The organism is Paenibacillus whitsoniae (assembly GCF_003955665.1).
In the GTDB taxonomy this organism is placed as follows: domain Bacteria; phylum Bacillota; class Bacilli; order Paenibacillales; family NBRC-103111; genus Paenibacillus_E; species Paenibacillus_E whitsoniae.
In genome coordinates, this window is sequence record NZ_RXHU01000083.1 from 1 (window position 1) to 41,462 (window position 41,462).

41 protein-coding genes and 1 pseudogene are annotated in these 41,462 nt (G+C 52.3%); 4 read left to right on the forward strand and 38 right to left on the reverse strand.

The annotated features are described in order from the left end of the window. From EJQ19_RS25270 to EJQ19_RS25300, 7 genes and pseudogenes are all read right to left on the reverse strand, one after another. Positions 1–708, reverse strand: a pseudogene (locus tag EJQ19_RS25270) (nitric oxide reductase activation protein NorD); the annotation flags it as partial. Between the two features lie 25 nt (positions 709–733). Further along, a complete protein-coding gene (locus tag EJQ19_RS25275; protein ID WP_420901701.1) occupies positions 734–1,612 on the reverse strand; it encodes an ATP-binding protein in 879 nt (292 codons plus the stop codon). Positions 1,613–1,678: 66 nt separating this feature from the next. Next, on the reverse strand, positions 1,679–1,894 hold the full coding sequence (locus tag EJQ19_RS25280) for a hypothetical protein (protein ID WP_126144022.1): 216 nt from the start codon (positions 1,892–1,894) through the stop codon (positions 1,679–1,681). A 118-nt stretch (positions 1,895–2,012) separates the two neighbouring features. Further along, on the reverse strand, positions 2,013–2,708 hold the full coding sequence (locus EJQ19_RS25285) for a hypothetical protein (RefSeq protein WP_126144023.1): 696 nt from the start codon (positions 2,706–2,708) through the stop codon (positions 2,013–2,015). 23 nt (positions 2,709–2,731) lie between these two features. Then, a complete protein-coding gene (locus EJQ19_RS32005; RefSeq protein ID WP_164716716.1) occupies positions 2,732–2,884 on the reverse strand; it encodes a hypothetical protein in 153 nt (50 codons plus the stop codon). A gap of 725 nt (positions 2,885–3,609) precedes the next feature. Continuing rightward, positions 3,610–4,224 (reverse strand): trimeric intracellular cation channel family protein, encoded by a 615-nt coding sequence (locus EJQ19_RS25295; RefSeq protein WP_126144025.1) that lies wholly within the window; start codon positions 4,222–4,224, stop codon positions 3,610–3,612. Between the two features lie 20 nt (positions 4,225–4,244). Beyond that, a complete protein-coding gene (locus tag EJQ19_RS25300; protein ID WP_126144026.1) occupies positions 4,245–5,318 on the reverse strand; it encodes a Gfo/Idh/MocA family protein in 1,074 nt (357 codons plus the stop codon). 242 nt (positions 5,319–5,560) lie between these two features. Between EJQ19_RS25300 and EJQ19_RS25305 the strand changes: the two genes are divergently transcribed. Further along, complete coding sequence (locus tag EJQ19_RS25305; protein WP_126144027.1) at positions 5,561–5,782, forward strand: hypothetical protein; 222 nt, start codon at positions 5,561–5,563, stop codon at positions 5,780–5,782. A gap of 11 nt (positions 5,783–5,793) precedes the next feature. Here EJQ19_RS25305 and kapB read toward each other — a convergent pair whose 3' ends face one another. From kapB to EJQ19_RS25320, 3 genes are read right to left on the reverse strand one after another with little or no spacing between them, the layout of a single operon-like run. Then, complete coding sequence (gene kapB, locus EJQ19_RS25310) at positions 5,794–6,198, reverse strand: kinase-associated lipoprotein KapB (protein ID WP_126144028.1); 405 nt, start codon at positions 6,196–6,198, stop codon at positions 5,794–5,796. Continuing rightward, positions 6,195–6,545 carry a thioredoxin family protein gene (locus tag EJQ19_RS25315; protein WP_164716717.1) on the reverse strand — a complete coding sequence of 117 codons (351 nt, stop codon included), beginning with the start codon at positions 6,543–6,545 and terminating at the stop codon, positions 6,195–6,197. Before EJQ19_RS25315 ends, kapB begins: the two co-directional genes overlap by 4 nt. Before the next feature lie 4 nt (positions 6,546–6,549). Continuing rightward, positions 6,550–7,068: a hypothetical protein gene (locus EJQ19_RS25320; protein ID WP_126144030.1), complete on the reverse strand. Its 519-nt coding sequence runs from the start codon at positions 7,066–7,068 to the stop codon at positions 6,550–6,552. Positions 7,069–7,140: 72 nt separating this feature from the next. Here EJQ19_RS25320 and EJQ19_RS25325 point away from each other — a divergent pair, with 72 nt between their 5' ends. Continuing rightward, positions 7,141–7,353, forward strand: coding sequence for a hypothetical protein (locus EJQ19_RS25325; RefSeq protein ID WP_126144031.1), 213 nt, complete (start codon positions 7,141–7,143; stop codon positions 7,351–7,353). A gap of 101 nt (positions 7,354–7,454) precedes the next feature. Here EJQ19_RS25325 and EJQ19_RS25330 read toward each other — a convergent pair whose 3' ends face one another. The 19 genes from EJQ19_RS25330 to EJQ19_RS25420 form a co-directional block, all read right to left on the reverse strand. Continuing rightward, positions 7,455–9,068, reverse strand: a complete 1,614-nt coding sequence (locus EJQ19_RS25330) for an ABC-F family ATP-binding cassette domain-containing protein (RefSeq protein WP_126144032.1) — start codon at positions 9,066–9,068, stop codon at positions 7,455–7,457. Between the two features lie 36 nt (positions 9,069–9,104). Continuing rightward, complete coding sequence (locus EJQ19_RS25335) at positions 9,105–11,054, reverse strand: ABC-F family ATP-binding cassette domain-containing protein (RefSeq protein WP_126144033.1); 1,950 nt, start codon at positions 11,052–11,054, stop codon at positions 9,105–9,107. Beyond that, a complete protein-coding gene (locus tag EJQ19_RS25340) occupies positions 11,051–12,097 on the reverse strand; it encodes a M42 family metallopeptidase (protein WP_241243084.1) in 1,047 nt (348 codons plus the stop codon). Before EJQ19_RS25340 ends, EJQ19_RS25335 begins: the two co-directional genes overlap by 4 nt. Positions 12,098–12,220: 123 nt before the next feature. Beyond that, positions 12,221–12,511, reverse strand: coding sequence for a Dabb family protein (locus EJQ19_RS25345; protein WP_126144034.1), 291 nt, complete (start codon positions 12,509–12,511; stop codon positions 12,221–12,223). Positions 12,512–12,523: 12 nt separating this feature from the next. Then, positions 12,524–14,080 carry an ABC-F family ATP-binding cassette domain-containing protein gene (locus EJQ19_RS25350; RefSeq protein ID WP_126144035.1) on the reverse strand — a complete coding sequence of 519 codons (1,557 nt, stop codon included), beginning with the start codon at positions 14,078–14,080 and terminating at the stop codon, positions 12,524–12,526. 93 nt (positions 14,081–14,173) lie between these two features. Beyond that, positions 14,174–15,700, reverse strand: a complete 1,527-nt coding sequence (locus tag EJQ19_RS25355; protein WP_126144036.1) for a DUF6382 domain-containing protein — start codon at positions 15,698–15,700, stop codon at positions 14,174–14,176. 15 nt (positions 15,701–15,715) lie between these two features. Then, entirely contained in the window at positions 15,716–16,213 is a 498-nt protein-coding gene (locus EJQ19_RS25360) for an A24 family peptidase (RefSeq protein WP_164716718.1), read from the reverse strand. 35 nt (positions 16,214–16,248) lie between these two features. Next, entirely contained in the window at positions 16,249–16,920 is a 672-nt protein-coding gene (locus EJQ19_RS25365) for a TadE/TadG family type IV pilus assembly protein (RefSeq protein WP_126144038.1), read from the reverse strand. Positions 16,921–16,953: 33 nt separating this feature from the next. Continuing rightward, on the reverse strand, positions 16,954–19,212 hold the full coding sequence (locus tag EJQ19_RS25370) for a hypothetical protein (RefSeq protein WP_126144039.1): 2,259 nt from the start codon (positions 19,210–19,212) through the stop codon (positions 16,954–16,956). Positions 19,213–19,226: 14 nt separating this feature from the next. Further along, on the reverse strand, positions 19,227–20,231 hold the full coding sequence (locus EJQ19_RS25375) for a TadE/TadG family type IV pilus assembly protein (protein WP_126144040.1): 1,005 nt from the start codon (positions 20,229–20,231) through the stop codon (positions 19,227–19,229). Further along, positions 20,221–20,448: a Flp1 family type IVb pilin gene (locus EJQ19_RS25380; RefSeq protein ID WP_126144041.1), complete on the reverse strand. Its 228-nt coding sequence runs from the start codon at positions 20,446–20,448 to the stop codon at positions 20,221–20,223. Before EJQ19_RS25380 ends, EJQ19_RS25375 begins: the two co-directional genes overlap by 11 nt. A gap of 21 nt (positions 20,449–20,469) precedes the next feature. Beyond that, positions 20,470–21,339, reverse strand: coding sequence for a type II secretion protein F (locus EJQ19_RS25385; protein ID WP_126144042.1), 870 nt, complete (start codon positions 21,337–21,339; stop codon positions 20,470–20,472). Between the two features lie 8 nt (positions 21,340–21,347). Continuing rightward, on the reverse strand, positions 21,348–22,100 hold the full coding sequence (locus EJQ19_RS25390) for a type II secretion system F family protein (RefSeq protein ID WP_241243085.1): 753 nt from the start codon (positions 22,098–22,100) through the stop codon (positions 21,348–21,350). Beyond that, positions 22,097–23,365: a TadA family conjugal transfer-associated ATPase gene (locus tag EJQ19_RS25395; protein ID WP_126144043.1), complete on the reverse strand. Its 1,269-nt coding sequence runs from the start codon at positions 23,363–23,365 to the stop codon at positions 22,097–22,099. The genes EJQ19_RS25390 and EJQ19_RS25395 overlap by 4 nt, the downstream gene beginning before the upstream one ends. Further along, positions 23,365–24,459, reverse strand: a complete 1,095-nt coding sequence (locus EJQ19_RS25400) for an AAA family ATPase (protein ID WP_126144044.1) — start codon at positions 24,457–24,459, stop codon at positions 23,365–23,367. The genes EJQ19_RS25395 and EJQ19_RS25400 overlap by 1 nt, the downstream gene beginning before the upstream one ends. 125 nt (positions 24,460–24,584) lie before the next feature. Beyond that, positions 24,585–26,384, reverse strand: a complete 1,800-nt coding sequence (locus EJQ19_RS25405; protein ID WP_126144045.1) for a DUF4838 domain-containing protein — start codon at positions 26,382–26,384, stop codon at positions 24,585–24,587. Positions 26,385–26,395: 11 nt separating this feature from the next. Further along, on the reverse strand, positions 26,396–27,961 hold the full coding sequence (locus EJQ19_RS25410) for an extracellular solute-binding protein (protein WP_126144046.1): 1,566 nt from the start codon (positions 27,959–27,961) through the stop codon (positions 26,396–26,398). 55 nt (positions 27,962–28,016) lie between these two features. Further along, positions 28,017–28,883 carry a carbohydrate ABC transporter permease gene (locus tag EJQ19_RS25415; protein WP_126144047.1) on the reverse strand — a complete coding sequence of 289 codons (867 nt, stop codon included), beginning with the start codon at positions 28,881–28,883 and terminating at the stop codon, positions 28,017–28,019. Between the two features lie 16 nt (positions 28,884–28,899). Then, a complete protein-coding gene (locus tag EJQ19_RS25420; protein ID WP_126144048.1) occupies positions 28,900–29,823 on the reverse strand; it encodes an ABC transporter permease in 924 nt (307 codons plus the stop codon). A gap of 253 nt (positions 29,824–30,076) precedes the next feature. On the opposite strand from EJQ19_RS25420, the gene EJQ19_RS25425 reads away from it, so the two are divergent. Together EJQ19_RS25425 and EJQ19_RS25430 are read left to right on the forward strand one after the other, a co-directional pair. Then, complete coding sequence (locus EJQ19_RS25425; protein ID WP_126144049.1) at positions 30,077–32,344, forward strand: helix-turn-helix domain-containing protein; 2,268 nt, start codon at positions 30,077–30,079, stop codon at positions 32,342–32,344. A gap of 34 nt (positions 32,345–32,378) precedes the next feature. Next, complete coding sequence (locus tag EJQ19_RS25430; protein ID WP_126144050.1) at positions 32,379–33,017, forward strand: carbohydrate-binding family 9-like protein; 639 nt, start codon at positions 32,379–32,381, stop codon at positions 33,015–33,017. Positions 33,018–33,113: 96 nt separating this feature from the next. Here the strand turns inward: EJQ19_RS25430 and EJQ19_RS25435 are convergent, their stop codons facing one another. The 9 genes from EJQ19_RS25435 to EJQ19_RS25475 form a co-directional block, all read right to left on the reverse strand. Further along, entirely contained in the window at positions 33,114–33,626 is a 513-nt protein-coding gene (locus EJQ19_RS25435; RefSeq protein ID WP_126144051.1) for an acyl-CoA thioesterase, read from the reverse strand. Between the two features lie 117 nt (positions 33,627–33,743). Continuing rightward, positions 33,744–35,387, reverse strand: coding sequence for a serine/threonine protein kinase (locus EJQ19_RS25440; RefSeq protein ID WP_164716719.1), 1,644 nt, complete (start codon positions 35,385–35,387; stop codon positions 33,744–33,746). Between the two features lie 94 nt (positions 35,388–35,481). Then, positions 35,482–36,519 (reverse strand): SAM-dependent methyltransferase, encoded by a 1,038-nt coding sequence (locus EJQ19_RS25445; protein ID WP_126144053.1) that lies wholly within the window; start codon positions 36,517–36,519, stop codon positions 35,482–35,484. A 143-nt stretch (positions 36,520–36,662) separates the two neighbouring features. Next, on the reverse strand, positions 36,663–37,427 hold the full coding sequence (locus EJQ19_RS25450) for an ABC transporter ATP-binding protein (RefSeq protein WP_126144054.1): 765 nt from the start codon (positions 37,425–37,427) through the stop codon (positions 36,663–36,665). A 24-nt stretch (positions 37,428–37,451) separates the two neighbouring features. Beyond that, the gene (locus EJQ19_RS25455; protein ID WP_126144055.1) at positions 37,452–37,802 is read right to left on the reverse strand and encodes a cyclic-phosphate processing receiver domain-containing protein; all 351 of its coding nucleotides are present in this window, start codon (positions 37,800–37,802) and stop codon (positions 37,452–37,454) included. Further along, the gene (locus tag EJQ19_RS25460; protein ID WP_126144056.1) at positions 37,799–38,641 is read right to left on the reverse strand and encodes a deoxyribonuclease IV; all 843 of its coding nucleotides are present in this window, start codon (positions 38,639–38,641) and stop codon (positions 37,799–37,801) included. Before EJQ19_RS25460 ends, EJQ19_RS25455 begins: the two co-directional genes overlap by 4 nt. Positions 38,642–38,656: 15 nt before the next feature. Next, on the reverse strand, positions 38,657–39,460 hold the full coding sequence (locus EJQ19_RS25465) for an Fpg/Nei family DNA glycosylase (protein ID WP_126144057.1): 804 nt from the start codon (positions 39,458–39,460) through the stop codon (positions 38,657–38,659). A gap of 63 nt (positions 39,461–39,523) precedes the next feature. Beyond that, positions 39,524–40,930 carry a ribonuclease H-like domain-containing protein gene (locus tag EJQ19_RS25470; RefSeq protein ID WP_126144058.1) on the reverse strand — a complete coding sequence of 469 codons (1,407 nt, stop codon included), beginning with the start codon at positions 40,928–40,930 and terminating at the stop codon, positions 39,524–39,526. Further along, positions 40,927–41,462 (reverse strand): DUF1998 domain-containing protein (locus EJQ19_RS25475; RefSeq protein ID WP_126144059.1); only part of this gene is annotated, 536 nt, incomplete at its 5' end. The genes EJQ19_RS25470 and EJQ19_RS25475, both read right to left, overlap by 4 nt.

Below are 41,462 nucleotides of genomic sequence, written 5' to 3' on the forward strand. Positions count from 1 at the left end.
CAGCGGCTGTGCCGCCCCGCTGCCCGCCTGCACCCAAAAATACGCCGTAGACGCGTCCGCGCCAACACACGGTGTCAACAACTCCAGCATGAAGCGGCAAACCTGCGCAACATCTTCGGTATGTGGGGCCTCCTCCACCTGCTCCAGCAGCGGAAACATTTGCGCGATTGCACCAGCCAGCGCACGGTACTCACCCGGCAGCTCGCCATGCCATGCATGGCCGGTGAACCAACCGTAAAGCAGCAGCACCGCAGCATCGGCCAATTCCCCTTTGCGCAAATGTACTTGCAGCTTATGCGCATAGTAGCTGCCGAGAATCCGGTGCCGGTGAGCGAAAACTGCGCCCATCCCCGGGCGCAGCCGACGGCAAATGCGCTCCAGCCTCATGTCTTCGCAAAGCGCGAATACGCTATTTGCCAGCTTAGGCATCGCAATACCCGAGCCGTAAGCGAGATACCCGCGAACCGCTGCAGCGCCCGTGAACCAAGCGCTGCCCAGCGCGCGTAAATACACGTCGGTTTTCATGCCGGCCGTTTTATCCGGTAAGCCGTAATCCCACCAAAATTGACTGACGGTTAATTTCTGTTCATCCGGTGCGTAGTGCGCATGATAGGCCGCTTCCACCTCGAGCTCTTTCCGCCCAGTAAATAAACGCGCCAAATCCACTAGCTGCATATGCAGCTTGGCATCGATTTTTTCGTCCAACAAACTCAAGCTTCCTACAAACATCGCCTTATAGCAACGTCTCGGCAATATTCATAACCGCCGCACGTTCCCTTTCATCTTCCAATTTATCCGCAATCGCGCGCTGCACTGCACGTCTTGGCGGGATATAAGCCGCCAGGTCGCAAGCATCGAGCAAGGCCCGAATCGAACCGGCCTCATCTGGCAGCTGGCCCATTTCGATCAGCGCAAGCAGGTCCGCCGACAGCTGAACGAACGTTCGCAGCAGCTTCTCGTCGTGCAGGATTGAATTTTTTTGCAGCAGCATGTGCAGTCCTTCTCCTTGCAGATAAGGAACTTCGACCGTCACAAAGCGGTTTTTGAGCGCTTCATTCATCGGCACCGTGCCTACATAGCCTTCATTAATCGCTGCAATGACGCGAAAATCGGGATGCGCTCTGATCACTTCTCCCGTGAACGGGTTCGTAATCGACCGACGATGATCCAGCACCCCATTGATTAACGGCAGCGTTTCCGGCTTCGCCATGTTGATTTCGTCAATATAAAGCAAGTGTCCCTTGGTCATAGCCAGCAGAATAGGCCCCGGGATAAAAACAATTTCGCTTTGCCCCAGCGCATTGTGCTGCAGTGTTTTGAACCCCAGCAGCGCTTCGGCATCCAGATCCGTCGAACAGTTGACCGCGTGCATCGGCAGCCCGAAAAGCGCGGAAATATGCTCGGCGAGCTTCGTTTTGCCTGCGCCTGTCGGTCCTTTGAGCAGCACATTTTTACCCAAATAAATCGCAAGCACAGCATCCGTCACAATATCCTCCGAAGGTGCTTCGTATCCGGCCGTCCCAATAAGCCGGCGATCTTCCGGGCTGAAGACTACGGTTTGTTTGTGCTCCAAATGCTGCCTGACTTCTGGCGGGAATTGCGTATGCATCATAACGAGAAAATCCTCTCCTGAAGGTTATTCCCTAACTATTCTACAGGAGAGCACGGCTTGTCAAGCTCAAGCGTTCGGCCACGGCACTTCCAGCACACTGTGGGCATAGAACGTTATCGGCTCCCCGCACGACGGACAGCCCGGCTTGGCCGGATAGGCGTTGTAAGCAATCGCAAGACTATACGCCGATTCGTAATTAATTGCTGTCATCACATCTTCCTTATGCACGTAGTCGCATGTACGCGAAGAGCAATACGCGCGAATCTTAAACCTGTCTCCCATACATCCTCCTTCTTTTCCCAGCATCTTGCGCAACGTTCTAAACTTACTCCCGGCAAACGGCAAAACCCCCAGTTTCAACTGGAGGCCTTCTTGTTTCCGTCTCCGGTCGCTGCCCGCATCAAGAGGCTCCGTTCGGAAATACGTACTGCACCATCGTATTAAATTCATTGAGATAAGCGTCCATATGCTTATTGCTGCGCTGTTGCATGTCATAGAACATCAAGCGTTCTACAAAATTGGCGTTCGTGGAAATATAGACGCGGGAATCGGGATAAATGCGCGTCAGAATTCGTTTAATCCCGTTAAGCGTCTCCGGTGCCAGCGGCTTTGCCGTCCGCCAGTCCATTTGTGCGCCTGCGCCAGAACCGAACAAGCCTGCGCCTGTTACCGCGTCCTGCTTGTTCAAAGCATGCGCTTTCGCTTTGTCGGACTTCGTGCCGCCCATGTCCACCGCGACATAGATGCTGTTATCCGTCATCGCCACATACGTTGAGCCTAGATGCACTTCCTGAATCAACTGGTCAGCCAGCTCACGATTCATGGTTATTTGCGTATTGCGGTGATTCTCACCCTCCAGCGCAACGCCGCCCTGCACCGCATGCGCTGACGCTACGTGATGGGCTGACGCTTGCCCGGTTTGCTGCGGGTTCGGGTTTGGCTGCGGCACCGCCCCTGCGCCTGCATCGTGATGATCGCCTGCTGCATGGTGCTGAAGCACTGTCCCTGCCGAGGAATGCACAGCGGAGCACCCTGTAAGCGCCATGACACATGCCATTGCCGCTGCACCTTGCTTCATTCTTCTCCCTATCTTCAAGTTTAAGCCCCCTACATCGTCATCTATCCGCTTTTTTCTTGCGGTTCTTTGGTATAAGCGATTAACGCAATTTCGACGCCCAGTTCTTCGTGCATCCGCGATTCCAGCTTTCGCAGCTCCGCCAGCAGCTCCTCATGCACATCCAAATCGGCAAATTGATATAAGCCCATTTCCACCCGCGCTCTCCCCCTTCTGGTCATCTATTGTTAATATGAACCATTTCTTTGCTTTTTAGCCGTTTCAGCCCCCTCGGGCAGACAAGATTGTCAGACCGATCAGCCACGAGAAAAGAACTGTATGTCGTCATCACCAACAAAAAAGCCCGACAACCGTCATACGGCCATCGGACTTCTTAATGCTATTCTTTTTCTTTATCGCGGGTTTCATCAATGTCTTGAAGCAGTTTCTTAACCGACTCCGGATCGACATGCCCCTGCTCGCGGAACGCCTTCAGTTTGCTTAGCAGATCGGCCGCAAACGCTTCGTCTTCGTCCTGCTCCGCTTCATGCGAAGGATCGAACCAGATGTAGAATCCTTCCGGCCCATTCCGTNNCCCATTCCGTAAAAAAGAGGATCGCCAATGCTCCGGATACGCATACCCCTGCTCGCCGAAAATCATCCCGAGCACATCGTCACTGTCGACCGGCAGCAAATAATGAAACGATTCCGGCTCCCCGGTATTCGTAAAATCGCGATGCATGTACGCATAATGCAAATAATGCTCGCCCGTTTCCGAGTCTTTCGCAATTTCATACAGATCCAGCTCGGTTTGCAGCAGTTCTTTCACCGATACGATGCGTGCCGCGATCGTTTCAGCCGCAATTTTCTGCTGCGCCTTGAGTGAATTATCCATACGAGCCACCTCCTTTTCTATTCAACCGCCTGCCGCTTGCAATTAGCGTTATTCACCGATCGCGCCGCGCAGCGACCGCTTCGGCAGCTTCCATTTGTAGAACACGGACAGCATCCGCAGCGTAACAATCAGGACGAACAGTCCTGCCAGCGGCAGCGCCCCCTGCGACCACCCCAGACCGATCAAAGCGCCGGCAAGCATGCCCCATACCGCATAGATTTCATCCTTAAGCACCATCGGCTTTCGCCCTGCCAGCACGTCTCGTATGATGCCCCCGCCGATCCCGGTTAAAACCGCGGCGACGATAATCGCGCTCAGCGGATGGCCCATATTCGTCGCGTAAAGCGCACCCTGGATGGAAAATGCCGCTAACCCGATAGCGTCAAAGAAAGCTTCCCACGTTTTCCACAGTCGAATAAACCGCACGGGCAGAAAAAATACTAACGTCATGGCAAACAGCGCAATTTGAAAAAAGAGTCCTTGATCCCACAAAAGTACAATAGGCTTGCCAATCAACAGGTTGCGCACGATCCCGCCGCCAAAAGCCGTGACCAGTCCTAATACATACACGCCTAATATATCATATTCCTCTTCCATCGCCACAATCGCGCCGCTCACTGCGAACGCGATCGTCCCGATGATACTGAATAACTCCCAGTTCACGCGCTTCGCAACTCCTGTCTTTACTCGATGTTCCAGTTCAACTTGACTTCGTCGCCTGTTTGGGAGGAACGGTAAATCGCGTCGAGAATCAAATTGTTCGTGTACCCCGTCATGACGGACGTCATCGGCGTCTGGCCGGTCCGGATGCAGTGAAGGAAATGCTTCACCATATTCACGCGCGGTTCATCGCTGTCAGGAGCCGGCAGCTCAATGTCAACTTGACGGTCGAATTTCTCAGCAAGCAGCTTGCCTTTGTTGCCTTTCAAATAAGCGCCGCCTTCTGTCCCCAGGAGCTGAACGCTCGGCAGACCGTCGTTTTCCAGCAGCCCTGCCCACGATACGTCAAGGGAAAGCGTTTCGCCATTCTCAAATTTAATCAGAGCCGTCGCAAAATCTTCGACATCAAAATGGCCATTCCAATTTGGTGCGCCCCAGGTACCGATACCTTGCTTGCGCGGTCCAAATTCCGAATACGTCGCACCGTAGACGGACACCGGCTTCGGATTGCCCATCAAGTAGAGCGTCAGATCCAGCATATGCACGCCAAGGTCGATCAGTGGGCCGCCGCCGGACTTGTCCATTTGCGTGAACCAGGTGCCCCAGCCCGGAATGCCTTTTCTGCGCAGATACGTCGCTTTGGCATGATAAATATGGCCGAGCGCACCCTTCTGGGTCTGCTCCTTGATCGCCAGTGCGACCGCATCCCACCTTAGTTGATGCGGGATCATCAAGATTCTGCCGGACTTGCGCTCCGCTTCCACAATGCGTTTGGCGGACGGCAGATCTATCGCCATCGGCTTCTCGAGCAGCACGTGCTTGCCCGTTTCCAGCGCTTGCACCGCGATCGGCGCGTGCCATTCATTCGAAACCGCGATGACTACCGCGTCAATCGAAGCATCGGCCAACATTTGATCTGCGTTGTCGTACACACGTTCAATGCCATGCTCTTTCGCTCTGGCCTGCGCCAGCGGCAAGTAGACATCCGTCACCCCGGCCAGCACGAAGTCAGGTACTGCTTTAAATGTTTCCATATGGACGTTCCCGATATTCCCGGAGCCGATGATACCGATACGGATTTGTTTGTTGTCAGTCATACGAATGGACCCTCCAGAACCTGTTTTTAACCAATCTTATTTATTATAGATGGGGCTGTTCATTGCTGCAACGAGTATTTTAACTGTGAGGAAATTTATCTTTTGGGAACTAGCCCAGTATCGATATAATTTACATATACTATATTGCTAAAACTTTCTTAATAGTTGCGTGCAAACATCTTTAACATTTGAAATGTATCCTTAAGACATGAGTAAGGCAGTTTGTAAAGGAGGTAAACACTATGCAAGCCATTACAATTAAGTTTAAAGACAAACTGATTCCGGTTATGAATTTCACTCATAAACGTTCCCATATGGAGCTGCTCTCAAGCAAGTTAACCGAGCTGGAGTACAATTTCGAGTTTCGCAGAAAATTAAAAATGATCTCGATGATCGAGATCATTGGGGATGTTGCAATTTTTAAATACAACGACGGCACAAAGCTGTACCTGGAAGTTTCCTAACAGTTTCGGGATTAATTGACGCTTGGAAAATAATCTTGGTGAAGCTGCTCCAGTTCTTGGAGCGAGCGTTTCGCCCACGCTTCGTATTCCGGCTTCTTTTCCAGCTCGGCAAGCTTCGCCATCTGATCTTGCAGCGCCCTGTGCAGCGACTCCTTGTATTCGGGAACCGCTCCTGCATACGGACGAATTGTCGACAGCGGCATCAGCGCGATTTCCTGATGAGCTAGCGCCCTTCTCTGGTGGAAAAACGGAACGTTGGGATCCATCGGGTTGTGCAAGTCTCCCTGTGTCGGGTGGATGTTGACGGCGAGAATTTTAACAGCCGCTTTCATGCTGCTGGTTAACTCTACGACTTCACCATAGTACATACCTGTTTTGTATTCGGCAGTAACCAAATCGCCAATTTGAAAGCTCATGCAGGATCGACCTCATTTTCGGGTGGGCTAGGCTGTACGAAAGCCGTAAGCCTGCGATATAATTCATCTACGGATTGCATCCGATACAGCATCTGTTTCTCCGCTCCCGGCCGAATCATGACGACGCAGGGAACGCTTGTAATCTGCCACTCCCTTGTAACGAGCGGCATATAATTGATGTTGCCTTTGACGATCGGCAGCGATGGATTCATCGTCAAGAGAATCGTCAGCATCCGCTCCGTTAATTGACAAGTGCCGCACAGCGGCGTATATAGCAGAACGGCGAAAGGCTGCAAGCTCGCATCATCGGCGCGGGTAAGCAGCTCTTTTTGCGTAAGCTCTTGCATAGGGCTAATCCTTTCTCTCATCCAGCCAAATCAGGCTTTCGAGGGCGTGCGTGATCAGTTCCGGAAAATCGTCCAATTGGCTTTCATCGACTTTGCGTCCGAAGGACAGCGTAATCTGATTGCGGTAGGCTGTCTCCGGCTGTCCGTATGTATATGAAAGCTGTTGGGTAATGTGCGGCCGGTGCGCCCAGATTCCACTTAGCCCTTCGGCAATCTTCGGGCAATCGCGATCAGGCTCGTTCAGACTGGCGTAGAACTTAATCAGCAGTGTACACCCCGGCTTGGCGTTCGGATTCTCGAGAATCTCCGCCGCCAGGTCGCTGAGATGGACGTGCAAATATATTTCCGCCCTGTTGGGCTTGTCCGCGCTCCTCGCAAATTCAATCGCAAACGTACGCGACATCGAAGAGAGATCAATCCGATCCTCCCTGCGCGTAATAATGATTCTGCCTTCCAAATCGTAATCGTAGACAGCGCCTTCCAGTACGACTTTGATGTTGTCATAGATCGTTGGATCAAACACCTGCGCACCTTCTTTCATCTTTCCTTTGATTCGATTATACTATAAATATATCACGCAAAAGAAGGTGTTCCTATGTCAGACAAGCCGTTAGAAGGGCAAGAGCAAACCCCTGGGGTTAAAAAGGTCAGCCTGGCCGAAGCCATGAAGCAAAAGCTCGCCCAAAAGAAAGCTGATCAAGCTGCAGCTCGTGCGAATCCTAAACAAGCAGGCGGTATGAACCAAACCGCGAAAAGCCAAATGACCAAGAAAGTCAACAATCAACGTCGCCGCACAGGTGGCAGCTAGGACACACGCGTCAACTGCCGGTTCACGGCAAGCGAAGCAAAATCAAAGCGCCCTGCACATCATGTGCCAGGGCGCTTTTGATGTTCCCGCGCTGCATCGCCTTAAGCGTAGTGCGCTTCTTGCTGCTTTTTAATCTCGTCGCTCTCCAGGTACTCGTCGTACGTAATCATCTTGTCGATGAGACCTTTCGGCGTCAGCTCCATGATGCGGTTCGCAATCGTTTGGATGAACTGATGGTCATGGGAAACGAACAGTATCGTGCCGTCAAAATCAACAAGACCGTTGTTCAGCGCGGTGATGGACTCGAGATCCAAGTGGTTCGTCGGTTCGTCGAGAATCAGCACGTTCGCGCCACTCAGCATCATTTTGGAGAACATGCAGCGCACTTTTTCGCCTCCGGACAGAACGTTAGCTTTTTTGAGCGCTTCTTCCCCGGAGAACAGCATACGGCCCAAGAATCCACGGAGGAATGACTCATCCGGATCTTTGGAATATTGGCGCAGCCAGTCAACCAGCGTGAGCTCCGAGTTGAAATAATCTTGGCTGTCTTTCGGGAAATATGCCTGCGACGTCGTTACGCCCCACGTGTACGTACCGCTGTCCGCTTCCATTTCGCCCATCAAAATTTTGAACAGCGTCGTTTTCGCGATACCGTCCGGTCCGACAAAGGCCACCTTATCCCCTTTGTTCAGAGTAAAGGACACGTTGTTCAACACTTGCACGCCGTCAATCGTTTTAGAAATGTTCTCAACCGTGAGCAGCTGCTTGCCGGCTTCGCGCTCGCCTTTGAAATGAATGAATGGATATTTGCGGCTGGAAGGACGAATATCTTCGAGCGTAAGTTTTTCCAACTGTTTCTTACGGGAAGTCGCTTGCTTCGATTTGGATGCGTTCGCGCTGAATCGGGCGATAAACGCTTCGAGCTCTTTCCGCTTCTCTTCTGTTTTCTTGTTCGCGTCTCGCGCCAAACGAAGGGCCAGTTGACTGGATTCATACCAGAAATCGTAGTTGCCCACGTACATTTGGATTTTGCCAAAGTCAATATCCGCGATATGCGTACACACTTGGTTCAGGAAGTGACGATCGTGAGATACGACGATAACGGTGCCTTCAAAGCGGGCAAGGAAGTTTTCCAGCCACTTGATGGACTCCATGTTCAAATGGTTGGTAGGCTCATCGAGGAGCAGAATGTTCGGGTTGCCGAACAACGCTTGCGCCAGGAGAACGCGGACTTTTTCGTTGCCGTCCAGGTCTTTCATTTTCATATCGTGCATCGATGTCGGAATGCCAAGCCCGATTAACAGCTCCGCAGCATCGGACTCCGCCTGCCAGCCGTCAAGATCTTGGAACTCGCCTTCCAGCTCAGCCGCGCGCATCCCGTCTTCTTCGGAGAAATCCGCTTTGGCATACAGCGCGTCTTTCTCTTCCATGATTTTGAACAATCTTGCATGCCCCATGATAACGGTTTTGAGCACTTCGACTTCATCGAATTCGTAGTGGTTTTGTTTCAGAACCGCCATGCGCTCGCCCGGTGTAATGTTGACTTCGCCTGTATTCGGTTCAATTTCACCGGACAAAATTTTCAGAAATGTGGATTTGCCCGCCCCGTTAGCCCCGATTAAGCCATAACAGTTGCCTGGCGTGAACTTAATGTTGGCATCTTCGAAAAGAGCTCTCTTGCCGTAACGAAGCGTTACGTTATTTACGCTGATCATTGAGTGAAATACCTGCCTTTATGCTTATTTTCTCTATCATACCTTATTTCGCTCTATTTCTTCTACTAACTCGGATAAATAAGTCCATCTTTCCATCGCCGCCTCGAGTTCGGCTGCGGTTTGCTGCTCTTTCTCGTAGAGATCGCGCACGCGGTCGTAATTCGCACTGTTGGCCGCGCTCTCCGCTTGCAGGGAGGCAAGTTTGTCTTCGAGTGAAGCGATGACATTCTCGATTTCGTCCCATTCCTTCTGTTCTTTGAAGGTCAGCTTCTTGGGGCGATTGCTGCCGGAAGCGGCCTGGTTCTGAGACTGAGCTTTCGGCGTATCCTGCTTTGCCGCGCTGGCTTGGCGAAGCCGCTCTTTCTCGGCTTGCTCCGCTTCCTCCTGCTCGCGCAGCTCTTCGAGATAGTCCGAGTATGTGCCAAAGTACGGCGTGATGCCGCCTTTGCCATCGAAAGCAAAAAGATGCGTGACGGTCCGATCCAAAAAGTAGCGATCATGGGAGACCGTGACGACGGCGCCAGGGAACGTATCCAGGTAATCTTCCAGGATCGTCAGCGTCTGAATGTCGAGGTCATTCGTCGGCTCGTCAAGCAGCAGCACGTTCGGCTCGCCCATCAGCGTGCGCAGCAGATAGAGCCTCCGGCGCTCGCCGCCGGACAGCTTGCCGATCGGCGACCATTGCAGATTCGGGGAAAAGAGGAACCGTTCCAGCATCTGGGCAGCGGAAATCGTTTCGCCGTCCGCGGTGCGGATCTGCTCCGCGCCTTCTTTAATATATTCAATGACCCGCATGTTCGGGTCCATTTCGACGTTCTCCTGCGTGTAGTACGCCAGCTTCACGGTTGCACCGGTTTCGATGACGCCGCTATCCGGCTGGATGCGGCCCGCGAGCATGTTCAGCAGCGTCGATTTGCCGCTGCCGTTCGGCCCGATGATGCCGAGGCGATCCTTCGGCATCACGATGTAGCTGAAGTCGCTGAGCAGCGTCTTCCCTTGGTTGAACGATTTGGAGATGCCTTGCAGCTCCATCACCTTTTTGCCCAGGCGGCTGCCCGCCAGCGCCATGTCCAGCTTATCCGCGGGACCGTCCGTCTTGCGGTCCCTTAATTCCTCGGCGCGCTGCACGCGCGCCTTCTGCTTCGTGGTCCGCGCCTTCGCGCCGCGGCGCAGCCAAGCCAATTCGCGGCGAAGGAGATTTTGCCGCTTATCTTCGGAGGCGGCTTCGGACTCCATCCGCTCCGCTTTTTTCTCCAGGAACCACGCGTAGTTTCCTTCATAGCTGTAGACCTTGCCCCGGTCGAGTTCCAGGATGCGCGTCGTGACGCGCTCCAGGAAGTACCGGTCATGCGTCACGAGCAGCAACGCGCCGCGCCACTTGCTGAGGAACTCCTCGAGCCAGATCGCGGTCTCGTTGTCGATATGGTTCGTCGGCTCATCGAGAATGAGCAGATCCGCCGGTTGAATGAGCACGCGTGCCATCGCCACGCGTTTGCGCTGCCCGCCCGACAGGAGGCCGACGGGCTTGTCGAACTCGCTGATGCCGAGCTTCATCAGCACGGTTTTGGCAATGGTGCCGGCTTCCCAGGCACCTTGCTCATCCATGCGCGTCTGGGCACGGAACAGACGCGCTTGTTTCGCTTCGCTGGAGGGATCCGCCTCCAGCTCCGCAAGGGCCCGCTCATAGTCGCGCAGTGTGACCATGAGCGGGGAATCCCCGTGGAATACTTGCTCAAGGACCGTGGAGTTCGGATCGAACTCCGGGTTCTGCGGCAAGTATTCCACCCGAAAATGGTTCGCGTGCACAAGCTTGCCGCGATCCGGTGTTTCCAGCCCTGCCAGCAGCTTCAGCAGGGTCGATTTGCCCGTGCCGTTCACGCCGATCAGGCCGATGCGCTGTTTTTCGTTGAGCGTGAACGAAATGTTGTCCAGGAGCACTTTGTCTCCGTATGATTTGGTAATGTCGACTGCACTTAGAATATTCATTGCACCGGCTCCTGAATGTACGCCGCAAGCAGCGCAGCCGTATTCACGACGGCATCCATATGAGTTCGTTCCATGCTATGCGACGCATGCACGCCGGGTCCCACCAACGCGGCGCGAATATCGCGGCCGCCGCGAAGCGCAGCGGAAGCGTCCGAGCCGTAGCGCGGATAAATATCGACCGCATAGCCGATTTGCAATTTTTCCGCCAGTTCAACCATGCGCGTCGTCATCTGGTAGTCGTATGGGCCTGACGAGTCCTTGGCGCAAATCGACACATCCAGCTCGCTGCCGCTGAGATCGTCGCCGAGTGCACCCATATCCACGGCGATAAAGTCCGTGATGTCCTCGGGAATAAACGCCGAGCCGTGGCCGACTTCTTCATAGGTTGAGAAAAAGAACTTCACCGTATAAAGCGGTTGAATCCCTTCCTCTTTAATCAGCCGAAGCAGACCAAAAAGCGAAGCAACACTGGCCTTATCGTCCAAGTGGCGCGACTTCACATAGCCGTTCGCCTTCACCTGCACGCGCGGAGCGAACGAGATGAAATCGCCGACGCGAATGCCGAGCGCCTCTACATCCTTTTTCGACTTGACCAGCTCATCGATCCGCACTTCCATGTTCGCTTCATCGCGCTTATACTCGCGGGCATCTTCGTACACATGCACGGACGGCCGCGAAGTTAGAATCGTGCCGTCATACACACGCTCGTCGCGTGTATGAATTTGCACGTATTCGTTTTCAATTGCGCCCATCATAAAACCGCCGAGCGATGTAATCTTCAGTGTGCCGTTGTCTTTGATGGAGCGCACCATGGCTCCCAGCGTGTCCAGATGTGCGGAAATCCCGATAACCCGCTCCGAGCGGCTGCCCGGAATCGTCACAATACCGCAGCCTTTATGGGTATACGTCAGCTCGAAGCCCAGCTTGCTCACTTCATGCCGGACCTTTTGCATAATGTGATGCGTATACCCGGTCGGGCTTGGCGTCCGCAGCAAAAGCTCCAACATTTCGGTCATATAGGCTTTGTTTAATTTTTCTTTCAAACGGGATGCCTCCCTTTTCTATAAAAATCATCTTTCGCGCAAACACACAAAGAACAGTGCAGCCGTTAGAAAATTGCTCTTCTAAGGATACTACACTGTTCTCCTTGGTTTTTCAAACTTCGATTAGCTGATAAAGTCAACACAGAGGGAGGTGCCGTCGAGCACTGTCTTCATATGTGCCTTAACGCCCTCATGAACCGGGTGCGTATCGTATACTTTCAAATCGTCCATCGAATCGAATCTCGTAATGAGTGCGATATCGTAGGAACGCTCCGAGTGGAGCACGTCCGTGCCGACTTCAATCGATCGCAATACCTCGATTTTGCCTTCCATATTCGTCAGCACCGCTTTGGTCGCTTCAATCGCCTCCGGGCTGCGATCCTTTAATTTAAAAAATACAACATGTGTCAACATATGAAAACCCTCCTATTTTGTAATGGCGGCAGACCAAGCTTCGACATCCCAAATGCGCGATACCCAGCCTTCGTAAAACTCTGGCTCATGGCAAACCAGCAGGACAGTGCCTTTGTACGCTTTCAGCGCTCGCTGCAGCTCCTCTTTGGCGATGACGTCCAAGTGATTCGTCGGCTCGTCCATCAGCAGCCAATTGCTTTCCTTCATCAGCATTTTGCATAAGCGGACTTTAGCTTGCTCGCCACCGCTCAGCATGCTCATGGAACGCGTAATGTGCTCGTTTTTCAAGCCGCATCTGGCGAGTGCGCCGCGCACCTCGTTCTGCGTCATGGATGAGTACTCGTTCCAGACGTCCTCAATCGGCGTCAGGCCCGGTGCCTTGACTTCCTGCTCAAAGTAAGCAGGACTCAAATAGTCGCCCAAGTACGTCGTACCGCTGAACGGTTTGATTTTGCCCAGAATCGTCTTGAGCAGCGTCGATTTGCCGACACCGTTGCAGCCGACGATCGCAATTTTCTCTCCGCGCTCGATCTGAACGTCCATCTGGGGCAAGAGCGGCCGATCATAGCCGATTTGGAGCCCACTTGCTTCAAATACAATTCTACCACTCGAGCGCGATTCTTTGAATACAAAAGTCGGTTTCATGGCCGTTTCCGGCTTGTCGATCCGATCAATTTTCTCCAAATGCTTCTGCCGGCTCTTTGCACGGGTCGACGTCGAGGCTCTGGCTTTGTTACGCGCGATAAAATCTTCCTGCTGCTTGATATACTCCTGCTGCTTCTCGTACGCTTCCAAATGCTGCGTTTTATTCATGTCCGCCATCTCTAGAAACTTCTCATAGTTCGCGGTATAGCGGGTTAATTTCGTAAATTCGAGATGATAGATGACGTTCACAACTTCATTCATAAATTCCGTATCGTGGGAAATCAGCATGAATGCATACGGGTATTCTTTCAAATACTGCTTGAGCCATTCGATATGCTCGACATCCAGGTAGTTGGTCGGCTCGTCAAGCAGCAGCACCTGTGGCTTTTCCAATAAAAGCTTGGCAAGCAGCACCTTCGTCCGCTGTCCTCCGCTGAGCGAAGTCACGTCGCGATCGAGCCCAATGGCGTTCAAGCCAAGCCCGTTGCCCATTTCTTCCACTTTCACGTCCAGCATATAAAAATCGCCGATGTCCAGACGCTCCTGAATTTCGCCCATCTGATCGAGCAGCGTTTCCAGCTCCTCCGGCGAAGCATCGCCCATGCGGTCGGTAATCGCCATCATACGCTTCTCTTCTTCATACAGCGGCAGGAACGCATCCCGCAAAATATCGCGGATCGTCTTCCCCGCCTCCAGCACGGAATGCTGGTCCAAATAACCGTAATGCACACGCGGTGTCCACTCGACTTTGCCCGTATCTTTGAGCAGCTTGCCTGTCAATATATTCATGAGCGTAGACTTCCCTACGCCGTTGGCTCCTACGATGCCGACATGCTCTCCCGCCAACAGGCGAAAAGAAACATTTTTAAATAACGTGCGATCCCCAAAACTATGGCTGAGCGCATCAACCGTCAAAAGACTCATTCTATCAAACAAGCTCCCGTCTCATTCAAACTGCACGCAAATTGCATGCGACTCCTTATTATATCACCCCCGGCGCATAAGAGGAAATGTTCTTTATGACGAAACCCGAAATGTTAGCTCGACTGAAACGAGACGAATTACATCCCCCTCCTGCAGTGGATACGGCTGATAAGCGACCAACGGCTTTCCGTTCATCTGCGTCCCGTTTGTTGAGCCCGTATCTTTAATCGCCACTTGCCCCTCCTCGTTCCGGACGATTTCTGCGTGAAGCCGTGAAATGCCTGATGCGTCCAGTATCAGACCTACCGCAGATTTGGCCTCCCCGCGTCCGATCATAAAAGGGAAAGAACTCACCTCTACGGACAACGACTTGCCGTCCAAAACGTAATCCAATCGCGGTCCTTTCGTTTGCCTGCTCATCCCGCCAAGAAAGACCGTCGCTTGCATACTCCCGCCTTGCCCAAGCATGGTCGTATGAAGCGGAAGATCGCGGTAATAATCCTCTACATTCATTGGAGCTCGAGAAAGAGAAGCTTCGCTTCCATCTTGATATCCTGTTGCTGCTCCATGCGGCGACGGCACCTGGCGCTCTGCAGGCGTCTCTTTAGCCAGCTTCGGGAAACCGCGAACATGTACGATGAGCGCCAGGACGGCGGACAGAATGGTGCAGCCTGCCGCAAATTGAAGCTGACTCGTGCCTCGCTGATCCAAGAATTGGCTCCACACGTATGCACAGACGATCAGCAGCGCGCCAGTCCACAACCAACGAGCTCGGCTGCTCAGCGGCGTAAATAGAAGCTGCCATTTGGCGTCACCGGTTGCCACGTTCGGCAATAAGAGCTCTCTCGGATGTTTGGACTGTCGAACAGGTCCGGGCAGGGTGCTAGCGTACAAATCCGAGACAGAACCCATTGACACATCACGATTCATGAATGCTGATCTTTCCTCCATGCTGGACTGCGCGCCTCCCCCTGCCTGGTCGGGAGCAGCGGCAACAGATCCGTCTCCACCCCGGAGAGTAGCTTCGCCAGGTTTGCCGTTAAGCTCACTTAATGCATCGCGCAGCGTCTTTAAACTCGTCTCAGTGCCATGTTTTTCTATCCAAATCTCAAATGCAGCCCGGTCATGCGCGTCCACATACTGCGCAAGCCGCCGAAAAAAGTCCATGGCCGTGTCACTTCCTTGCGCCGAAGTATCACCATTTATTTCTGATTCCGCTATCGGCACGTACGTCAAATAGACGTCTGACCATTCTTTTCCCACGAACATGAAGTGTTCATTCAGCACAAATTTCGCTTCATCCAACATATAGTTAGCGCTCTCCAGCAAGGCTGTACATATCGAGGCCATCAGCTTGCTCACTTGCTGCAAAGACAACTCCTCCACTTGGACCCATGAGGCCAGCATGCGTTTTGAAGTCAGCTCGTAGTAAAGGCGGATGCAATGATCCACTTCCTGAATGCGGCAAGGCAGCAGAAACGGTGCTGGACTCGCTTCAAGCATCTTGACCTGCAAAGTGTCCAGATCGGACCATTTCAGACCTTCCTCCTTATACAGCTCCATACTATGGCCATACTGGCCGCTAAATTGCACCTGTAATCCATAAACGGATTGCAGCATCCTTCGTCACCTCATCTATACGAACGAATAATACCAAGCCATTGCCACACCGGGAACAACGGCGTACATAAAAGGAAATTTCAGATTCGGCTGCTCTTGCAATTCGAATAGCCCCTCTATGCGTCTAAGCGCAATAAAGGTGAACAGCCATCCGGTCAGCCGAGCGCTTGTCGCCCGTACTTTTCTGCGGACGATGAGGACAATAGCGCCGATGACACCCGCACAACAAATCGCATACACCCCCGTTTGCAGGACAAATCCCGTCCCCATCATCGCTCCGATCGCCGCAAACAGCTTCACATCCCCTGCGCCCAAAGCGCCAATGAGATAGAGCAGCAGCATCGCCATAAACCCTGTCAAGCTGCCGGTCACGGCGTACCCGATGCCGCTCCATCCCTCTGTCGCTCCGTGATAACCAACGCCCATGAGGGTCCCCATCATTGTCAAGACATTCGGAATGATCGCTTTACTGGCATCCAGCACAAACGCAATTCCAATAATCAAAAAAAGCATGATATGAACCACCCTATTCCCTCCCCCGCTATTTTCTAGCCCGATGCCCCGATCCATGTGCGTTCCATCGCTTTCTTGCGTAAAACGACGGTCCGGCTCATAAAAGGAATTGGCAGTCGGTACGCAAGCTGCGCTTCAATGACGAAGTTGGCATTCCCAGCTTGCGTCAAACTCGGGAGCTGCACATCCGTCACACGAAAGTTTGCTTTATCAACCAAAGCCTCGCTACAAAACCCATAAACAATCGGTGTAAACGCCGCCAGCATCCGCGATTTCACTTGTTCATCCACGAAATCGTCCCATTCTCCTTGAAGCGCAGCTTCACCAGTCTCCCTTTTCTCCTTCTCCCAACGCACAAGCTCCAGCACCGCATCCGGAATATAGGCTGCATAATCGTCTGCAAGCGACTCCGCAGAAGTCACTCCGTTTCTCGCCGCCTCCACTTTGTCAATGGCGCTTTGAATGGCCGACGCAGCGCTGCTTTGATTCCATTTCTCGGCCGCCTCCTGAGCGAGCAGCCTGACCGGATATACTTGTCCTGCAATCGTTTTTGTCGCTTCAGAGACGCCGGCATTCAGCGCCATTTCCAGCAACGCCAATTGCACACAGACGACCAGCCCCATGACAAACGCAAGAAAAAACGGTAAAATCAGCGCCGCTTCCAGCACAATTCCGCCGGAGCGCTCTTTCATTAACTTTGTAAGCAACCCGCTCCCCCTTTCGGCGCTATGAGGTCGAGTTCAATAAGAAACGACCGTTGACGTGTGAAATTGGCAGCTAGATCCTTGAACTTTGCAGGTTAAAAGACCTGAGCCATCCAGCAGCTTCATAACCTGCGGAATGAACCACAGCCGGAGCTCGCTGACGGCATTCGCTTGCAGATAGGTCGTCGTCTGCGTCAAATCAACTCCGCTGTTCAGCTCGATCAGCGACTGCATTCTGGCAAGCAGCTTGCTGTTGTTGCTGTGCAGCATCATGAAAATACGCAGATAATCTTTATACGTCAGCGTCAGCACTTTACCGCCCAGCTTGGCTGACAATTCTACCGGTTCTCCTTTCACGAGTTGGCTCATGTCCTGATACGCTTTCACCGCGCCTTCGGCTGCCGCCGCTAACAGAACAAGCATCGGCGAACCGATATTCAGCAGTTCCTTATTCGGATCCATTAGCGCTTCCAGCGTCCGCACCGCCGTCCGGAATGCGAACATTTCGCCATACGCCGACGCGATATTGGCCGTGCAGGAAGAGAAGCCGTAGAGCAAATACTCAGCCTCCTGAGCTGCCAAGGCGTGCGCGGAAGGATCCGTCAGCGCATTCGCTCTTTTTACCTCACCGGTACGATCCTTCTCCAGCCCGTAAGTTCTATAATTAAACTTGGTCAGCCCATATTCGTTCAAGTAAAGCTCGTCACGAACGACAGCCGCCGCTTGATTGAATGCTTCGAGCAGGCTCATGGCGTGCAGGGCGAATGGTTCGGCTTTCTCCGTCTCCACCGGTATTTCACTGCCGATCGAAGCCGTTTGACGATTTACCGTCATGTATTTCTGAAAAAAGCCTACCTCCTGCCCTTCGCCCTGCAACCTGTCGTAAAGGCGGTCATCTCCATCTGCTGCCCCCGTAATAGAGCAGCCGCCGACCGCCTGCTTGGCTTCATCAAGCACGTTTTGAATCTTGCTGCGCTGATCCTTCTTCTGACTTTGGGCCGCCTCGTTCGCGCCAATTCTGGCTTGCTCCATGGGCTGCTGCTTCACATAGAAGCTCGTTGCTGCGTTGTCATAAGCATCATTCGCCTGACTCGCTTCCGCTGTCTTATCCCTAGTAAACAAATAAGCATTTGCCAATTTAGCTTCGAACGCGGCAAACAGCGCCGTCATCCCGGCAATCCCCGTCTGATATTCGTAAAAATACGACTCCCCCAGGACTGCAACATGAGAAAAAACGTCATTGGCTGGATTTGCCGGAGCTTGTCCGGCAGCGCCTACTTTGGATCGTATGTCTTCGTTAATCGTCTTGGCTTCCCTGAGCAGCCCCTCGACTTCTTGCTGGAATTGCTGAACGATTTTGACCTGGTTGCTTGCTTCGAGCTTCGTTGCCGCCAGCAGTGCCGCATACGTCACAATATCTTGAAGCAGTTGCTCCAGCTCGTTCACTTTTTGCGAAAGCTGGCTTACCTGATTCGCGAGCGCTTGTTTGGAAGCTGCGAGTGACTGAATGCCGGCAGCGGCAGCTTCACCTGCACGAGCAAGTGAAGCGATCGATGCATCAATGTCGCGCATAGCTGCATAGAGCGATTCCAGCTGCGATCTGACATTCGCAATTTCACTTCGCACTTCATCGGCGGTATGCAGGCCAATGCGCGCTGCCAGCGCATCAAGCTCGGCGATTCTTTTTGTATAATCAGAGTGATACCCGACAAGCTTTTTGTATAGCTTTTCCGATGTGTCCCAAGCTTCGTCTAACTTCTGCTCTCGCGCTTCGATTCTCTTCTCGATCTCTGCCGCTTGTTGAGTGAAACCCGAACCGAACCGGAACGGTTCCGTCATGCCTTGCTTCGTAAATTTATCTGCGATTTCAAGCGTGAACTCGATCGGCGCCTTGATTTTCATGTCTTCCAACACTTGCTGCTTGAAAACGACATGGCTGGACAGCGCATACACCGGCGTCAACCTCAGCGTGCCATCTACAGGCTTCGTATCTGCCCAATGAAGTCTCGATGCGGTAACGGCACCAGATAAATTATTCGTAAACATCTCCTCAAAAATCGCCTGGGATTCCGGTTGAGGCTGTGCGACGGCATATAGACCGTACTGATGTAGCTTCGGATCGAAAGCCGACAGCACGGACCTGGCTGCTGCATCAACCGCCATTTGCGACTCTTGGCCCGCCGTTTGTATTCTCGCGAAATCAATCAGCACGGCTTGAAAAATGAAAATTGGAACGATAATCAAGATGAGATACACCGATACCGACCCGTGAGTGGAATAAAGAAAACGCCTCAAAGGTTCTCCCCTTTCTAATTGTGGATAACGACCACGATCCCTTTCCGTTCAAGTTCTTTGCGAAAAGCGTCGGAGGGCATGCCTTTACCGCTGGCATCCTTTTTGAAAAAGTGCCAAACTACCCCCTTGACAGTCGTCCCCTGCTCCAACAGCTCCACATCCTTAGGAAGCTGCTCCGAGCGCAGTTGGCTTTCGGTCATGCTGTAAAAGGCTTGGTGCGCAATCCCGCGACCGTCCAGGGCGTCAATCGTTCTGCTTTTGCCGGACGGTGTCGTCAGCACGACCTCTGAGCCGCCGACGAGCGATCTCAAATATGTGGAAGCCTGCCGTTCGGACTGAATCGAGATGCTTGGGCCCGACAAATCCTGGTGCAGAGGCTCCACCAGCGCCTCCTTCGCTTTGGCCGGCGAAATGCGCCCCTTGATGGCAGAGAAATAGGTGCGGGTGATATCCGTCAACCGAATTAACTCCACTGCATCCACAACATGCGTAACGGCCTTGCCACTGGTGCGATCCCTATTCAACCATTTCTGAAACATCGGCGGCGCCATAAACGATTTCTCAAGATCCACTTCGATCTGGCGATCCACCAGCAGATTGCGGTAGCTTGCCGTTCCTTCTACGCCGCGCGGGAGCAGCTGAGCGGCTCTCACCAACTTGCGCTCAACCAGATTTGCCGGCTGCGCAGAAGCCAGGGTGATTGTCGTCTGCCCTTGCTGGAACAGCATACCGAATAAATCGAGCACATGGTCGCTGGATAGCCGCCAGTACAAGCCGTCCGATTCGCCCGGCGTGTAGCCGCCAGACGCAATGTTTTTACGACTGTTGTCCCACGTCGCCGCAAGCCGCTCTGCAGCCGTTCCCGCCCGCTCCGCAACAAATACGCGCTGATAGGTGTACATGCCCGCAAACAGAAGCGTGATTGTGCACACGAGAATGAGCGGAAAAACAAGCGAGGCCTCTATCGTGTAACTCCCTCGCTCGCTGCGCAGATGAATTGACCGGATTTTACGGCGCACAGCTTGTCGTTGGGCTTGGCGCGCACGGAGCGACGGCACTGTTGTCTTTCAAATCCGTGTTGGCGTCCCCGATCAGTTTCTGAAACCAAGATACGATCCACTTTCTGAAGATAATCGCGACTGCAACCAATACCGCGACAATCAACAAAATTTCGAGTGTGCCAAGCCCGTCCTCCTCTTTCCAAAAACGCCTCATTGCTTCTTTAGATGTTCCCATGTCGCACCTTCCTTTACCTGATTATTGATTCATGATGAGCAGTGCAGGACTCCCCACAACGATCATCACGTCGATAAAAATAACTACCATCGGAAACACAAGCTTCGACGAGGCTTCTTCCCCCAGCGTCCGCGAAACCGTTTTGCGCCGCTGCCACAGCTCAAGAGAGAGCACCTGTAGCGCGTTCACAAATTCGCTGCCGCCGCGTTTGTGATTCAGCAGCAGTGTCGAAGTAAAGAGGGAGATTTCATGCAAAGCACAACGCTTGCTGAACGCCTCCAGCACTTTGCCGAAGGAAGCGTTCATTTCCAATTCGTGCACGGCAATCAGCAGTTCTTTGTACAAGGGCGACTGCACCTTATGCGGTTTTGCTCTGACAGCGCGAATCCAGGCACGGTTCACCGTCTCGCCGGCGTTCACGAGCAGAATCATCGTGCTGAGAAACTCCGGCAGCTCGATGATCATCTCCTGCTGCTTGCGGCGTATTCTCGTATCCAGCTCGCGTATCATCAGGAGCGGAGTCACAGCCGCCCCAAGCACTCCGAGCACGAGCAAGCTGCTCTCCCCTCCGGCAAGTGTGGACAGAAGGGCAAACACCGTGAGACTTAATGCACCCGCTGCAATTGCCTCGGCCAGAAACAACTTGGCCCCTCGCGCCGCAAAGTTCCTGCCGTGCAACACCAGCCATTTATGGTGAATTTTGGCCGTTAATTCCGGTAGTTTCTCCATTAGGTGCAGCTTATCGATGAGAAACAAACTGAAAGGAAACAGCCACGTCAACCGGAACTTGTCCGCTTCCTCCTTGGGCAAAGGCTGGCGAGTACTTGACCCGCGCCCGATTCCCCACACCAGGCCGATTCCGGCCAGCGGCATCATACCCAACCATTGCATCCACATGGTTACACCTGAATATTCATAATTTTTTGTGTGGCTGCGTAACACAGCCCTAAAATAACTAAAGCTCCCGTCATAATAAGCAACCCTCCGCCCCGATACAACGGAACCATATAATCCGGCGAGGAAAACGCCAGCACCGCCACAATAACGATCGGGGCAAAAAGAAGCACCCTCGCTTCAAATTTCTTTTGCGCAACCATCACGGCAATTTCCTGCTGAATCTCGAGCTTCTCGCCGATGATCGTCGCTGTGCGCTTCATGACCTCAATCAAGTTGCCGCCGGTTCGCTTGCAGGTTAGAAACACATCCGTAAAGTTACGAATATCGTCGACATAACTCCGCTGAGCAAAATGCAGAAGCGCTTGTTCGATCGGCTCGCCCGTTTCAACCTTGCGGCAGATGAGGCCAAACTCTTGAACGATAAAGCAGCCGTGATCGGGATACAGCAGTTTCAAATCCTCCCACGCATCGCGAAAGGCCGATTCCACGGATTTCCCAACCGTTAACGAAGATGACAAACAGCTCAGTGCTTGCTTAAATTGTATGTACAGCTTCTGCTGCTGACGGGTAATGAGCTGCTTTCGCCTGTAGCGCGGGAACAACAGGCCGCTTAGCGAGAGCATGGCGGCGAGCAGCACGCTTTTATAAAACACATACCCCACTGCAAAAGCCGGAACCGCCAGCATTAGCACCGCTGTCACTTTTTCCTGCCTGGAGAGGTCGTACTCATTATAGTTCCGATAAATGGGACTCAAACCGCCTCACCTTCTTTGCTATGCGTTTCAAACCACGGAGGCAGCGTTTTGCCGGCCATGCGCAGCTTGGCTTCGTTCCACAGTTTTTCTCCCGTATAGACCAGCTCGCCAAGCAGATTGCCCTCCTCCGACTCGCCGCTTTCGACGAATCGAAACAGCGGCTGCAGCTCGACCTCTCCATCCTTCATGCCGATCACCTGATGAATCTCCGTTATTTTGCGCGTACGGTCCCGCATGCGGGAGATGTGAACGAGAATATCCAGCGCAGACGCAATCTGCTTGCGAATGACCTCAATCGGCAGCGGCGCAGCGCTAAGCACCATCGTCTCCAGGCGGCTCAGCATGTCCTTCGAGGAGTTGCCATGGCCAGTGCTAAGACTTCCATCATGCCCTGTGTTCATCGCCGACAGCATATCCAGCGCCTCCGCGCCTCTGACCTCTCCGACGATAATACGGTTCGGACGCATGCGCAGCGAAGAACGGATTAGCTCGCGCATCGTAATCTCCCCTCGCCCTTCTGTGTTGGCGTTGCGCGTCTCCAACCGGACCAGATTAGGAATCGTGCAAATTTGCAGCTCAGCAGAATCCTCGATTGTAATAATTCGCTCATGCGGAGGAATGAACGCACTCAGCGCATTCAAAAACGTCGTTTTGCCCGAGCCCGTGCCGCCGCCGATAAACAGATTAAAGCCCGCTTCCACCAAAATTTGCAAAAGCTCCGCCGCTTGTTCCGTTAAACTGCCGAAACGAATCAAATCTGCCATCTCCATCGGCTTCTCCGGGAACTTTCGGATCGTTAGTGTGGCCCCAGCAAGCGATACAGGAGGCAGCACAATGTTAACACGCGAACCGTCTTCCAATCTCGCATCAACGACAGGGGAAGCCTGATTAACAATGCGGTTGACTTTGGCCACGATCATTTGAATCAAATCTTCCAATTTCTCCGCGCTTTCCAACGTGTAGGGATAACGCTCCACCCGCCCCTGCCGCTCGAAAAATATGTCTTGATGCCCGTTTACCATGATCTCCGTAACCGTCGGATCGTCAATCAACGGCTGCAAAATATCGAGACCGCGGAAGCTGTCAAATATACGCTTCACGACCGCTCCGATTTCGTTCGATGTCCAGCCTTCCGCAGCAGCAGCTTCAAAAACATGCTGTTCAATGCACTCCCGCAGCTGCTCGTCGCTCATGGTCATCGAGAAATCCAAACGATCTTTGATGTGCTGCTTAAGCTGTACAACAGCGGCATTCCCTGCTTGCATCAGGGCATCGCCTCCTTTCCGGCCCTGAGCGGCCTATCCGCCCTCCCATCTAGCCTTGCCACAAGGCCGTCAATCTGCTGCTCGTAAATGTCAGATGTCCATAACTGCTCAGGCGACACCAATGCGCGCCATTCCGGGATATATGGCAAATATGCCTCCACTTCTTGAACCGGACTACCCCGATGCTTGCTCATAACATAGCGGACATTGCCTGGAAGCTTCACCTCACGAGACAACGCTTGTGTTTTGAACCGATCGTTCCATTCATCCTGCACCAGCCAGATCACTTCGTGACTCAGCTCAAGCGCTGCAACTATCCTTGGATGCAGGGAGGACGCCAGATCCAGAATGAGCGCATCGTATGCGTCCAGTTCACGAATCGCTTCCACCAGCTTCTGCACATGCTCGGGCTGCATTTGCTGCATTTCTCCCGCTTGTTCATCAGGCGTCAAATAATCGATTCGAAACCTGGCATCATGCGATTTTAGCAATTGGAGCTTTGGCCCTAGTGACTTCGGAGCTTGCTTCAAGTAATACATCAACCTGGATAACTGTCCGGTCTCTCCGCTCAACCAGCGGGATGCCGGACTCACATTCTCAAGGCTCAGATAAAAAACGCGCTTCCCCCGAAAAGCAAGCTGCTTCGCCAAATGTACGGCCGAAATCGACTTACCGCTGCCTCCGGTGCTGGCATAGACGGAAATCACCTGCGTTTTTCGCCCGAGAAAGAAGCCGTCGCTCTCTTGCTTAACTGCATACAGTGCGAGCAAATGAGAAAATAACTGCTCCAGCGACTGATATCGAAATAGAAAAGGCAGTTTCTCATCCGCCCTACTGGAATTGGCGATTGCCTGGCTCAATACTACCTTGGAGAGCCGCAAGGTCCGATGCGCCAATTCAGGGTAAAACGACTCGGAGAACAACAAGATCCCCTCCGTGTAGGTCTCTTTGTCCAGTTCACGAAGCAGCAAGCTCAAATCGGAGTACAGCTTCAACTGGATCCGGCCGGCGAATTCTGACGTACGCAAATATGCTGCTAACCTTTGCGCATACACCGCATCGTCATCTACAAAAAACAAAGTAATTTTCCCCATGTTCGCCTCCTTTTTCCGGAACAACAAAAAACACCGCTGAATGCGAAGATCTTATCTTCACAATCAGCGGTGCTTCCGCATGTCCGTTTTCAATTACCCAAATTGTACCATAAGCGCATAATAAATCAAGTAAAATTTTCCTCCAGGGTCAGCCCCATCTTGCGATAAATGTGCTCCTCCAAATAATCATGCAAGTAAAACCGCGACAGTACGAAATGGTCCGCCATTGCTTCCGGCTGAAAATGCCGCAAAATGGCGCTCATTTGCGGTCGGACTTTGGTTCTTCCCGCTGTGTTTCTCCGGTAATAGCTGAGCAGGGATCGCCATTCCGCTTCATCGCCGGGGAACAGCTCCCACCTGTACAAATATTTATGAATCGTCCGCATCCTGTCAGACGAGTGCTCGAAAGCGTTCATAACGGCGATCAGCTCTGCTACGTCCTTGTGCGCTTTGACGTCATCGAGAAGGGAGCCGATAATCAAATAATAATCTTCATTCAAATAATTGCCCAGCTTGCTATTGGCCGTTGTCGGATCGACACCGTGAAACAGCTTCAGGAACTTGTCGATAAATCGGCTCGTCTCCGCCTCCCTGTTCCAGTGGACATCGGCGAACAGCGCCATCACGTACCAGGTTGTTTCAAAAATGCCGTAAGGCAAGCCGAAGCTGAACGAAGTGGACCAGTTCGTTGCGACGACACAGTCGATGCCGAGCTTACCCGACGTTCGGGACCATTGCAGCACGTTGTCGATCCGGCTGGCGACGACAGGATAATTTTGATGCTCTTGATCGTCGAAGCATCGAACCGCGGGAGCGCCCATGACTTCGAAGCCGGCGTTTCTGAACGTGGCGGTCAGGCGGGATACGTCCGCATCGATGTTTCTGCCGTTATAGATCCAGATCATAACCGCAGCCCGTTTGTCCAGCAACTGGAGATCGGACTCGGCGCATTTCTTCAGCATATCGTGCCAAATAATCGGAATTTTACCTTTGCCTGCCGCATAATCGATTACCCGGTTGACGAAAGCAATGAACGTACGTTCCCGCGCTCCTGCGTACGTCCGGTTGCACGTCTCGCACTCGCAAAGGCTGTACACTTCGTCGCATCCGAGATGAATGTATCTAGAATCCGGGTGCATGGCGATCATCTCGTCCAGCAAGCCGGTGACGAGCTCAAACGACTCCGGCCGGGATGGGCACAGCTCGCCCGTTGACGATTCTTTTTCCCGCAACCATTTGAATTCATCGTGGCGCAGCACATAGTCCAGATGTCCAAACGATTGCTGCAGCGGAATGATGTCGATAAAGTTGTTTTTCGCTGTTTCCTTGATCATTTCCAACTGCTCACGGCTAAAGGCAAACTCAGGATGGCACACCTGCTTGTATCGCTCATACGGAAGCTTGTCTTCGTACTCAATCAGCAGCCCGTTGACTTTGAACTTGGCGAACTCGACTATATAGGCCAACAGCATCTCCGGCTTGGAGAACGTCTGCCGCAAATCAAAATTCATGCAGCGCATGCTTGTATCGGGCCAATCGACAATTTCTACAGCCGGGATAGGATCATGATTGTCGATGATTTGCCGCAGCGTTTGCAGGCCGTAGAACAATCCGGCCGCTTGCGCAGCCGCGATTGTCACGGAGGATCCCTCCAATTCCATCAGATATCCCTCACGCTGCTGCTCCGGATGAAGCTTTTTCAACGCCTCGGTCTCCAGCCGGCCATCGATGCTGAACAGATAGCCCGATATGCCATTAGGCTCCTCGCAAACGACGGATAGTCCGGGAAACAGACGGCTTATCGCAGCGACGATTCTGGGCTCCGGTTCCTCCATACGCAGGAGGATCGTCGCGCGATCATCGAGTTGAAAGACGGCTCCTTCGAGATAACGAATTTGCTTCACTTGCGGTATCGTTTGAATCATTTCGTTCCCCTTCACTTTTTCAAATCGATGGATTCGACTCGTTTGTAGGCTGCTTTATACGTATCGACCAACTTCTGCACGCCAAGTCCTTCGATTTCCTTGACATATTTATCCCACTCATTCAGGTTTCGTGTACCTGTAACAAACTTGGCGAAATTCTCGTCGCGGCTTTTCTTCACAGCTTGACCGGTCACAGCCAGCACCTCGTTCTCCGATTCCGTAAAAGCCGGTTTCGGCTGCATTGCCGGCAGATCATATTTCACCGCTTCTTGATAAGCACTGCGCAAATCTTTCGAGAACAAAGAGAGGTGTGCCCCAAAATCGATCCAAGTGTAAGCTCCGCTCGTTTGCAAGCCCGTTTTCTTGCGCATTTCCGTTACATCCGTAAATTCAGGTTTGAATTTCTTCTGGCCGTTCTCTACGCTGTACGTCTCGCCTTCTTTGCCCCAGCTCGCCAGCGTCTTGCCCTCTTCGGAATAGAAGAAATCCATAAACTTCATAATATCCTTCACGTTTTTGGACGTGGACGCTACAGTCAGACCGCCCTCCAGGTAATGGAAAAACGGATTCAACTGCTTACCGCCCGCCATTCCTGCCGGAGGCGCCATGAATTGCATGTTGTAATCGGGGTTTTCTTTTCGCATGGCATTGTTGAAAAAGTCGATGCGGCTAATATAGTCGATGGTGATGAATGAATTGCTGTTCGAGATCATGTCCTGCCACTGCTTCGTTTGTGTGGTCAAGAAATCGGGCGGGATGAGCCCTTCCTTATAGAACTTGTTCCACGCGCCAAGCATTGCTTTATACGCATCTTCCGTCGGCCCGAAGCCCCAATCTTTTTTATCGAAATTGTAATAGACGTTTTCACCGGTGTTGAAGTTGGTCGACAAATTGGCAAACATTTCGTCCGGAATTTGACCGAATCGCATGGAGAGCGGGTAGCTGTCCGGGTACAGTACTTTCAGCTTTTTCAGCACTGTGTAGAGCTCGTCGTAGGTTTTCGGAGGCGTCAGGCCATTCTTGCGGAAAATATCCTCCCGGTACATCCAAATCATCCGGTTTGTTTCACCGAAGCCTTGGTTCGGGAACATGTACATTTTCCCGTCTGTGGAAAGGACTGCCTTTCTGTCGTCGGGATACTTTTTCAACCAAGCCGCAAGGTTCGGCATCTCGTTCAAATGATCGAGAATGTTGACAAGCGCGCCCTGTTGGCCGAACTTGTTCGACGTCGCGTGAGTCGGAATGTACAGCAAATCCGGCATATTGTTCGAGGCGACGACGAGATTGAGCGTATCCGCCAGTTTACCGGACGGCGTCTGCACATCGAGCGTCACGCCAGTCTTCTCTTCGATCCATTTCCAGATCGGCCAGTCTTTGTTGTATGGAAAGGTGGGGTTGCTGTCCAGCAGCGCTTTCAATGTTTTCTTGGTTAGCGCAGGTGCCGCAGTGTTCGTATTACCCGACGGTGTAACGTTCGGCGTACTGCTCGTTTTCTCAGCGGATTGGCTGCCAGTGCAGCCCGCCAACATGGATAATACGAGAATTAAAACGACAAGCATCAGTGCATTTTTTTTCATATTGTTGCCCTCTCTTTTTATCGTTTTTGCTTACCCCTTGCAGCTTTGCATTCCATCAGCCCTTCACTGCACCAATCATGACTCCTTTAACGAAATATTTCTGAATGAACGGATACACCAATAAGATCGGCAGCGTAGAGACCATGATTGTCGCAAATTTCAGCGAATCCTCCACGATCAAATTATCACCTCCAATTCGGGTTACATCTCCGGAAGCGACGTTCCCGGCCAGGACCAAATTGCGAAGCAGTACCTGGAGCGGAAACAGATTCGGATCCCTTAAATATAGCAGCGGCAACAGGAAGTTGTTCCATAGCCCTACCGCGTAAAACAGAGAGACAGTCGCGATAACCGCTTGGGACAGCGGCAGCACGAGGCGAAAGAAAATGCCGATATCGGTCAGTCCGTCCATGCGCCCGGATTCTTCAACCTCCTTCGGCATACCGCTGAAGAAGGTTCGCATTATAATCAAATTCCATGTGCTCACCGCTCCCGGAAGCACCATACCCCAGACGGTATCGATCAAGCCAAGGGAGCGAACGACGAGAAAGGTTGGAATCATCCCGCCGCTGAAAAACATCGTGAATACGATGAGCATTGTCAGCGAGCGATGAAATTTCATATCTTTGCGGGAAAGCGCATAGCCTCCCATCGCCGTGACCATGACAGAAATAAACGTCCCCAGGCAAACGTAAATCAGTGTGTTTTTATAGGCAATCCAAATTTTCGGATCTTGAAACACCAGTTCATACATTTTCAGATTAATTCCTTTTGGCCAAATGCTGATTTCGCCTTTCATCACATAGATATCTTTGCTCAAGGAAACCGCAAGCATATAGATGAATGGGTAAAGCGTTACGACGATGACAAGCAGCATAATCACCAAATTCATGATGCCGAACAGGCTGATTTTCGGTTTCATCCCGGCAGTCCCTCCCTTACCATAGACTGTTTTCTCCTACTTTTCTGGAGATATAATTGGCCGAGCAGATGAAAATCAAGCTAATGATGCCCATGAATAAATCGATTGACGCTCCATAGCTGAAATTCCCTTGCTCCAATCCGACCCTGTACACATAGGTACTAATTATATCCGCCGTGTCATAGACAGCCGCATTGTACATGAGGAACACTTTTTCGAACCCGATTTCCAGCACTTTGCCGACATTCAAAATAAAGATAATGACGATCGTCGGCGCAATGCCTGGCAGCGTGACGTTCCAGAGCTTACCCCAGCGTCCCGCGCCGTCAATGCTGGCCGCTTCATAAAGCTGCGGGTCAACGGCCGTCAATGCCGCCAAATAAATGATCGATTCCCAACCGATTTGCTGCCAAATGTCCGATGCGACGTAGATGGAGCGGAACCAGCCCGGCTCCATCATGAAATTGATCGGCCCAATGCCCAGCTTTTGCAATAACTGATTGATCATCCCGCCGGACGGGGACAGGAACATAATTACCATGCTTGCCACAATAACATTTGAAATGAAGTGCGGCAAGTAACTGACCGTCTGGACGAACCTTTTTAGTGCGATATGCTTCAGTTCATTCAACAGAATAGCGAGAATGATCGGAGCAGGAAAACCAAACAGCAGCTTGTAAAAGCCCAGTAAAAATGTGTTGCGCATCAGGAGAAAGAAATCCGGATTTTGAAAAAACATGAGATAATATTTAAATCCTACCCATTCGCTGGCCCAGATGCCTTTAAAGAGATTAAAATTTTTGAACGTGATCACCAGGCCAAACATCGGGATGTATCGGAAAATGAGAAAATAAAGCAAACAAGGAAAAACCAGCAGCCATAAATATTTGTTATAATGCCAGGTCTTCCTTAATCTCGTACGTGTGTCCGTCAGGGCCATCCATCTGCCTCCTATTCGCAAGTTTGTATTGCTTCTGCCCGTTGACGGCGCCTCTGCCACCGGGCTTTCTAAGCGTCATTATAAGCAGCCCGCATCCGAAAAATAAATCTCCACTTTTCTCAGAAAACGTGCAGTTTAATGGTTTATCAAGTAAAGTGTGTATGAATTAGAAGAATTGAATATTGTTCCGTTATCCTGCGCTGCCGTAGTATAGTAATAAGAAGTTGACATCAGAGAATGGGGAGTCTAATGAATGCGGGGATGGAAGCGACTCAGTTGGAGAACCAATTCCTTGTTCGCCAAGTTAATGATCAGTTTTCTCGTTGTCATCGCTGTGCTGGCCATTTTCAATTTCGCATCGTTTCTTTTCTTGAAATCGAAAATCCACCAAGAGATCGTCAAGTACAACGAGTCCAATCTGAAGCATGCGGTGGAACAGTATGAGAACCATTTTAGGCTGGCCAGGGAGTCGATTATCTCTTTGAATCAGGACGAGATGCTGATCGCAAATTTAAATCTGCTGCGAAATGTCAAAGCGGCCAACGGGTATGACCGCATGAACAGCGTTATGTCCGTGATTAAGGTGCTGATCGCCAACCCGTTTCTTTCTTTTGAGAATATCATGCTGTATTTCAAGAACGATGCTTATGTGCTAGAGAAGGAAGGGACGAGCAAGGCTGGAGAAATGTTTGCCAAATATTATGCCAGCAGCGATTATTCACCGGAGTTTTGGCTGCAACAGTTCGACGAATCGTATACGTTCCGGCTGCTCCCGGCATCTGAATTTACGGAAGTGTCGGCGAATATTCGGAAAGACAAGGGGTATTTGCTTCCGGCTGTCATTAAACTGATGCCGTATAAAGATGTGTATTTCATCGTCATGCTTAATTCAAACAAAATGTTCAATGCTTATCATTACTCCGAGGAAACGGACTTCTACATTTTTAATGAAACGGGCAGCCTAATTTTCACTTCAACCGCCAACGTAAACGCGCATCCTGAGCATGACTTCAAGGGGGAAAGCGGGCGGTTTACCGAAAACAACCAGTACTATTTTTATCAAAAAGGCATGCAGACCGGCTTGACCTATGTAAGCGTCGTTCCAATAAAAAGCATCTCCAATCAGTTAATGCAGCTGAATATTCTGTTCGTTTCCCTGCTCCTTGTCGTCATCGCACTGAGCATTATGACGTCGATCGGACTGACAATGCGTTTGGATCGGCCAATCAAAAAAATTATCGAGGCGGTGCAGCAGCGCCAATCGGTCATGCCGGCGAGCAGCCATGTGCGCGAATTCGATATGATCAGCGAGAAAATGAGCAGCATTCTCCGTACGAACGACCAGATGACAGAGGATTTGGACAAAAAGAAAGACCTGCTGCGCTATTACGCCTATACAAACAAGCTGCGAAATATCCACATGAGCTTAGCCGAGCTGCGGGAGCTGGTCGTTGCCGACACCCCTTTCATACTGGTGCTGTACCAATTGACGATGAAAGCGAAATTCGCCGAGTTGGATTCCGAGCTCGATAAAGCGGTTTACTTTATCCGGGAATATATCAACATCTTCCTGTCCCAAGCTTATAACGAAACGATTACGTTCCAGATGGATAAGGATACAGTGCTCTCCCTCTTTTTCTGTCCTGACGATGCAGTTGAGGTGGAAGAAGTTCTGGAGCAATTGCTTCAGGTGCTTGACGTGGATCGGGATCTGTTTTTCCTGACAGTAGCCGTCAGTCCGGTTTATCCGAATTCCGGCCATTTGATTGCAGCCTACGAATACGCGTCCTCTATGCTAATTCAGCGGAAGCTGGATGATGAGACGCAATTCATCCGTACGTACCGCTCAACCAAAGGCCCTGTCCACTTAACCGTGCTGGAGGAGGAAGAGTTCCATACCCGGTTTATGTCCGGCAGCGAACAGGCGGTGTTGGACTGGGTCAGCCGTCAACTGCATGCCCTCTATAAACGCGAAGCGTCTGTAGAGGAGTTCAAACGGTTCGCCAAAGAAATCGCCAATCTCCTCAACAAATCGTTGATGAAGCTGAATCTGCACCGGGAACAGAGCGCACTGCCTTTGCCCGTGTTGGAGAGGCTGAATACCTTCTACAGTGTCGACCAGTACCTACAATGGTTCAAGCAGCAATTGTCCCCTGCTATGGAGCAAGTGAACCGTAAGCAATCGGATCATGATCCCATGACCCAATTTATTTTGGAATATGTGGATCAGCATCTGGATCAGGACATCACGCTCGAAATTATGGCCGATAAGTTGAATATTACACCCGGCTACATGTCCACCTATTTTAAAGAAAAAACGGGTCTGAACTTCAGCGATTATTTAAACGGCCTGCGCATCCAGCGTGCGAAAGAACTGCTGCACAACTTGGAGCTGAAAGTTCAGGAAATCTCCATCAGGATCGGCTATCAGAACGTCAATTCATTCATTCGCATGTTCAAACGCTACTCCGGCATGACACCGGGAGAGTACCGCAAAAAGTATGGTGCTCAGAAGTCATAATCGTTTGCTTATGAAATGCTAAGGAGGAACCGCTATGTCACGTTCGCATTATTGGGTTGTCCGTTCGAAGCCGGATCGTCCCGCTCCCTGGGATCGCATCCAGGCATTAACGATCTCTCATTACCTTTGGCTGGATAATGGCTGCACACCAGAGGTGAACGTCAAGCTTTACTACACGTCTGAGCGTCTGTATCTTCAGTATACGGTTTACGAAAATGACCCTAAGATTCAGTATCATGCGATGAACGATCCGGTCTGCAAAGACAGCTGTGTGGAATTTTTCTTCCAGCCGCTGCCTGAATCCGATCCTCGCTATTTGAACTTCGAGCTGAATGCAGCGGGTACTTTGATGTTGAAAATAGGACGCGACCGACATGACCGGACGGCGCTGCCCAATACGACGCCGAGCCTCTTCGACATCCATGCGACAACCGGATGCTTCGATCCGATTGCTGCCTCACCTTACTGGCAGCTGTCATTCTCTATCCCGTTCGACTGGCTGCAGACGATATTCCCAGATTTTAGGGCAAAGACCGGCCGCAAGTTTCGAGGCAACTTCTATAAATGCGGCGATACGACGCCCATTCCGCACTATGGGAGTTGGAATCGGGTTAGCTCGCCCGTGCCGGATTTTCATCGCAGCAGCGATTTCGGCGATATAGAGCTTGGATAGATCGGCTCACAGCGCAGGCAGGTCAGAGCCGACAATGAAAAATCGAAAACCGTCAAGGGGTTGGACCCTTGACGGTTTTTCATAGGCAGAGATGATTTATTCCCACGGATACTTCATCGTAAAATGACTCGCTAGCTTCTTACTTTCCACCCGGCGAATGCGGCGCATCTCCGCACGGGCCGGCGCAGATTCATGCAGCTTGATCTCTTCTTCCGTCTCCGGCGTTACTTCCGGCACCTCGACAGGCTTCTTGTTCTCATCCAGTGCAACAAACGTCAGGAAAGATGTCGCGGCGATTTTCCTCGCCCCTGTTTTCAAGTCTTCCGTCATGACCTTCACGAACACTTCCATCGAGCTCTTGCCTGTCCACGTCACGAACGACTCCAAACTGACGGAATCCGTTGTATGAATAGGATAGAGAAAGTCAACGGAATCCGTGGATGCCGTCACGACCGAGCGCCGACAATGCTTATGTGCTGCGATCGAAGCAATGTCATCGATGTACGACATCAATTTGCCGCCGAACAGCGTATTGTGATTGTTCACATCCGTCGGGAAAACACGCGATGTTTTAAAACATCTGGACTCGCGCGAAAATCTTTTCTCCATGTGAAAGCCCCCCAGTTTTATCTCTTTCTAAAAATATGAAATAGCATACCACATTTTGGGGCAAATGGTTAGTGCCGACATGCTGAATCGGATGAATTTGTCAGTTCACGACAGCGACTACGCGCGTCTCCGGAACCAGGACAGCCAGTTTTTACCCTCTCGCTTATCGCCTAAATTCGCTATCTGCTCGGCGGAAAACAGCGCTTGCAACAGCGGTGACAAGCGCTGATGCAGCAGCTTGCGCACCTCAGGCAAATCCTGCACACAGTCGCCTCGCCAAACAGCTCGGCTGATCAGCTCACGCGAAATTTGCGGCAATACGCTCACGGATGCCCAGGGCAGCGAAGATAACCAATCTTTTGCCCCTTGCCCGGTAATTTCGCCGTTAACCACAGCATGCACTTGTTTCCCCTGTTTCGCGTAAGCTTCGAATTGCGCCAACAGCGCACGCGCGCTTGGCCGGTTGCATTTGCTTGGGGAGGCATCTACCACAACAACCATATGATCTGCGCTGTAGCATAGTTCTTGAACGGTTGGATGCTGCCAAGACGTCGAAACGTCCCAGAGGACGACCGGCTTTTTGATCATGTGGAGCAGTTTGTAACTGTCAGCCGCCTGCCAGTCGCCTTCCCCGCCATCGGGATGGCTTGGCACCCAGGTCGTATGGCCTTGCACCCACGGCGTATGTGCGGCCGTATTGGAGCTTTTGACGAGTCGGGCCGGAAAATGATACGGCTTCGGCGCCCGCTCGTCTCCATACAGCAGCATATACAAATCGGGCTCCAGTGTCGGCTGCTCTACATAAGCGTTTCGCAAGTTCAACGCATGGCAAAGACGGGCTAGCGCAATCGCGGTAAACGTCGAGCCGCTGCCTGCAAATAATCCGCCTACCAAGATCAGTTGATCGGATTGATTTTTGGTTTCTGTATAAAGAATTCGCGTAAACGAAGTCGTGTCCGGGAGTAGAGGGCGAAGTCTTAGCCTCACTTCCATCGCAGATTGACACCGAAGCTCAGGACGTTCCTGAAGCAAATCGTCAATCAACGAGATGAGGGATTCAGGGAGGTCCGCTTGCAGCTGTCGAATTGATGTTTTGGTGAGTGCCGGATAGCAGCCGCCAGATAACAAGTAATATAACATAGCCCCTAACGTATATAGGTCTGTACGCTCGTCCGTTTGTTGATTTAAATACTGCTCTGGCGCAGCAAAACCTAGCGTCCCCATCTGGATCGTATCGGAAAATTGACCCGGTTTATATTGTCTCGCCACGCCGAAGTCAATAAGACGAACTTGGCCATGCAAGCCCAGCATCACATTGGAAGGTTTGAGATCGCGGTAAATAATGCCTTGAGGCTGGAATGTGTGCAAGTAGTGAAAAATGTCACAAAGCTGCATTGCTATCTGCACAACCTGATTTATCGGGAGACGCTGCCCCGCTTCCTCAAATACGTGTTGAAGCGTCGGCCCCTGGATATAATCCATGACCAAACAGCCATTGTCATCTTCTGAGATAAAAAAGTCTACAAGCTGTGGGAGCTGGGCATGCTGCAGCTGCGCCAGCATTGCGGCCTCTTCCATGAAAGCAGGCCCTTCCCGCTCAGAAAGCGGCACTTCCTTCACCGCCCACATCTTTCCTTTCAGCTTCATATCCTCCGCTAAAAACACCCGGCTCATTCCGCCTTGCCCCAGTAAGGAAATCAGACGGTAGCGCCCGCCAAGTACCTCGCCGTAACGCGAGTGACTCTCATTTGGCTTCGTCAAAAGAACAAAACCTCCTTGCTGCATCAAGTTAAGTATCCCTTTAGCTTGATTATACGAGGAGGTTTTCTATCTGTACATCATTTATTTCCAAAACTTATAACTTTTGCAAATACAGTGTCAGCTCTTCCCGATTGTGAAACAACTGCTTCGCTTTGAGCAGAAACAACGAAGGCTCTAGAATGCGCAAAATATCCCGCACCGTCTGGAACGGCTTCTTGTGCATCAGCTTCACGGTAATAATTGCCGTGCCGCCGCTTTGCAGCGCATACAGCAGATCGGCTACCAATCGCCCCATTTGGCGCGGGTCCCAACTCATGTCGCAGACGAGCAAATCGAACTCATCGTTGCGCAGCTTTACGTCGCCGGCATTTTTCTTCAAAATGGTCAGCTTCGGATGGCCTTGCAGCTTCGGACTCATTGCTGCCGGGTCAATCGCCGTTACTTTAAGCCCGCGTTCGAGCAGCAAAGATGTCCAGCCGCCGGGCGCTGCCCCAACGTCGAGCGCGGTTCTGGCGACGCTGAAATCAATGCCGAAGCGCTGCTCCGCTTCCAGCAATTTGAATTTGGCACGGGAAATCTGGTCTTCCTCTTTCATAAAACGGATCGCGCCGCCCGACCAGTCGGACAAATTGTCCGCAGGCCTGGAAATGCCGATGTAGAGCGTTTTGGCGCCTATATAAACGGATATGATCTTGTCGGCGTAGCGCACAACGGGCTCAGCTCCAAGCTCGCCGGCGATTACCTCGTCGAGCGCTGCTTTCATTGCGAAAGGGGCATACGGCAGCTGCACTCGTTCGTCCTTGCGGATCTGCACGGCAATTTTCTCATGAGCGCCGGCCAGCCCCGCGGCATGGGCTTCGCGAAGCCACACCTGCACTTGCCTCAGATCCTCCTCAGAGCTCGTATGCTCCCAGGTCTGATGAACCGGCTGCAGATGTCTTAGAAAAATCGGCTCCTGCTCAAGCAGCGTGCCAAGCGCATTCTCCGTTTCAGGCGGGACTTGAAACCAGAACACCTCTGTCGGCACGATCAGCGAAAATTTGGCCGCAGGAAACAATTTGCGAATCTCATCCTGCGCGTACTGCGCGAACCCGTGATTCGAGGTTCCGATAAACGTAGTCAATACAGTCATAAAAGCATCCTTTGCAACTCAATCTTGTTAGAGGAAGTTAAAAAAGTCGTCTTTTGATCACGGTGTAATCCATGAAGCAAACTCGACATCGAATCTTGCGTNNAAAACCCAACTTTTTGAACACTCATTTTAAAAAAAGCAGTTCACAGCACTTTAATCCATGGCCGTTCCTGGAACCATTCGATAGAAACGGACACGCCAAAAGCTTGCAGCAGGTTCTCCGGCGTGAGCACGTCTTCCTTCCGGCCTGAGGCAATCAGCTCGCCTTGCTCAATAATGGCAACATGCGTGAATAAGGGCATAATTTCTTCGATATGATGCGTCACGTAGACAACCGTAATCTGCTGCTGGCTAAGCTCGTTCACGTCGGCCAGGAACTTCTCTCTTTCGTACAAGTCCAGCCCTGCCGCAGGCTCGTCCAGAATTAGAATGGACGGCATCATCATGAGCGAGCGCGCCAGCATCACTTTTTTACGCTCCCCTTGCGACAGGCTGCCCAGGGGCTGGTCCGCCAAATGCGGGATACGCACGCGCTTCAGCATATCGAACGCTTTATCCTTCACCTCTTGCGGAATATCCTGATAAAACCGCAAAAAGGCATATTCCCCCGTCGCCACTACTTCCTGCACAGGGTCGCTCAGGTTGAGCTTTTCGAACAGGGATTGGGAAATATAACCGATTTTTTTGCGGACTTCCCTCACATCGCATTGGCCGAAGCGGTTGCCAAGCACCGTGACGCTTCCACGGCTCGGGAACTCGTACCCGTTCATCAGCTCAAGCAGCGTCGTTTTGCCCGAACCGTTGCGGCCGAGTATTACCCAGTGTTGACCGGATTCGATTTGTAAATTCACATCATTTAAAATATGTCGTTCACCACGAATATAATGAATGCCGGATAATTGAATCATGGGTGCAGCAATTCCTTTCGATTATCAGATTGTCTTATAGCGGCCGTGCGCAATTTCCAGCAATAGTTCGTCGGGCATTTTGTGCGGAAAAAGCGTCATACCTTCAGGCTTCGCCCCGTTCAGCAGTTGGAACATCTCCTTGCAGGCCCAAGGGCTGGACGTATGGATATAGACCGTTTGCGGAAATTTGCGCGTCTGAACAAGCCACTCCGCCACATCCATCCCCGTCTGCTTCGTCATCCAGCCCAAATCGTGATCGAGCGATAAAATATCGACCTCGCATTCCTCCAGCAAAGCAATGCATTCAACCGCATCGCGCGCCAAAACAAAGCCCGAGGGGCAGGGCCGCGAATCATCCAGATAGACATGGATCATGGTCCGATTCTCCTTTCCGCAAGTTGGTGAACAAGCCTGATTTCTGCTTGATGCGTTCCGTCCAGATCAGGCTCCGTCTCCAGCACAATCGGAATATCCCGCACATAAGGCGAAGCGAGCAGCTTCTCGAAGGAAGAAAGGCCAATCTGGCCTTGACCGATTTTGGCATGACGATCCCGGCGCGAGCCCAGCGGATGCACCGAATCGTTCAAATGAATAGCCCCAAGATGCGGCCAATATTCCAGCTGCGCTCCCTTCGCCTCAAGTTCCGCCCAATCGGTCCCCGCCCACAATCGCGAAGCGAACGCATGGCACGTATCGAGACAGAAGCCGATCATCTCCGGATGCTGGCAGTTGCGGCGCACCATCACCATTTCTTCCATTGTGAGCCCAAGCTGTGCGCCTTCGCCCGCCTGATTCTCCAGGAGGATCAGCGAAGAACCGCTGTAATCTCGCGTCACGCTATTTAAACATTGTATTATATTTTTATACCCTTGTAACGGGTCTTTTCCGTGATATTTGCCAAAATGCACCACAAGGCCGACAGAACCGCAGCCCGAAGCAATATCGAGAGCATTCAGGAGCAGCGCTGCCATCGCCTCCCGCTCCGGTTCATCGACGGCTGGATTCAGCCCATAGGGGGCATGACCGATGGAAACCAACCCATGCTCACGGGCATATGCTGCACAGGCCTCCGTTTCTTTGGTAGAAACAGCTTTTAACGCGAGACTGCGAGGATTCATAGGAAAATATTGAAAGGCATTAGCCCCCTCGGCAAACGCGGATTTAGCCGCATGGAGATAGCTGCCTTTCGTTCGCACGTGCGCCCCGATGTACATACGCCCCGCCTCCTCTCACGACTGACAGCTCGCACAGTAGAAGCATTTGCGGCTGGAAAGCTCCGCGAAGACGATCGGCTGGCCGCAGCGAACGCAAGTCTCGCCTTCTCTGTCATAGACGCGGCATTTCGCGTCAAACCCGCCTGTCAAGGAATCGCCGACAAACAGCGGATCCGCCATATAGCCCCCATATTGAATGGCTTCACGCAGTACCGAACCCATCGCTTCAAACAGACGAAGCTGTTCCTCTTCCGAAAGTGAAGGCAGCGTCCGCGATGGCAGCAGCCCGGCGATAAAGCAAATTTCATCCGAATAGCAATTTCCGATGCCCGACAAAAAACTTTGATCCGTCAACGCAACCTTCAGGTTCGAACGCTTGCTCGCCAGCACTTGCTGAAACTCGGCAAAGCCAAGTGTGAATGGCTCAGGGCCAAGCTTGTGGAGCACATCTTCCACTTCCGCCTGCGAATGCAGATGCAGATAACCCAGCCGAAGCCCGATAAAATACAACTGCTCCCCTTGAAAGTGAAGCGTAACTTGAAACGTCCGATCCGGCTTCTCTGCATCCGTCCCGTAGAACAACCAACCGCCCAGCATCAGATGCAGCACAAGGACACGCTCCGAGCTTAGATGAAAAAGCAAATGCTTCGCCCTGCGCTCCAGGCGCAGGACCCGCTTACCCGTCACGGCATTAATAAACGCCTCAGGCTCCACATTCAGCGACTTCGGCCTTGTCACCTCTGCGCCGGAGATGGTCTTTCCCTGGATACACCTAGATAACTGCTGACGATAGGTTTCCATTTCAGGTAGTTCAGGCATGTCAATCGATCGCTCCTGCCGTTTTTTCTACCTTGTATGTCCATTTCGCACGGGAAGTAAACGCTAAATCAATCCTTCGCTGGCGTAAATCGGCTTGGGTGTCCGCTTCTTACGAAGTGCCTGCGTTGCTGTGGCTTCTTGCCCATACTGCGCCGTTGGCTTCATCGACTTGGCAGAGGACGGACGCTTCATTTTCTCGTTCAAGCGGTCAATTCGCTTCTCCCACGCTCGCTCGCGTTCCTCCTCTTTACGGTCCTGCCTGCGCAGCAGTTGTCGGCGTCTAAGCCTGCTCCAGGCAGCTTCCGCATACTCTAACGCAATCCCGATCTGCTTCTCGCGATGCTCGTAGTGCATCGCGAGCTCCACATACGCTTCCAGTTCTTCCGTCATACTGCCTTGCTGCAGCCGTATTGCATGGTTCCACAGCGCGACCGCACGGGTGTAGTCACCGCGTTTCTTGAACGTCTGGGCGAGCTGCAGCAACGTCGACATGTCCCCTTCCGCCAATTGCTCGTCCGTCCCCTTCTGAAGCAGTCTCTCGTGCAGCGAGTTAAAGTATAACGCCGCCCGTTCCCCTCGCTCCATCTTCTCGAGCCAGGAACCTGTTCGGAAATGCTCCTCCAGATCTAGATCCAGATTCAGATCCTCTCCTGCCGCCACACCGTCCGACTCCGACCCTTCCAACAGCTTGCCAAAATGAATCGACAACGCCGCGAGCGTCACCAAATCATGCTCGTTGTGCACGAATACGCCCGACAGCACCTTCGGATCTTTCTCCGCCAAATATTGAAAATACAGCGTCGGCGCCAGCGATCCCGGCACATCGTCGACGCGATCGAAGCCAAGGCGGCTCTCCTCTACCTTGCTCAGCCGGCAGGAAGGCAGCGAATTGCGCCATAGGCTTCGCGAAGCATATAACAGATCCAGCTGTAGCAGTTGATCATCGTTCAATTGCAACCGGTTCAACACATACCGGTTCTTCAGGATCGGCCAGTCAAACGTCCGGCCGTTATAAGAAACCACGTGGGTAAACCGGGGAAGCAGTTCCTGCACGTACACGAGCATCGCGTGTTCTTCCGCCGGGTTGCGGATGAGCAGCTGCTCTACCGTGAGCTGCTCGCCGGTGTAATAGCCGATGCCGACCATGAACGGCACATTGCCTGCGCCGACGCCGAGTCCGGTCGTCTCCGTATCGAAGAAGAGCAGCGCTTCGTGCCGGACGACGGCGTCGCGGTCGTGAAAGGCGGACAGCTGCGGCGCCACATCGGCCAGCTCGCGCAGCCGATAATAGCCGTGCACGCTGTCCGCGCCGTACACCCGGCGCCGCATCACGAACGAGCCCGCTGGGCTCGTATGGATATGCGCGCCGAGCGGGGCCCATTCGCCGCCGGCCTCCGGCGCCGGCGGCGGTACTGGTTGAGCCGCCGAAGTGCCCTTGAGGCGGCCCAGCCTTTCGCGGAGCCCGCTCATCGGGCGGCTCCTTCGAGCTGCGACAGCAGCTCCAGGGCGAGCTGCTTGCCCAGCAGGCCGACCTCTTCGATCGGCCCGACGCAGGCCGGGCAGCCGCTGAGGCAGCCGCAGCTCGTGATCAGGCTGCGTGCCTGATCCATCAGCTTGCCGTGCACTTCATACAGCCGATCGCTCAGCCCTACGCCGCCCGGATAGCGGTCGTAGAAAAACACGGTCGGCAGCTTGTTATGCACGGCGCGCACTTGCGGCACGACCCGAATGTCCATCGGGTCGCACATCAAATAGAGCGGCGCGAGATGCGCCAACACGTTCGCGATGCCGAGCAACGCGTGCTGCACGTCGTTCGCGCTTTTGCCCTCGGTCATCGCTTCGTCGAATGTGAACCAGTAGGAACTCGTGTGCAGCTCCTCCTCCGGCAGCCGGATCGGGCCGGACCCGATATTCTCATGCGTGCGCAAACGAATTTTCTTGAAAATCGTCGGCTGTGCATTCACTGTGACCTCGCCTAGCTGACGAAGCAGGCCGCCGGTGC

Coding starts and splice junctions, on each gene's coding strand:
- EJQ19_RS25275 (WP_420901701.1), bottom strand. CDS start 1,612: ATGATGCATACGCAATTCCCGCCAGAAGTCAGGCAGCATTTGGAGCAC.
- EJQ19_RS25280 (WP_126144022.1), bottom strand. CDS start 1,894: ATGGGAGACAGGTTTAAGATTCGCGCGTATTGCTCTTCGCGTACATGC.
- EJQ19_RS25300 (WP_126144026.1), bottom strand. CDS start 5,318: ATGACTGACAACAAACAAATCCGTATCGGTATCATCGGCTCCGGGAAT.
- EJQ19_RS25305 (WP_126144027.1), top strand. CDS start 5,561: ATGCAAGCCATTACAATTAAGTTTAAAGACAAACTGATTCCGGTTATG.
- kapB (WP_126144028.1), bottom strand. CDS start 6,198: ATGAGCTTTCAAATTGGCGATTTGGTTACTGCCGAATACAAAACAGGT.
- EJQ19_RS25315 (WP_164716717.1), bottom strand. CDS start 6,545: ATGCAAGAGCTTACGCAAAAAGAGCTGCTTACCCGCGCCGATGATGCG.
- EJQ19_RS25325 (WP_126144031.1), top strand. CDS start 7,141: ATGTCAGACAAGCCGTTAGAAGGGCAAGAGCAAACCCCTGGGGTTAAA.
- EJQ19_RS25330 (WP_126144032.1), bottom strand. CDS start 9,068: ATGATCAGCGTAAATAACGTAACGCTTCGTTACGGCAAGAGAGCTCTT.
- EJQ19_RS25335 (WP_126144033.1), bottom strand. CDS start 11,054: ATGAATATTCTAAGTGCAGTCGACATTACCAAATCATACGGAGACAAA.
- EJQ19_RS25345 (WP_126144034.1), bottom strand. CDS start 12,511: ATGTTGACACATGTTGTATTTTTTAAATTAAAGGATCGCAGCCCGGAG.
- EJQ19_RS25350 (WP_126144035.1), bottom strand. CDS start 14,080: ATGAGTCTTTTGACGGTTGATGCGCTCAGCCATAGTTTTGGGGATCGC.
- EJQ19_RS25355 (WP_126144036.1), bottom strand. CDS start 15,700: ATGCTGCAATCCGTTTATGGATTACAGGTGCAATTTAGCGGCCAGTAT.
- EJQ19_RS25360 (WP_164716718.1), bottom strand. CDS start 16,213: ATGCTTTTTTTGATTATTGGAATTGCGTTTGTGCTGGATGCCAGTAAA.
- EJQ19_RS25380 (WP_126144041.1), bottom strand. CDS start 20,448: ATGGGAACATCTAAAGAAGCAATGAGGCGTTTTTGGAAAGAGGAGGAC.
- EJQ19_RS25385 (WP_126144042.1), bottom strand. CDS start 21,339: ATGCAATGGTTGGGTATGATGCCGCTGGCCGGAATCGGCCTGGTGTGG.
- EJQ19_RS25395 (WP_126144043.1), bottom strand. CDS start 23,365: ATGCAAGCAGGGAATGCCGCTGTTGTACAGCTTAAGCAGCACATCAAA.
- EJQ19_RS25400 (WP_126144044.1), bottom strand. CDS start 24,459: ATGGGGAAAATTACTTTGTTTTTTGTAGATGACGATGCGGTGTATGCG.
- EJQ19_RS25405 (WP_126144045.1), bottom strand. CDS start 26,384: ATGATTCAAACGATACCGCAAGTGAAGCAAATTCGTTATCTCGAAGGA.
- EJQ19_RS25410 (WP_126144046.1), bottom strand. CDS start 27,961: ATGAAAAAAAATGCACTGATGCTTGTCGTTTTAATTCTCGTATTATCC.
- EJQ19_RS25415 (WP_126144047.1), bottom strand. CDS start 28,883: ATGAAACCGAAAATCAGCCTGTTCGGCATCATGAATTTGGTGATTATG.
- EJQ19_RS25420 (WP_126144048.1), bottom strand. CDS start 29,823: ATGGCCCTGACGGACACACGTACGAGATTAAGGAAGACCTGGCATTAT.
- EJQ19_RS25425 (WP_126144049.1), top strand. CDS start 30,077: ATGCGGGGATGGAAGCGACTCAGTTGGAGAACCAATTCCTTGTTCGCC.
- EJQ19_RS25430 (WP_126144050.1), top strand. CDS start 32,379: ATGTCACGTTCGCATTATTGGGTTGTCCGTTCGAAGCCGGATCGTCCC.
- EJQ19_RS25435 (WP_126144051.1), bottom strand. CDS start 33,626: ATGGAGAAAAGATTTTCGCGCGAGTCCAGATGTTTTAAAACATCGCGT.
- EJQ19_RS25445 (WP_126144053.1), bottom strand. CDS start 36,519: ATGACTGTATTGACTACGTTTATCGGAACCTCGAATCACGGGTTCGCG.
- EJQ19_RS25450 (WP_126144054.1), bottom strand. CDS start 37,427: ATGATTCAATTATCCGGCATTCATTATATTCGTGGTGAACGACATATT.
- EJQ19_RS25455 (WP_126144055.1), bottom strand. CDS start 37,802: ATGATCCATGTCTATCTGGATGATTCGCGGCCCTGCCCCTCGGGCTTT.
- EJQ19_RS25460 (WP_126144056.1), bottom strand. CDS start 38,641: ATGTACATCGGGGCGCACGTGCGAACGAAAGGCAGCTATCTCCATGCG.
- EJQ19_RS25465 (WP_126144057.1), bottom strand. CDS start 39,460: ATGCCTGAACTACCTGAAATGGAAACCTATCGTCAGCAGTTATCTAGG.
- EJQ19_RS25470 (WP_126144058.1), bottom strand. CDS start 40,930: ATGAGCGGGCTCCGCGAAAGGCTGGGCCGCCTCAAGGGCACTTCGGCG.